The sequence below is a fragment of the Duganella sp. BJB476 genome (genome assembly GCF_003416895.1).
In the GTDB taxonomy this organism is placed as follows: Bacteria; Pseudomonadota; Gammaproteobacteria; order Burkholderiales; family Burkholderiaceae_D; genus Rugamonas.
The window spans coordinates 668457-726127 of the sequence record NZ_QVIO01000002.1 but is presented as its reverse complement, the minus strand read 5'-3'; the positions used below and the strand labels follow the sequence as shown (position 1 = coordinate 726127).

47 protein-coding genes and 1 tRNA gene (1 of these 48 only partly in view) are annotated in these 57671 nt (G+C 64.8%); 28 read left to right on the top strand and 20 right to left on the bottom strand.

The window, feature by feature from the left end:
* Positions 1–131: 131 nt before the first annotated feature.
* Positions 132–1343: a glycosyltransferase gene (locus D0T21_RS12835; RefSeq protein WP_116989474.1), complete on the top strand. Its 1212-nt coding sequence runs from the start codon at positions 132–134 to the stop codon at positions 1341–1343.
* Between the two features lie 28 nt (positions 1344–1371).
* Here D0T21_RS12835 and D0T21_RS12830 read toward each other — a convergent pair whose 3' ends face one another.
* From D0T21_RS12830 to D0T21_RS12815, 4 genes are all read right to left on the bottom strand, one after another.
* A complete protein-coding gene (locus D0T21_RS12830; protein ID WP_116989475.1) occupies positions 1372–2472 on the bottom strand; it encodes a nitroreductase family protein in 1101 nt (366 codons plus the stop codon).
* Entirely contained in the window at positions 2469–3335 is an 867-nt protein-coding gene (locus D0T21_RS12825) for a ThiF family adenylyltransferase (RefSeq protein WP_116989476.1), read from the bottom strand. The genes D0T21_RS12830 and D0T21_RS12825 overlap by 4 nt, the downstream gene beginning before the upstream one ends.
* 144 nt (positions 3336–3479) lie before the next feature.
* Entirely contained in the window at positions 3480–3680 is a 201-nt protein-coding gene (locus tag D0T21_RS12820) for a YbdD/YjiX family protein (protein WP_116989477.1), read from the bottom strand.
* Positions 3680–5764, bottom strand: a complete 2085-nt coding sequence (locus tag D0T21_RS12815; protein WP_116989478.1) for a carbon starvation CstA family protein — start codon at positions 5762–5764, stop codon at positions 3680–3682. Before D0T21_RS12815 ends, D0T21_RS12820 begins: the two co-directional genes overlap by 1 nt.
* 254 nt (positions 5765–6018) lie before the next feature.
* Between D0T21_RS12815 and D0T21_RS12810 the strand changes: the two genes are divergently transcribed.
* The 4 genes from D0T21_RS12810 to D0T21_RS12795 all read left to right on the top strand — a co-directional run bounded on the left by D0T21_RS12810 (position 6019) and on the right by D0T21_RS12795 (position 11557).
* Complete coding sequence (locus D0T21_RS12810; protein WP_116989479.1) at positions 6019–7389, top strand: cache domain-containing protein; 1371 nt, start codon at positions 6019–6021, stop codon at positions 7387–7389.
* Positions 7390–7415: 26 nt separating this feature from the next.
* Positions 7416–8033 carry a response regulator transcription factor gene (locus tag D0T21_RS12805; RefSeq protein WP_116989480.1) on the top strand — a complete coding sequence of 206 codons (618 nt, stop codon included), beginning with the start codon at positions 7416–7418 and terminating at the stop codon, positions 8031–8033.
* Positions 8034–8302: 269 nt separating this feature from the next.
* The gene (locus D0T21_RS12800; protein WP_116989481.1) at positions 8303–9469 is read left to right on the top strand and encodes an EAL and HDOD domain-containing protein; all 1167 of its coding nucleotides are present in this window, start codon (positions 8303–8305) and stop codon (positions 9467–9469) included.
* Between the two features lie 3 nt (positions 9470–9472).
* Positions 9473–11557 (top strand): bifunctional diguanylate cyclase/phosphodiesterase, encoded by a 2085-nt coding sequence (locus D0T21_RS12795; RefSeq protein ID WP_116989482.1) that lies wholly within the window; start codon positions 9473–9475, stop codon positions 11555–11557.
* A 77-nt stretch (positions 11558–11634) separates the two neighbouring features.
* Here D0T21_RS12795 and D0T21_RS12790 read toward each other — a convergent pair whose 3' ends face one another.
* Positions 11635–12138: an FxDxF family PEP-CTERM protein gene (locus D0T21_RS12790; RefSeq protein WP_116989483.1), complete on the bottom strand. Its 504-nt coding sequence runs from the start codon at positions 12136–12138 to the stop codon at positions 11635–11637.
* A gap of 254 nt (positions 12139–12392) precedes the next feature.
* Here D0T21_RS12790 and D0T21_RS12785 point away from each other — a divergent pair.
* From D0T21_RS12785 to D0T21_RS12775, 3 genes are all read left to right on the top strand, one after another.
* Positions 12393–12482, top strand: a tRNA-Ser gene (locus D0T21_RS12785).
* Positions 12483–12992: 510 nt separating this feature from the next.
* Complete coding sequence (locus D0T21_RS12780; protein WP_199538440.1) at positions 12993–13322, top strand: hypothetical protein; 330 nt, start codon at positions 12993–12995, stop codon at positions 13320–13322.
* Between the two features lie 632 nt (positions 13323–13954).
* Positions 13955–16726 carry a TonB-dependent receptor gene (locus tag D0T21_RS12775; protein WP_158568004.1) on the top strand — a complete coding sequence of 924 codons (2772 nt, stop codon included), beginning with the start codon at positions 13955–13957 and terminating at the stop codon, positions 16724–16726.
* Positions 16727–16807: 81 nt separating this feature from the next.
* On the opposite strand, the gene D0T21_RS12770 is transcribed toward D0T21_RS12775, so the two are convergent.
* From D0T21_RS12770 to D0T21_RS12745, 6 genes are all read right to left on the bottom strand, one after another.
* On the bottom strand, positions 16808–17842 hold the full coding sequence (locus D0T21_RS12770; RefSeq protein WP_116989485.1) for an AraC family transcriptional regulator: 1035 nt from the start codon (positions 17840–17842) through the stop codon (positions 16808–16810).
* Between the two features lie 61 nt (positions 17843–17903).
* Entirely contained in the window at positions 17904–19115 is a 1212-nt protein-coding gene (locus D0T21_RS12765) for an acyl-CoA dehydrogenase family protein (RefSeq protein ID WP_116989486.1), read from the bottom strand.
* 48 nt (positions 19116–19163) lie between these two features.
* Positions 19164–20393, bottom strand: a complete 1230-nt coding sequence (locus tag D0T21_RS12760) for a CaiB/BaiF CoA-transferase family protein (protein ID WP_116989487.1) — start codon at positions 20391–20393, stop codon at positions 19164–19166.
* Between the two features lie 141 nt (positions 20394–20534).
* Positions 20535–22412, bottom strand: a complete 1878-nt coding sequence (locus D0T21_RS12755) for an FUSC family protein (RefSeq protein ID WP_116989488.1) — start codon at positions 22410–22412, stop codon at positions 20535–20537.
* A gap of 16 nt (positions 22413–22428) precedes the next feature.
* Positions 22429–23502: a multidrug transporter subunit MdtN gene (mdtN, locus tag D0T21_RS12750; protein WP_116989489.1), complete on the bottom strand. Its 1074-nt coding sequence runs from the start codon at positions 23500–23502 to the stop codon at positions 22429–22431.
* Positions 23499–23765, bottom strand: a complete 267-nt coding sequence (locus tag D0T21_RS12745) for a YtcA family lipoprotein (RefSeq protein ID WP_116989490.1) — start codon at positions 23763–23765, stop codon at positions 23499–23501. The genes mdtN and D0T21_RS12745 overlap by 4 nt, the downstream gene beginning before the upstream one ends.
* A gap of 174 nt (positions 23766–23939) precedes the next feature.
* Here D0T21_RS12745 and D0T21_RS12740 point away from each other — a divergent pair, with 174 nt between their 5' ends.
* Entirely contained in the window at positions 23940–25388 is a 1449-nt protein-coding gene (locus tag D0T21_RS12740; RefSeq protein ID WP_116989491.1) for a TolC family protein, read from the top strand.
* 6 nt (positions 25389–25394) lie between these two features.
* On the opposite strand, the gene D0T21_RS12735 is transcribed toward D0T21_RS12740, so the two are convergent.
* The 6 genes from D0T21_RS12735 to D0T21_RS12715 all read right to left on the bottom strand — a co-directional run bounded on the left by D0T21_RS12735 (position 25395) and on the right by D0T21_RS12715 (position 30862).
* Positions 25395–26243 (bottom strand): AraC family transcriptional regulator, encoded by an 849-nt coding sequence (locus D0T21_RS12735; RefSeq protein ID WP_116989492.1) that lies wholly within the window; start codon positions 26241–26243, stop codon positions 25395–25397.
* Between the two features lie 246 nt (positions 26244–26489).
* Entirely contained in the window at positions 26490–26642 is a 153-nt protein-coding gene (locus tag D0T21_RS32055; RefSeq protein ID WP_158568003.1) for a hypothetical protein, read from the bottom strand.
* Positions 26643–26652: 10 nt separating this feature from the next.
* A complete protein-coding gene (locus tag D0T21_RS12730) occupies positions 26653–27561 on the bottom strand; it encodes a 3-hydroxyacyl-CoA dehydrogenase (RefSeq protein WP_116989493.1) in 909 nt (302 codons plus the stop codon).
* 39 nt (positions 27562–27600) lie between these two features.
* Positions 27601–28383, bottom strand: a complete 783-nt coding sequence (locus D0T21_RS12725) for an enoyl-CoA hydratase-related protein (protein WP_116989494.1) — start codon at positions 28381–28383, stop codon at positions 27601–27603.
* Between the two features lie 14 nt (positions 28384–28397).
* Positions 28398–29342, bottom strand: coding sequence for a 3-hydroxyacyl-CoA dehydrogenase NAD-binding domain-containing protein (locus D0T21_RS12720; RefSeq protein WP_116989495.1), 945 nt, complete (start codon positions 29340–29342; stop codon positions 28398–28400).
* 158 nt (positions 29343–29500) lie between these two features.
* Positions 29501–30862 (bottom strand): MFS transporter, encoded by a 1362-nt coding sequence (locus D0T21_RS12715; protein WP_116989496.1) that lies wholly within the window; start codon positions 30860–30862, stop codon positions 29501–29503.
* 102 nt (positions 30863–30964) lie between these two features.
* Between D0T21_RS12715 and D0T21_RS12710 the strand changes: the two genes are divergently transcribed.
* From D0T21_RS12710 to D0T21_RS12700, 3 genes are all read left to right on the top strand, one after another.
* The gene (locus D0T21_RS12710; protein WP_116989497.1) at positions 30965–31873 is read left to right on the top strand and encodes a LysR family transcriptional regulator; all 909 of its coding nucleotides are present in this window, start codon (positions 30965–30967) and stop codon (positions 31871–31873) included.
* Between the two features lie 40 nt (positions 31874–31913).
* Positions 31914–32690, top strand: a complete 777-nt coding sequence (locus D0T21_RS12705) for an alpha/beta hydrolase (protein ID WP_116989498.1) — start codon at positions 31914–31916, stop codon at positions 32688–32690.
* A gap of 63 nt (positions 32691–32753) precedes the next feature.
* A complete protein-coding gene (locus tag D0T21_RS12700; RefSeq protein ID WP_116989499.1) occupies positions 32754–33653 on the top strand; it encodes a helix-turn-helix domain-containing protein in 900 nt (299 codons plus the stop codon).
* On the opposite strand, the gene D0T21_RS12695 is transcribed toward D0T21_RS12700, so the two are convergent.
* Entirely contained in the window at positions 33650–35014 is a 1365-nt protein-coding gene (locus tag D0T21_RS12695; RefSeq protein ID WP_116989500.1) for an MFS transporter, read from the bottom strand. The genes D0T21_RS12700 and D0T21_RS12695 overlap by 4 nt on opposite strands.
* A 5-nt stretch (positions 35015–35019) precedes the next feature.
* Positions 35020–35868, bottom strand: coding sequence for a TauD/TfdA family dioxygenase (locus tag D0T21_RS12690; RefSeq protein ID WP_158568002.1), 849 nt, complete (start codon positions 35866–35868; stop codon positions 35020–35022).
* Between the two features lie 419 nt (positions 35869–36287).
* On the opposite strand from D0T21_RS12690, the gene D0T21_RS12685 reads away from it, so the two are divergent.
* The 15 genes from D0T21_RS12685 to D0T21_RS12620 all read left to right on the top strand — a co-directional run bounded on the left by D0T21_RS12685 (position 36288) and on the right by D0T21_RS12620 (position 55775).
* On the top strand, positions 36288–37922 hold the full coding sequence (locus tag D0T21_RS12685; protein WP_116989502.1) for a methyl-accepting chemotaxis protein: 1635 nt from the start codon (positions 36288–36290) through the stop codon (positions 37920–37922).
* A gap of 168 nt (positions 37923–38090) precedes the next feature.
* Positions 38091–40778, top strand: a complete 2688-nt coding sequence (locus tag D0T21_RS12680) for a TonB-dependent siderophore receptor (protein ID WP_116989503.1) — start codon at positions 38091–38093, stop codon at positions 40776–40778.
* Between the two features lie 48 nt (positions 40779–40826).
* Positions 40827–41657 (top strand): hypothetical protein, encoded by an 831-nt coding sequence (locus D0T21_RS12675; RefSeq protein WP_116990039.1) that lies wholly within the window; start codon positions 40827–40829, stop codon positions 41655–41657.
* Positions 41658–41905: 248 nt separating this feature from the next.
* On the top strand, positions 41906–42061 hold the full coding sequence (locus D0T21_RS32050) for a hypothetical protein (RefSeq protein WP_158568001.1): 156 nt from the start codon (positions 41906–41908) through the stop codon (positions 42059–42061).
* Positions 42062–42245: 184 nt separating this feature from the next.
* Positions 42246–42725 carry a hypothetical protein gene (locus D0T21_RS31700; RefSeq protein WP_147328099.1) on the top strand — a complete coding sequence of 160 codons (480 nt, stop codon included), beginning with the start codon at positions 42246–42248 and terminating at the stop codon, positions 42723–42725.
* A 48-nt stretch (positions 42726–42773) separates the two neighbouring features.
* Positions 42774–44042 carry an HlyD family secretion protein gene (locus D0T21_RS12665; RefSeq protein ID WP_116989505.1) on the top strand — a complete coding sequence of 423 codons (1269 nt, stop codon included), beginning with the start codon at positions 42774–42776 and terminating at the stop codon, positions 44040–44042.
* A 14-nt stretch (positions 44043–44056) separates the two neighbouring features.
* Positions 44057–46216 (top strand): peptidase domain-containing ABC transporter, encoded by a 2160-nt coding sequence (locus D0T21_RS12660; RefSeq protein ID WP_116989506.1) that lies wholly within the window; start codon positions 44057–44059, stop codon positions 46214–46216.
* A 101-nt stretch (positions 46217–46317) separates the two neighbouring features.
* Positions 46318–48171, top strand: a complete 1854-nt coding sequence (gene secD, locus D0T21_RS12655) for a protein translocase subunit SecD (protein ID WP_116989507.1) — start codon at positions 46318–46320, stop codon at positions 48169–48171.
* Positions 48172–48217: 46 nt separating this feature from the next.
* Positions 48218–48697 (top strand): hypothetical protein, encoded by a 480-nt coding sequence (locus tag D0T21_RS12650; protein ID WP_116989508.1) that lies wholly within the window; start codon positions 48218–48220, stop codon positions 48695–48697.
* Between the two features lie 61 nt (positions 48698–48758).
* Positions 48759–52238, top strand: coding sequence for a DUF748 domain-containing protein (locus D0T21_RS12645; RefSeq protein WP_199538441.1), 3480 nt, complete (start codon positions 48759–48761; stop codon positions 52236–52238).
* 1 nt (position 52239) lies between these two features.
* A complete protein-coding gene (locus D0T21_RS12640; RefSeq protein ID WP_116989510.1) occupies positions 52240–53094 on the top strand; it encodes a DMT family transporter in 855 nt (284 codons plus the stop codon).
* Between the two features lie 52 nt (positions 53095–53146).
* Positions 53147–53479, top strand: coding sequence for a hypothetical protein (locus D0T21_RS12635; RefSeq protein ID WP_116989511.1), 333 nt, complete (start codon positions 53147–53149; stop codon positions 53477–53479).
* Positions 53480–53540: 61 nt separating this feature from the next.
* The gene (locus tag D0T21_RS12630) at positions 53541–53858 is read left to right on the top strand and encodes a hypothetical protein (RefSeq protein ID WP_116989512.1); all 318 of its coding nucleotides are present in this window, start codon (positions 53541–53543) and stop codon (positions 53856–53858) included.
* Between the two features lie 102 nt (positions 53859–53960).
* Positions 53961–55157: an alanine transaminase gene (gene alaC, locus D0T21_RS12625; RefSeq protein ID WP_116989513.1), complete on the top strand. Its 1197-nt coding sequence runs from the start codon at positions 53961–53963 to the stop codon at positions 55155–55157.
* A gap of 84 nt (positions 55158–55241) precedes the next feature.
* Positions 55242–55775, top strand: a complete 534-nt coding sequence (locus tag D0T21_RS12620) for a hypothetical protein (protein ID WP_116989514.1) — start codon at positions 55242–55244, stop codon at positions 55773–55775.
* Here D0T21_RS12620 and D0T21_RS12615 read toward each other — a convergent pair.
* Positions 55772–56785, bottom strand: a complete 1014-nt coding sequence (locus D0T21_RS12615; protein WP_116989515.1) for a zinc-binding alcohol dehydrogenase family protein — start codon at positions 56783–56785, stop codon at positions 55772–55774. The genes D0T21_RS12620 and D0T21_RS12615 overlap by 4 nt on opposite strands.
* A 101-nt stretch (positions 56786–56886) precedes the next feature.
* On the opposite strand from D0T21_RS12615, the gene D0T21_RS12610 reads away from it, so the two are divergent.
* On the top strand, positions 56887–57671 hold the 5' portion of the coding sequence (locus D0T21_RS12610; RefSeq protein WP_116989516.1) for a LysR family transcriptional regulator. 115 nt of this gene lie beyond the right edge of the window; only the first 785 of its 900 coding nucleotides appear in the window; it begins with the start codon at positions 56887–56889; the stop codon falls past the right edge of the window.

Genomic DNA, 57671 nt, shown 5'->3' with positions numbered 1-57671 from the left:
CGACAAGCTGATCTGTAAGTGCCAGTAGGAAAAATATAGTGTTCAGATCAAGGTGGCCTTGATCTGCATCTAATCCCCGCACGTTTGAGCATTCTCAAGGGCTGCGGGGAGGTGCGTTGCAAGCTGGGAGGATGGAACGCAAAAAAATCCTGTTCGTGGCCGAGGCCGTCACGCTGGCCCACGTCGGCCGGCCGCTGGCGCTCGCGCAAACGCTGGCGCCGCAGCAATACGACGTGCACTTTGCCTGCGCTCCCGGCTACGAAGCCTTTCTCCAGGGCAGCAGACTGAACAGTTGGACGGTGAGCAGCATTTCCAGCGCGCGTTTTCTGGCGGCATTGGCCGCAGGCAAGCCGGTGTACGACAGCGCCACCCTGCAGCAATATGTGGAGGACGACCTGCGCCTGCTGCAAGCGGTGCGGCCGGATGTGGTGGTGGGCGATTTCCGGCTGTCGCTGTCGGTCAGCGCGCGGGTGGCGCAAGCGCCGTATGTCGGCCTGATCAACGCCTACTGGAGCCCCTACGTGCCGCAGCGCTACACGGTGCCGGCGATCGCGCTGGCGCGGGTGTTGCCGATCGCGCTGGCGGACCGGCTGTTCCGCCTGGTGCGGCCGCTGGCGTTCGCCTTGCACAGCCGGCCGCTGAACCGGGTGCGGCGCAGCTATCGCCTGCCGTCGCTGGGGTATGACTTGCGCAGCGTGTATGCCGACGCCGACTACGTGCTGTATCCCGACATCCCCGAGATGTTCCCTGCGGTGGATTTGCCGCCCAATCACTCTTATCTCGGTCCGGTGACCTGGTCGCCGCCGACGGCCTTGCCCGGCTGGTGGGATGTTTTGCCGACGGACAAGCCGTTGATCTACGTCACGCTGGGCAGCTCGGGGCAGGGCGCGCTGCTGCCGCAGATCCTGCAGGCGCTGGCGGCGTTGCCGGTGCGGGTGATCGCCGCCACCGCCGGCCAGGCCGATCCTGGCCAGCCGCCGGACAATGCTCATGTGGCCGACTACCTGCCGGGCGAGGAAGCGGCGCGGCGTTCGCAGCTGGTGATCTGCAACGGCGGCAGCCCGACCAGCCAGCAGGCGTTGGCGGCCGGGGTGCCGGTGCTGGGCATCGCGGGCAACCTGGACCAGTATCTGAACATGCGGGCGGTGGCGGCGATGGGCGCCGGCGCCTTGCTGCGCTCGGACCGGCTGGACGAGGACACGCTGCGGCGCACCGTGGTGGACTTGCTGGAGCGGCCGGCGGCGCGGACGGCGGCGGCCCAGCTGGCCTTGCTGTTTCAGCGCTACGACGTGGCGACCCGCTTCGATACGGTGCTGCGGCGCGCGGCCGGTGGCCTCGGCTGACGATGGCGCGCCGTTGTCCAGAACGCCGTTACGGCTTGCCGGCCGGGCCGACCAGCAACTCGCGCAGCGGCTTGCGCAGCGAGCGCGCCGACGCCGCCGGACCGGCGCCGATGCGGCCCATGAACACCGCCGTCTCCCATGTCGCCTGGCCTACCAGCGCCGCGCCCTCTCGCGCCAGCGCCTCGGCCCGTTGCTGCATGCCGCGCGTGCCGGAGAACACCCGGCCTTCGCGCACATAGCGGGAGAAGATCAGCGGCGTCAGCTCCGGTTGCAGTTGCAGGCCCTGCGCGGTGGCGGTCAGCCAGAAGCGCTGCATGGCGCGGCCGGCGTCCAGGTAGTCGTCGACGCGCTGGGCCCGGCGCGGCCCGGTCAGCACGAAGTGGGCGGCGCAGGCCAGGCCGGGGATGAGGTCCATTTGCAGGCGCGGCGCCAGCGTGCCGGCCAGCCAGGTGTTGAAGAATTCCACCCGCTGCCAGCGCTGCATGATCCAGCGCATCAGCTTGGCGGTGGCGGCGTCCACGCCCAGCGCCTGGTCGGGGATGCGGTCCTCGCTGTAGCGGGCGTTCCATTCGATGACCGACTTGTGTACCTGCCAGGCTTCCGGCATCGTCAGGCGCAGCTTGGCGTTGCGGAACATCAGCCGCGCCGCCGCGCCCCGCTGGCTGCCTTCCAGCCAGTGCACGCCGTAGCCGTCCGGCAGCGCGGCCACCAGCGCGGAGCGTTCGGCCGGCGTCAGCGGGCGCCGGCTCAACGGGCGCCGCTGCACGCTGCGCGGCAGGATGGCGTCGGCCAGCGGATCGGGCTCCAGCTGCGGCGCCGGCACGAACTCGACGCTGAGGGTGGGACGGCTCTCCGGCGCCTCGACATGGCGCATGACACGCATCTCCAGCTGGTAGGTGCTGGCGGCGATCGCCATCGTCTCCAGCAGCGCGCCGATCGAAATCTGGCTGGGATGGCCGTCGAGGTCGTAGACGCAATGGTCGCGCGTGTCGTGGCCGTGCACCACCAGGCGGCGGGCGTCGAGGATTTCAAAGCGCCACGGCTGGGTGTTGTCGCCGCTGGGCGCCCAGCGCGCCAGCTCGAGGATCTGCTCCAGCGTGGCATCGAGGTGTTGTTCCATCTTGCTCATGATTGGTCTCCGCGCCGGCGTTTCACCAGCATCATGGTCAGCCGCTGGAGCGGGTGGCGGTGGCCGCCCGGACGCCAGGTGCGGACCAGCTTGTTACGATAGGCATCGAAATGATAACCGCGCGGCGCGGCATCGACCTGGCCCCGGTTCAGCAGGATCTTCAGCGCCTCGGTGGCGGCGGCGCCCGCGCACAGCTCGCAGCCCATGATGGTCGACGGCCCGCGCTGTTCCTTCAGGTTGATGCTGGACGGATCGACCAGGTAGCGCGCGTGCAGGCCGGCCGGCGCCAGGCCGACCAGGAAGCGCAGCGCCTTTTCCTCGTCCGGCAGCGAGCCCCAGCCGAAGTATTCCTCGAACGTCATCTGTCCCGGCAGGAAGTTCAGCACCGCCGTGCCCATGCCCAGCGGCGCCGCCGTGATGGCCGGGATGCCCAGCCGCGCGCAGGCGGCAAAGGTGGCCTGGCGCGCGCCGAAGGCAAAGAAATCCAGGCCGTCCACGTACAAGTCCACGCCTTCGAAGAACTGCGCCAGGTTGCCGCTGTTGACGCCGCCGGGAAAACGCACGACCTGGACTTCGGGATTGATGTCGCGCGCCATCTCGGCCAGCACGTCTACCTTGGGCAGGCCCAGCGTGGACATGGTGGCGCCCACCTGCCGGTTGAAGTTGGCGATGTCGAAGGTGTCGAAGTCGGCGACGTGGAAGGCGCCCACGCCCAGCCGCGCCAGGGTCAGCAGGTGCACGCCGCCGACGCCGCCCATGCCGGCGATGGCGATGCGCTTGCCGCGCAACACCGACTGCTCCGCCTGCGTAACCCAGCCGATGTTGCGGGCAAACGCCTGTTGGTATGAAAAAGTATGCGACATGTGTCTCCCTGAAATAGCCGACAAGGCGGCTCAGCGGAGTTAGACACACGGACGAAGCGGAAAGTTCCCGCAAAAAAGAAAAAGCCTCCCTGTCTGGACAGAGCGCGATCTTGAGCGCGTTCTGCCTGACAGGGAGGCTTCTTATCAGCAGCAACCGCCGCGCTTGCCCGCGCCGCCGTAGCGGGCTTCCTGGCGTTCGCGGAAGAATTCCTCGTACGTCATCATCGGCTCGTTGGGATGGGTGGCTTCCCGGTGCGAGACGTAGGTGTCGTATTCCGGCAGGCCCATCATCAGACGCATGCTTTGTCCGAGATAGCGGCCGGCCTTGGCGATTTCGCCCAGCATCACTGCACCTGTGGCGACAGGACCATCGGGCTTTCCTTGGCGGTCGGCTGGGCCGAGGCGCGCGCCGCCAGCACCGTGCGGATGCCGAACGCCAGCACGCTGAGCACGACGATCATGAAGAAGCCGGCCAGCGACGCATCCAGGTAATCGTTGAAGATCACCTGCTGCATCTGCGCCACCGACTTGGCCGGCGCCAGCAGCTTGCCCTCGTCGAAGGCGGCCTGGTACTTGGCGGCGTGCGCCAGGAAGCCGATCTTCGGATTGGCGTCGAAGATCTTCTGGAAGCCCGCCGTCAGCGTGCACAGCAGCAGCCACACGGTCGGCAGCACGGTGACCCAGGCGAACTTGGCACGTTTCATCTTGAACAGCACGCAGGTGCCGAGGATCAGCGCGATCGCCGCCAGCATCTGGTTGGCGATGCCGAACAGCGGCCACAAGGTGTTGATGCCGCCCAGCGGGTCGACCACGCCTTGGTACAGGAAGTAGCCCCAGGCCGCCACGCACAGGCCGGTCGCGGTCAGGTTGGCGAACACGTTCTCGGTCTGCTTCATGGCCGGCACGAAGGCGCCCAGCAAATCCTGCAGCATGAAGCGGCCGGCGCGGGTGCCGGCGTCGACCGCCGTCAGGATGAACAGCGCCTCGAACAGGATGGCGAAGTGGTACCAGAAGGCCATCATCATTTTGCCGCCGATCACGCCCGACAGGATCTGGGCCATGCCCACCGCCAAGGTCGGCGCGCCGCCGGCGCGCGAGATGATGGAGTGCTCGCCGACATCCTTGGCGGTCTGCACCAGCATTTCCGGCGTGATGTAGAAGCCCATCTGCGAGACCGCGTGTGCGGCGGACTCGGCCGTGGTGCCCAGCAGCGCGGCCGGGCTGTTCATGGCGAAGTAGACGCCCGGCTCGATGGTCGAGGCGGCCACCAGCGCCATGATGGCGACGAACGATTCCATCAGCATCGCGCCGTAGCCGATGAAGCGGGCGTGGGTTTCATTCTCGATCATCTTGGGCGTGGTGCCGGAGGCGATCAGCGCGTGGAAGCCGGACACGGCGCCGCAGGCGATGGTGATGAACAGGAACGGGAACAGCGAGCCAGCCCAGACCGGACCGGTGCCGTCGATGAACTTGGTCATCGCCGGCATCTTGAGGTAAGGAGCGACCACCACGATGCCCAGTGCCAGGCCGACGATGGTGCCGATCTTGAGGAAGGTCGACAGGTAATCGCGCGGCGCCAGCAGCAGCCACACCGGCAGCACCGAGGCGACGAAGCCGTAGCCGATCAGCATCCAGGTCAGCTCGGTGCCGGTGAAGGTGAACATCGGCGCCAGCGCCGGGTTCTCCTGCACGATCTGGCCGCCGAAGATGGCCGCCATCAGCAGGAAGAAGCCGATGATCGACACTTCGCCGATGCGGCCGACGCGGATGTAGCGGGTGTAGACGCCCATGAACAGCGCGATCGGGATGGTGGCCATCACGGTGAAGCTGCCCCACGGCGAGCCGGTCAGCGCCTTCACCACGATCAGCGCCAGCACTGCCAGGATGATGACCATGATCATGAAGGTGCCCAGCAGCGCGATCATGCCGGGGATCTGGCCCAGCTCCGACTTGATCAGGTCGCCCAGCGAGCGGCCATCGCGGCGCATGGAAATGAACAGCACGATGAAGTCCTGCACCGCGCCGGCAAACACCACGCCGGCCAGTATCCACAGCATGCCCGGCAGATAGCCCATCTGCGCGGCCAGCACCGGGCCGACCAGCGGGCCGGCGCCGGCGATGGCGGCGAAGTGGTGGCCGAACAGCACGTACTTATTGGTCGGCACGTGGTCGAGGCCGTCGTTCAGCTTGTTGGCCGGGGTCATGCGACGGGCGTCCAGGCCCAACACCTTGTCGGCGATGAACAGGCTATAGAAGCGGTAGGCGATCAGGTAGACGCAGACGGCGGCAATGACGATCCAGATGGCGCTGATGGCTTCGCCGCGTTTGAGCGCGATGACGCCCAGCGCGGCGGCGCCGCACAAGGCGAGCGCAGCCCAGCCCAGCCGGCTGGCCAGCGTGGGTGGCGCAGTGTGGTGTAGTGTTTTCATGCTTCCTCCAAGGTTTTGAAGTCGGGGTCAAGTCTGACATTCGGACACGGTCTCTGCCGTAGTTGCTCCTACGGCAGAGACCGTGTCCGAATGTCAGACTTGACCCCAGCCTTTGGCAGCTTATGTCCAGTATTCAGGAAGCTGATAACCGCCGCAAGCGCACCACTACGCACTATGGCTCGGTACAACTACGTAGTCGCCGCAGGCCGCAGGGGGCGTAAAATCGCGGCAACAGAATAATTCGGGACACCGTCATGAAGTTGCGGCAAAAAGTCATCTTCCTGGCCATCACGCCGCTGATCCTGGCGCTGATCGCCATCGCGCTGGCGGTGCGGCACCAGTCGGTGCTGCTGGCGCAGCAGCAGCGCGAGACCATCCAGCAAGCCTACCTGAGCAGCAAGGAGGCCGAACTCAAGCACTACGTGGCGCTGGCCTCGCACTCCATCGCCCACCTGTATGAATCGGGCCGCGACGACGAGGCCACCCGCAACGAGGCCAAGCGCATCCTGTCCTCGCTCAGCTATGGCGACGACGGCTATTTCTTTGTCTACGATATGCAGGGCAACACCTTGATGCATCCGCGCCAGCCCGAGCTGGTGGGCCGCAACCTGTATGAGATGCGCGACGAGCAGGGCCAGCCGACCATCCAGAACTTGCTGGCGCGCGCGCGCGCGGGCGGCGGGCTGGAGCGCTACATGTGGGTCAAGCCGTCCACCCACAAATCCGGCGCCAAGCTGGGCTACGTGATCCCGATGCCGAAATGGGGCTGGATGCTGGGCACTGGTATCTATCTGGACGACGTCGACCAGGCGCTGGCCAAGGTCGATGTCCAGCAATCGGGCAACATCCACAACACCATGCTGTGGATCGCCGCCATCGCCATCGCGGCCTCGGTGGTGGTCGCCAGTTCCGGGCTGGCGCTCAACATCAGCGAACTGCGCGTGGCCGACGCCAAGCTCAAGGTGCTGGCCCAGCGCGTGGTCGAATCGCAGGAGGAGGAGCGAGCGCGGCTGTCGCGCGACCTGCACGACGGCATCAGCCAGTGGCTGGTGTCGATTAAATTGCAGATCGAGGCCGGCATCATCCGGCTGACGTCCGGGCTGGCGTCCGGCAAGGCCGAGCAGCAGCAGGCGGCGCAGGCGGCCTTCGAGCACGCGGCGGACCAGCTCAACAACGTGATGGGCGAGGTGCGCCGCATCTCGCACAATCTGCGCCCGGCCATCCTGGACGACCTGGGCCTGGCGGCGGCGCTGCACCACCTGGGCCAGGAGTACACGCTCAGCAGCGGAACCCCGGTACACTTCGAGGCGGAGGGTTGCACCGACGACTTGCCCGATGTCGCCAACACCGTGCTGTTCCGCGTGGCGCAGGAAGCCTTGACCAATATCGAGCGGCACGCCGGCGCCAGCCGCATCGAGATCCGCCTGACCGGCGAGCACGGCGGCGTCACCCTGCGCATCCGCGACGACGGCGCCGGCTTCGACGCCGAGGGCATCGCCCTGCATCCCAAGCACGGCATCGGCTTGCGCAATATGATGGAGCGGATGGACGCCATCGGCGGCCGCTTTGAAATCGCTTCCTCCAGCGACGGCACGGTGGTGACCGCCTTTGCCGGCAATGGTTAATACAGTTTATAAAGATTAATTACGATATGACAGCCACAATCAAAATCCTGCTGGTCGACGACCATCCCCTGGTGCGCGACGGCCTGCGCGCGCGGCTGGAGGCGATGCCGCAATTCCAGGTGGTGGCCGAGGCCGGCGGCGCGGCCGAGGCGCTGGAGCAGGCCGCCCAGTGCGAGGTCGACCTGGTGCTGATGGACATCAATATGCGCGGCACCAACGGCATCGAAGCCACGGCCCAGTTCAAGCAGGCGTTTCCGCGCATCGCGGTGCTGATCCTGTCGATGCACGACAAGCTGGAATACGTGTCGCAGGCGATCCAGGCCGGCGCGCGCGGCTATGTGCTCAAGGACGCGCCCGGCAAGGACATCGTGGTGGCGATCGAGACCGTCATGTCCGGCGGCATCTACTACAGCGCCGCGCTGGCGCGCCAGCTGGCCCAGCCGCACACCCAGGACAACCAGCTGACCTCGCGCGAGCACGAGGTGCTGCGCCACATCGCCAACGGCGAATCGAACAAGCAGATCGCCCGCGCGCTCGACCTCAGCGTGCGCACCGTGGAAACCCACCGCCTGAACATCAAGCGCAAGCTGGGCATCGAGGGGCAGGCCGAGCTGATCCGATTCGCGGTCCAGCACCTGCAGTGAGCGTGGCAGCCGGCGCAATCATGTTGTAAATACAGAGTATCGGCTCTAATTCTATTAAGCAATTTTTAACAGTGCGTGTTTGTGCGGCAATATCTGCTATATTCCTGCACCGGTTGTGTAATTGCAATTGTATAAAAGTAAACGTTTCGCGCGCGATGATTGGTCTTATACTGGTCGTATTGAAAATAACAATACTGTCGGATGGTAATTGATTGCCTAATGTCAATGCTTGATCTAAGATTGCGCGCACAACCTTCAATGAGATATTGATGTCTGCGCCTGAAACTAGCATGTTTCCACTGGTGGAATTACAAGCCGTGTCCAACGCTCACAACGAGTGGGTGGCACTGACTTTTGAATTGTCCGCAGACTCGGGCGACGCCTTCCAGGCGGCGCTGACCTTGCTCAAGACGCCGGACGCGTTCGCCGCGCTGGCGCCGCTCGATTGCATCCTGCCGGTGGCCCAGCCGGCGTTGCTGGAACTGTCCCAATTGTCCGAACTGCCGCCCAACCGCGTGATCCTGCGCGTGCCGGCCGCCGCCTGCGCCGAGATTCCGGTGCAAAAGAAACTGTCCTCGTATGCCGACGCCGGCTACCGCATCATGGTCGAAGGCGTGGCCGGCATGGGCGCCACCCTGTGCGGCGCCAAGTCGCTGATGGTCGACGCCGCGCTGGCGATGCCGCCGGTGCTGGCGCTGGTGGCCCAGCCGGGGCCGCACCTGGCCACCGGCATGGGCAGCGAAGAGCGCATCGCCGAATGCGCCAAGGCCGGCTTCAGCTGGTTCGCCGGCGACTTCGCCATGCATCCGCCGCAAGACATGAACGCCGGCGACGGCACTTCGCGCAAGCGCCTGCTGGCGCTGCTGGGCCTGCTGGCGCGCGACGCCGACTCGCGCGAGCTGGAAGTGCTGCTCAAGCAGGATCCGGCGCTGTCCTACCATTTACTCAAACTGGTGAACTCGGCCGCGTTCGCGCTCAGTTCGCCGATCCATAGCTTCGGCCAGGCCATCAACGTGCTGGGCCGTCGCCAGTTGCAGCGCTGGCTGCAGCTGCTGCTGTACGCGCGCCAGCAGGACGACGGCATGTCCAATCCGCTGCTGCCGCTGGCGGCGGTGCGCGCCTCGCAGATGGAAGGGCTGAGCAAGGCGCTCGGCTGGGAACGCGAGCAGCAGGACATGGCCTTCGTGGCCGGCGTGTTCTCGCTGCTGGACGTGTTGCTGGGCATGCCGATGACGGAAATCGTCGCCGCGCTCAGCCTCGACCTGGACGTGGTGATGGCGCTGCTGGACCGCGCCGGCCCGCTGGGCGAACTGTTGGCCCTGGTGGAGCGCCACGACAGCGCCGGTCTGGACAAGGCCGGCATCGACCATGAGACCTACTGGCAAGCGCAGTTGCAGGCTTACCACTGGGCGATCCAGGTGAGCAGGAATATATAAGCCATGGTCGCGCATCCCGTCTCCGATTTCCTGAGCAACAGCGCGGCTTTATGCGACGCGGTGTTGCGCTTGCGCGGAGCGGCGCTGGCCGAGGAGCTGGGGCGCATCGTCCGCAGCGTGATGAACAGTCCGCTGGGCGAATTCCTGCCGGCCGACACCCACGCCATGCTGCTCAAGCCGCCGGTGATCGAAGTGCTGGCCGCCAATGACGACGCGGTGCCCAGCCTGACCCAGGACATCCTGTTCGACGACGAATATTTCGGCCGCTTCGTGGTGTCCGGCCGCGAGCGCTACAGCTCGCTCGACCGCGAGCACCTGGCCAGCCTGGCCAACCTGGCCGGCAGCGTGTTGCAGGTGCACGCGCTGGCGCAGCGCTCCACCCACGCCTACGTGCAGGTGGAATCGCAGTTGCAGCACCAGGCGCAGATCCTCGACCATATCCACGAGTCGGTGCTGACCATGGACATGAGCGGCTTCATCATCAGCTGGAACAAGGGCGCGGAGCGCCTGTTCGGCTACAGCTCGGTGGAAGCGGTGGGGCGCAACATCCTGTTCCTGTACGACGACGAAGACGAGAGTTTCGACGACACTTTCCTGGAGCAGGGCGGACGCCTGATGGAAGTGCGGCGCAAGAAAAAATCGGGCGAAGTGTTCTGGGCCAGCCTGTCGCTGTCGCCGCTGCGCGACATCAACGATCGCGCCATCGGCCTGATCGCCTACCTGACCGACATCACCGAACGCAAGATGGCGGAAGAGCGCATCCACCACCTGGCCTACTACGACGCGCTGACCAACCTGCCGAACCGTTCGCTGCTGACCAAACTGGTCGACCAGGCCCTGACCGTGGCCCAGCGCAGCAAGCTGCACGGCTGCGTGCTGTTCATCGACCTCAACCGCTTCAAGCTGATCAACGACACCCTGGGCCGCAAGATCGGCGACGAGCTGCTGCGCGAAGTGGCGCGCCGCTTCCGCGCCGTGCTGCGTGACCAGGACCTGGTGGCGCGGCTGGGCGGCGACGAATTCGCCGTCGGCCTGTTCGACATCGGCCAGCATTTCGAAGCGAGCATGGTGGCGCAAAAGCTGCTGGGCACGCTCAACACGCCGATCCTGATCGACGGCCACGACCTGCGCGTGGGCGGCAGCATCGGCATCAGCGTCTACCCGCAGGACGGCGGCGACGCCGAGACCCTGCTGCGGCTGGCCGACATCGCCATGTACCGCGCCAAGCAGGAGGGCGGGGCGGAAGGCGATCACGTCGCGTTCTACAGCCAGGACATGAACCAGGGCATGCAGGAACGCATGCGGATCGAATCGGGGCTGCGCCACGCGCTGGGCCACGGCGAGCTGCTGCTGCACTACCAGCCCAAGTTCAGCATCGACAGCGGCAAGATCATCGGCGCCGAGGCGCTGGTGCGCTGGCGCCATCCGGTGCGCGGCCTGGTGCCGCCGATCGAGTTCATCCCGCTGGCCGAGGCCACCGGGCTGGTGGTGCAGGTCGGCGAATGGGTGCTGGAAGCGGCCTGCGCGCAGGCCAAGGTGTGGAAGGATGCGGGCTTGCCGCCGATACGGCTGGCGGTCAATGTGTCGGCGCGCGAGTTCACCTCGGCCTTGCCGGGGCGGGTGCAAGAGACGCTGACGCGCTACGGGCTGGAGCCGACCTGGCTGGAGCTGGAGATCACCGAAAGCACGCTGATGCACAACATCGACCGCGTGATCGGCATCATGGACCGCATCACGGCGCTGGGCGTGACCTTGTCGCTGGACGATTTCGGCACCGGCTATTCGAGCCTGTCGTACCTGAAGCGCTTCCCTATCGACACCTTGAAGATCGACCGCTCGTTCACCATCGGCATCCCTGGCGACGCCAATGACTGCGCGATCGCCAACACCATCATCAGCATTGCGCAGCAGCTCAAGCACAAAGTCATCGCCGAGGGCGTGGAGACGGTCGAGCAGCTGGCGTTCTTGAAGAATTCGGGCTGCGACGAAGTGCAGGGCTATCTGTTCTCGCGGCCGCTGGAAGCAGAAGCGTTCGAGCAGGCGCTGCGCGAGAACTGGACGCCGGGGCAGGCCAGCCGGGCCGCCTGAGTCGTATGGACGAAAAAAAACAGACCGAGGTCTGTTTTTTTTTGCTGATGCCGGACGCCGTCGGCGCCGGCAAAGCATTATGCCTTGCGGCGGCGTGCCATGAAGCCAACCAGGCCCAGGCCGGCGATCATCATCGCGTAGGTTTCAGGTTCCGGTACCGGAGTGACTTTCAACGACAGCGAACCAACGAAGCCCTGGGTGTTGATCAGCGGCGTACCGGTCACGGTGATGTGGTGCAGCGTGTTGGTCAGTGTTGGCTTCAGCAGCTGCCAGTAGTCGACACCGTTGTTGCCGAAGGTCAGGTCGAGTACTGGAACGAAACTGTGGCCGTCCAGGCTGACACCGGTAACGTCATAGCCGGCGCCGCCGGTGAAGTTAGCCGACACCTGACCGAAAAAATTGCTGGCGCTGGCGAAGTGGGTCAGGTCCAGATCAAAAGTGTTGGTCGTAGCGTAGCCGGCGAAGGTGCCCGAGAATAAGTGAGGCGTCGCCGTTGGGGTCAGGACGATAGTGGTGTTTGCCGAAGCAACTGCGGAAGCAACCAGCAGCGCTGCCGCAAGGATGGTGGATTTAAAGTTCATAAATTCCCGTCAATTCTGTTGGGTTAGGATGCGATAAATTTCCGCAGGGAGCTATTTCTCGTGGGAAAAACAATTTCAATTAATTACTAAGTTCTATGGTATCGAAGCCAAGAAAATATTACAACTTGTTTTTCAAAAAAACAACTGTATTGTTTATTTGAAACTTTGCTGGGGTGACATGAAGGAAAGGGTGGTCAGTCGTCAGGGTTTTGGCACCCAGTCGGGGGTGAAATCTGTATAATGCTGCACACTTAGGAAGCGTGGCCGAGTGGTTGAAGGCACTAGTCTTGAAAACTAGCGACGGGTTAAACTGTTCGTGAGTTCGAATCTCACCGCTTCCGCCAGGAAATAAAAAAACGCCAGCCAGCCCGCGCTCAAGATCGCGGTCGGTGCTGGCGTTTTTTTATTTCCTGGCGGAAGCGAGCAGGGCCCCTGCGGGCCCTGCGTGTGAGATTCGAAGGGCATGGCCCTGCAGGGCCATCCCGCTCCGAATCGCCCAACTGCTGCCGCTACGCGGCAGCTTCGCGCGCCGAGGGCGCGCGATCAGCACACTCTACAACCCAGGCCACAGCATAAAATCCCCGCACATTGCGTCGTGACAAACCGCGTATTTTCCCGGCGAGCAAGATGATATTCTAGCTAGATGGCTACAAAGATAATGGCGATCTGGATGAGTCAGTGAAGTTCCTGCGGCAGATTCGCATCTTTTCCTTTGAAGTGCTCGACCCAATGCAACTCTCGATTGTCTATCAAAAGGGCGCGACGGTACGTCACGCCAAGTATTCGCTGACATCGTTAAAGCTGGAAATTGATCAGGAAATCATAACTGTCCCGAGCACACTCTGACGCGACAGATGGACTATTTAACCCCAACCTCAAAGAAAAGTATGAGAACACAAATTACCCGCCTCTCGCCTCATCAAAATGCCAAAGTATTCGGTATCCTCATGGCTGTCAGCTCGTTGATATTTGCGATTCCGATGGCTATCAGTCTTTGGCTCTTGCCCCAGCCAGTCGATGCAGCGGGAAATACAATCGGACCATCGATGTTTGTTTTGCTTCTATTTCCCTTTATTTACCTGGTGATGGCCTATGTCATGGTGTGGATCGCATGCTTCGTTTACAACCGCGCATTCCGCCACATTGGCGGAATTGAATTTGACCAGCACACAGATGGTGCATAAGCGCTTTTTTCTCATGGGCGCGGGCGCGCTGGCCGACTCCGGAGCCGTCGATGTTGAAATAGGATGCCCGCGGGCGGCGACGTCACAAGACGTGGCGAGCCGTCGCTACTAAGAGGGCCAAAATTGCCAGCAGTTAAGCTCTAACCGCTTCCGCCAGGAAATACAAAAAACGCCAGCCAGCCCGCGCTCAAGATTGCGGTCGGTGCTGGCGTTTTTTTATTGCCTGGCGCGTCCCGCGGGCAGGTCCCGCCCACCAAATCCCGTCGGCACAAAAAATGCATATTTAATACGTTAAATATTGCATTATTCATTACAAAAATTCTGCAATTTTCTGAAGTTGTCATATCTTTTTGCAATGCTTAAGAACGTATTAAAACTCCCGTCTTATTACATCTCGTTTTGTAACTGTTGCTTTAAATACAAAAACCGGTTTGGCCGTTGACACCGCTTTCCCAGCCATGTTTTGATCTGGACCGATCCTGCCTGTCTATACATTGCAGAGTCGACACCGAGTTCGCCGCTGAGCGAAAAACAAGATTGGCACCAACGAAGTATTGCTTCCGCGCAGTAGCCAACCATTCCGAACGCCGCCGTCACGGGGTGTGATGCTCTTTTTTAAATTGGGACTAAAAATGACAACAGAAAAAATTATCTCGCGCTCGCTGCGCCTGATGTTCTCCGGCACCGTGATGCTGGGACTGGGCGCCGCCGCTGTGGCCCAGGCACAGACCGCGGCCGAGCCACCGCTGCAGCGCGTTGAAATCACCGGTTCGTCGATCAAGCGGGCCCAGGCCGAGGGCGCGTTGCCGGTGCAGACCGTCACCCGTGAAGATATCCAGAAAATGGGTGTCACCTCGACCGAACAACTGCTTGCCTCGATCAGCTCGAACACCCAGGTGGGCGCGGTCAACGCGGCCCAGGGCGTCGGCGCATCCACCTACGGCCTGTCCTCGGCCAGTCTGCGCGGCATCGGCGCGAGCAAGACGCTGATTCTGGTCAACGGCCGCCGCCTGGCCAACTACGCCACCGACGGCACCACGGTCGACATCAACGCCATTCCGCTGGCCTCGGTCGACCACGTCGAACTGCTGAAGGACGGCGCTTCCGGCGTGTACGGCTCCGACGCCATCGGCGGTGTGATCAACTTCATCCTGCGCAACAACTTCAGCGGCGTCGAAGTGAGCGGCTACGGCAGCGGCACCAAGGATGGCGGCGGCGGCAATACCAAGGCCTCGATTATCGCGGGCTGGGGTGATTTCGATACGGACCGCTACAACATCACCGTGTCGGCCGACGTCGGCAAGGACAAGCAGATCCTCGGCCGCCAGCGCGGCTACGCCAACAAGGCATGGAACGACAATGGCCTGCGTGAAGCCAGCGCCACCAACAGCGGCAACATCAACACCTTCGATCCGTACACCACGCCGAACGCCGGCGGCGTGATTCCGCACCGCCTGAATTCGATCGGCGACCCGCTGGGCAATCCGCTGAGCGACAACAACGGCGCCAACTGCGCCCAGAACGGCAGCACCTTCGACGCCAACACCGGCAGCTGCCGCTACAATCCGGCGCCACTGGTCGCGCTGATGCCTGAAGTCAAGCGCGCCAACGTCGCGGCCAGCCTGCGCTTCAAGCTCAACGAAAACAATGAAGTGTTCGTGGAAGGCTTCCACTCGCAGCAGAACACCATCACCCTGGCCCAGCCGTCGCCGTACAACACCAACTTCCTGAAGGATGACCTGGCGTTCCAGAAAGCCGATGTCTATCCAGCCATCATCCTGTCGCCGAGCAGCCCCTATTACCCGACCAGCTTCCTGGCGGGCACGGACTCGGCCGGCCAACCGGTCACCGTCAGCTATCGCGCCTTCGACGGCGGCAATCGCCTGCACGAGGATCTGGCCAAGCTGTCGCACCTGGTGATCGGCATGCGCGGCACCATCAAGGGCTATGACTACGATGTCGCCTACGTCCACAACGTCAGCGACGTCAGCGAAGTCACGCAGGATGGCTACCAGTCGCAACTGGCGCTGGCCAAGCTGCTGAGCAATAACAATGCCTTCAACCCGTACGCGGCGACCCAGACGCCGGCCTTGGCCGCGCAAATCCGGGCGACCAATTACAACGGCCCGATGATCAATTCGCAGCTGAGCAATGACGCCCTGCAGGCGCGCGTTTCCGGCGACCTGTACCAGCTGCCGGCCGGTACCGCCAAGTTCGCGGTGGGTGGTTCGATCAGCAACGAGAACCTGAACCTCAACCCGAGCGCGGCGTTCCAGTCGGGCGACATCGCCGGCTACGGCGCCCAGGCATTGCCGCTGTCGGCATCGCGTCACTCGTCGGCGCTGTTTGGCGAATTGAACGTGCCGATCCTGAAGGAGCTGGAAGGCGATCTGGCGGTGCGTACCGACAAATTCCCGACCGCGACCTCGACCAATCCGAAGATCAGCTTCCGCTATCAGCCGCTGTCGCAACTGCTGGTGCGCGCATCGTATGGCCGCGGTTTCCGCGAAGCGGCCCTGCCTGAGCTGTTCAATCCGCAGACCTTCGGCACCAGCGCGACCTTCACCGATCCTGGCACCAAGACTTCCGGCCAGTACACCCTGCTGACGGGCGGCAATACCGCGCTGAAGCCGGAGAAATCCGAGCAATCGTCGATCGGGCTGGTCATCGATCCGATGCCTGGCCTGTCGTTCGCGCTGGATTACTGGAAAATCAACGTCAGCAACCTGGTCACCACGCTGGATCCGCAGCTGATCGTGCGACAGGCATTTGCCGGCAACCCGCTGTACACCGGTCTGGTGCAGCGTGACGGCTCGGGCGCTATTTCGCAGATCACCGCCACCAACCTGAACGCCGGCGGCATGAAAACCGAAGGGCTGGACCTGGACGTGCGCTGGCGCATCGCCAAGACCGATAACTTCGGCACCTTTAGCACGCACCTGAACGGCACCTACACCAGCAAGTTCGATCAGACCTTGCCGGACGGTACTGTCCAGCCTAGCGTGGCGCACACCATCGACGCCAACGGCGCGCCGTTGAACGCGGTCAGTGCCGGCGGCATCATCTTCCGCTGGAAGCACCAGCTGACGCTGGACTGGAAATACAAGAACTGGGGCGCCGACCTGACCCAGAACTTCCAGTCCGGTTACTACGATGCAGCGCGCTTCGACTCGGCCACCGGTACCGATGCGGTGCACGTTGGCTCGCTCTCGACCTGGGATGCGCAAGTGTCCTACTCCGGTCTGGTCAAGGGGCTGAACCTGCGCGCGGGTGTGAAGAACCTGCTCAACCGCAAGCCGCCTGAGGCGATCACCCTGGGTAACTACTTCCAGGCTGGTTACGATCCTACGTACTACGATCCGCACGGCGCGACCGCTTACGTGAGCGCAACGTACGCCTTCTAAGTTCGTCGCGATGAGATGACCCAGCACCCTGCAAGCCGCAAGCTTGCAGGGTGTTTTCATTTCACCGCCGGATACCCAAAATCACGGCCGCTGCTTGAACTCATTCGGCGACAGGCCCGCCCACCGCTTGAACGCGCGGCGGAAGCTCGACGCATCGCTGAAGCCTAGCCGCTCCGAAATCGACTCATGGGTCATCTCGGTGCGCGTCAGATAGGTCGACGCCAGCTTAAACCTCACCTCGTCGACGATTTTCTGGTACGTCGAGCCCTCGCTGATGATCTTGCGCCGCAGCGTGCGCGGATGCAGGCCGAGCTGGGTCGCCATGTCCTCCAGGCTGGCGAACTGGCCCGACCGACCCAGCAGGTGTCGGTAGATCTCGCCGACCACGCCGCGTCCGCCGCCGATGCGGTCCAGCATTTCCTGGCAAGTGTCCTGCACCAGCTGGAAGGTGATGGCGTGGGCGCCCAGCGGACGCTGCTCCAGCCAGGCCAGATCGAAGCGCAATTCGGTATGCGGCGCATCGAACTCGATCGGGCAGTTCAGCACGCTGTGGTAATGCGCGGCGCCGGCCGGCACGCTGAATCCGAAGCTGGCCGAGCGCAGGCGGAAGGCGTTGCCCGATATGCTTTTGTGCAGCGACAGCAGGATGCCGCTCTGGTACTCCTGCACGAAGCGCGCCGTGGTCTCGTGCAGCGCGAAGCCGGGCAGGGCGCGGATGATCCAGATGGCTTCGTCGCCCGCCTCCACCAGTTCGAGGTCGACGATGGGCGTGGCCAGCTCGCGGTAGGCGAGCCCGAAGTTGACGGCGGCGCGCACGGTCGCGCTGCTGAGCAGGGCATAACCGTAAAAGCCGTAGTCGGTCAGGTGAAAGGAGGCGCCCAGTTCCAGCGGACTGAGTTGCCCCGGCGTCAGGCGCAGGAAGTTGTCGAAGACGGTGGTGACCTGTTGCCGCGAAATGAAGAAATAAGGATCGCTCAAGTCGGCCGGCGCGATGTCGGCGCCGGCCAGCGTGTGCTCGGCCGGGATGCCGGCGGCGACCAGGTGCCGCGTCAGCGGAATGAGCTTGTAGACGGGATAAATGCGTTCTGCCGCGCCGATGTATTTGATTCCCGTCACGCCTGTTCTCCTATCGTTTGCCTGCGGAAGCCTATCATACTGCTGCCCGGCGCCGACAGGCTCAGACGAAGGCGCTGAAGCCGGTAATGGCCTTGCCGACGATCAGGCTGTTCATCTCGCGCGTGCCCTCGTAGGAATACAGCGCCTCGGCGTCGGCGACGAAGCGGCCGATATGATGTTCGAGCAGGATGCCGTTGGCGCCGAGCAGTTCGCGCGCCCAGCCGACCGTCTCGCGCATGCGCACCGTGCAGACGCCCTTGGCCAGCGACGCGTGCTCGTCCTTCATGATGCCTTGCTCCTGCAACTGCGACAGGCGAAGGCACAGCGCCTGGGTCGATGTGATGTTGCCCAGCATGCGGAACAATAAATCCTGGATCAGCTGGAACGAGGCGATCGGCTTGCCGAACTGCTCGCGCTGCTGGGCGTAGCGCAGCGCATGCTCGTAGGCGCCGGTGGCGCAGCCGACCGATTCCCAGGCCACCGCGGCGCGGCTCATGCGCAGCACGCTGGCGGTGTCCTTGAACGAGTTCGCGCCCTTCAGGTGCTGGTCGTCGGGGATGCGGCAGTCGCGCATGGTGATCAGGCCGTTCTGCACCACGCGCAGCGCCATCTTGGTGACGATTTTTTCCACCGAAAAGCCGGGCGTGTCGTTTGCGACGATGAAGCCCTTGACCTGGCCGTCGTCGACGTCGCGCGCCCAGATGACGGTCAGGTGGCCCCAGGTGGCGTTGCCTATCCATTTCTTCTGGCCGTTCAGGACCCAGCTGTCGCCGTCGCGCCTGGCCGTCGTTTGCAGGCCGCCGGCGGTGCCGGAGCCGGTTTCCGGCTCGGTCAGCCCGAACGAGCCGATCTTGTCGAGCCTGGCCATCGGCGGCAACCACCTGGCTTTCTGTGCTTCCGAGCCGCACAGGAAGATCGATCCCATCGCCAGCCCCGTGTGCACGCCGAAGAATGTCGAGATGGACGCATCGACGCGCGCCATCTCCATCATCACAAAGCCCATCAGCATCATGCTTTTGCCCGGACAGCCATACCCCTGGTAGGGCAGGCCGCCGATGCCGAGCGCGCGCATCTTCGGCAGCAGTTCGAACGGGAAGGCGTCCCTGGCCCAATAGTCGTTGATGATGGGCTGGACTTCGGTTTCCATGAAGGCGCGCACTTGCAGGCGGATGGCGTTGTCGGCATCGCTCAGGGTCTGGCTGACCGCATAGAAATCGCCGTCGGCAGCCGGCAGGGACTTGGGTGGGCGCTGTGAATTATCGTTCGATGGCATGGTGGTATCCGGATCAAGTGAGTGAAAAGGAAAGGTGGCGCAAACGACTCAGGGCGCGGCCACGACGGCGCCGCTCGATTTCAGCTCGGCGATTTCAGCCGCGCTGAACTCCAGTTCCTGCAACACGTCGACGCTGTGCTGGCCCAGTTCCGGCGCCAGCCGCGGGCGGACCTTGGGAACGTCGAGCAACTGCATCGGGCTGTTGACGGTATGCGTGGCCTCGCCGTGCGGGCCCGCCAGCGGCACCAGGATGTCGTTGGCGATCATCTGCGGATCGCGCACGATCTCGTCGAAGGTCTGGACCACGCCGAAAATGACGCGGCCCTGGTCGAGCACGGTGCGCCAGTGCGCCAGCGGCTGGCTGGCGAAGACCGGATCGAGCAGCGCCACCAGATCGGCGGCGTGCTGCACCCGCAGCTGTTTGGTGGCGAAGCGCGGATCATCCAGTAGCTGCGGCAGGCGCATCGCTTGCACAAAGCCGGGCCAGTCTTTTTCCTGCGCGGCGACCAGCAGCAGCCAGCGCTGGTCGGCGCTGCGGTAGGGGTTGAGCAGCGCGTTGGACGGGCGCTTGCGGTCGTGCTGTTCGACGAATTTGGCGCCGTGCAGCGCGCCTTCGATCCAGGTCGAGGCCGCCCATGCGCCCTCGGCGATCAGCGAGGTGCTCACGTGGCCGCCTTTGCCGGTCAGCGTGCGCCGGTACAGTCCGGTGACGATGGCCGAGTACAGCGTCACCGCCGTCGCATGGTCGCCGATGCCGGGAATCGGCAGCGTCGGCGGGCTGTCGGCGTCGTGAGTCACTTCCATCAGCCCGGTGCGCGCCCAGTAGGCGGTGATGTCGAAACCGGGCTTGTCCGCCTCGGGACCTTCGAGGCCGTAGCCGGTGATGTCCGCATAGATCAGGCGGTCGTTGAGCGGGGCCAGCTCCTCGTAGGTCAGGCCGAGCGCCTTGCGTACCTTGGGCGGGAAGTTGGTCACCAGCACGTCCGCCCAGCGGACCAGCCGGTGCAACACGCGGCGCGCGGCCGGCGACTTCAGGTCGAGCGCGATGCTGCGCTTGTTGCGGTTGGTGAGCTGCCAGGCGTAGTTGGTCTCGCAGGCGGGGTTGGGCGGGGTCAGGTAGAAATAGCGGTAGGGGTCGCCCAAGCCGGGCGGTTCGACCTTGATCACGTCGGCGCCGAAGTCGGACAGGATGGTGGTCGCGGCCGGTCCGGCGATAAAGCTGGCCAGGTCGACGACCTTGAGGCCGGTGAACAGGCTGGCTTGCGGTATGGTGCTCATGGAATTCCTTTGCTGGATCGACGATCGATGGGGAGAGGTGTGATGGCGTATGCTCTCCCGTGGCGCGGCGGCTGTCTTTTGCTCTCTTGCGCGCATATCGCAATCATGCGGCGCGCTGGCAGGCGATTGGGATGGGGGCGCTTATGCGGCCGCGTCGAGCAGGGCGAGGGCGGCGTCGCTGCCGTTGTCGAGGTGGCCGGCGGCCTGTCGCAGCAGGCGGGCATGGCCGAGCCGCGACGGCGTGGCGTCGCTGGCTGCCGTATCGAGAAGCGCCAGATGCAGCCCGTTGCCGAGCGCGCGCCGCGTTGACGCGACCAGCTCCCTGGCCGACCGTATCGTCTCGAACGCGGCCATGCCTGCCAGGCGTTCGGCATCGGCCAGGTCGCGCAGGATGGCGCCGCGGTACTCGGCAAATTCGGACGGCGCCAGAGGGGTGTCGGGATCGCGCTCGAGCAGCGCGGCGCCGGCGCAAACGGCCCGCGCCAGCAGCGCGTGCATGCGCCGCTCCGCGCGCTCGGGCCAGACCAGCTTGAACACCAGGCTCATGACGGTAATGCCCAGCAGGATGCCGACCAGGCGATCGCGCACCAGCGTGACATCGGCATTCGGTCCGAAACCGTGCAGGATGCACAGGAAAAACGCAAACGCGATCTGCCAGCCGAAGTAGGCGCTGCGCTCGCTGCCGGCGGCGATCCAGGCGCTGGCGGCGACCACCGGCGCGATCGTCATCAGCAGGCCGCCGACCGATGCGAGATGCGGCACCACGAACACGGTGGCCAGCAGGGCCAGCGCGCCGCCCACCAATGCGCCGGCGATGCGCAACGTGGCCTTGTGGATGGTGGCGCCGGTGCTGGTCAGCGCCACCACCGCGCAGGTGATGACGCAGGTGTGGATGCCGGGCCAGGCCCATGCGGTGTAGAGCACGTAGCACAGCATCGAGGCAAATGTCGTCTTCAGCGCGAATTGCAGGTGCGCGGGATTGCTCAGGGCATCCGCCACGAACAGCCGGCGAGGGGCTTGCGCCGCCGCTTCGGGCAGATGGGGACCGGATGTGGGCCACAGCCTGGCAATCTCGCGCAGATGGTGTTCCATTTCCCGGACCAGGGGGGCGTCGGCGCCGCTGTCTGGTGGCGGCGGCTCCGGTGTCTGCGCTACGCCAGCGTTGTCGAGCGCATCGCGCAACCGCACGCACGCCAGCCGCAGCGCCAGCAGGCGGTTCCAGGACGATGGCGCCGCCGGCAGTTTCGATGGCATCGCCGCCGCATCGGCCAGATGGTCCAGCGCCCTGAGCACGGCGGCGTAATGCGGCAGCTGCGCCTTGAGCCGGGGATGGCCGGCGCCGGCCAGTTTCAACAAGGCGCCCAGGCGCGTGCCGGCGGGAACGTGGGGCGGCGCAGCACCGTCCGCCAGTTGCGCGTCGAGCGCATCGATCACGCCGGCCAGGCAGCGGCGCGCCTCCTGTTGCAGCAGCGCCAGCGGGCGCGCCGGCCACAGCAGCACGTTGACCAGCACCACCACGAGGATGGAAAAGAACAAGGCCATCCAGGTCCACAGCGTGTCGCGCACCAGCGGCTCGGCGGCCGGATACAGGTCGACGGTGGACTGCGTAATCAGCAGGATGAAGCCAATCCCGAATCCGATCGGGCCGGCGACGAACACGCGCGACAAATACATGCCGGCGCAGAACAGCACGGTCATCAAGCCCAGCCGCAACGCCGGCGCGTCGATGGTGACGACATAGGCCAGCAGCGTCAGGCCGATGGCGGCGGTGATCGCGCCGATCAGCGCGATGCCGGTGGCGGTGGTGGTCGCCATGTCTTCGCGCGAGACAAAGAACACCATGTAGGCCGACAATGCCGCATTGGGAATCCGCAGCGCCATCGACAGCGTGACGATCAGCAGGCAGGCGATCAGCATGCGCAGGCTGGCGTCCGCGCGTCCCGGCCATGGCGCCAGCTCGGCGCACAGCGCGGCGGCGCTGAACCCGGCCGGAGGCGGGCGGAGGGGGCGGACGCTCATGGCCGGCGCCTGGCGCTCAACGATGCTCGCCGGCGTGATCCGGCGCCACCGTCACCACGGCCGATGCGCCGATGCGGAACAGCGCGGCCGACGGATTGTGGACGCGGATACGAACCGGGAAACGCTGCGCCACATGAACCCAGTTGATCGAACGCGGCACCTTCGGCAAGCCCTGCGCGCTGCCGCCTTCGTCGGGCAGCACGCCCCAGCCCACCGAATCGACGGTGCCGTCAAAGCGCTGGTCGGGATCGGTCATCAGGTAGACGCTGGCGGCGCCGCCGGGGCGCATCTTCTTCAATTCCGTTTCGCGGAAATTGGCCACCACGTACCAAGCGCGCGTGTCGATCAGCGTGAACAGCGGCTTGCCGCTCACCGCGAACTCGCCCTCGGAAATGCCGAGATCGACCACGCGGCCGTCGAACGGCGCCCGCACCACGGTCTGCTCCAGCAGGTAGTCGGCATGGGCGATGGCCGCGGCCAGCTCGCGCTTCTGCGCCACCAGCGCGTCGACGCCGCTGACCGCGCTGGCGGCGCGCTTGCGCTCCAGCAGCGCCGACTGCAATTCGGCGTCGGCCGTGCCGCGCGCCGTGCGGGCCAGCTCGACCTGCTCCCTGGTGACGAATTCGTCGGCCAGCAAGGGCTCCAGGCGTTGCAGGCTGGACTGCCGCTGCGCCGCGGTCTGCCGGGCGCGCGCGACATTGCTGCCGGCGGCGTCGGCCGCGTAGCGTTGGGCGTCGACCTGGCGTTGCGTCAGGCCGATTTGCGCCTCCAGCGTGGCCAGCTGGGCGCGCAGCCGTTCGACGTCCAGCTGGTACGGCCGGCGGTCGATGACGAACAGGATGTCGCCCCTGGCCACCACGGCGTTGTCGCGCGCCTTGAGGCTGACGATGCGGCCGGCCACCTGCGAGGCCACGCCGATGGTGTCGGCCTGGACGAACGCGTCATCGGTGCGCGGGTAGCTGTCGACGTAGCTGACGGCATACGCCAGCGCGGCCAGCGCCAGCAGCGCCACCAGGGGCAGCGCGAAGCGGCGCCAGCCGGCGCGGCGGAGGTGGTCGGCGGCAGGGCTTGCGGTTGCTTGATGCGTCATGATAGTCCACGAAAAAGGAAGAGCCAGAGTAGCGTGCCGCACAGCAGGGCCAGCAGCGGGTAGAGCAGGGGCGGCGCGCCGTTGCGCCACAGGCCGCCGGCGCCGGCCAGCAGCCGTATCGCCAGCGCCAGCGCGATGCCGAGCAATGCGCACAGCATCCAGCCGGGGAAGTAGGCGCCAAGGATGGCGATGCTCGGGGCGCCGCCGCATCCGCTGCACAGGATGGCGATGACGGCGCACGCGGTCATGGTTCGGATGGACATGTGTGACGGAATGGAGGGCTGTCGATGTTGGCATCATCGCATCCATGTCCGCGCCGGCGTTGAGGAATTGTGCGTTTTCTTTTGCTGGCTTGCGCATTTCTTCCGCCGACCTGCGGTGCAGGCGATCAAGCTCGCTACACTGGAAATTCTTTCACTCACCCTGCCTGGATCTTCATGCCGCGCACTCCATACCAAGGCACCGCTCCGGTGTCGATTTTGAATCGTGTCCTGTGCGCATCGGCCATCGCCATCCAGGCGGCGTCGCCCGGTCGCGCCGCCGACGCCCTCATCGCATCGATGATCGCGGCGGAGCCGCATGTGTATTGCGGCGCGCCGGCGATGGCCGCGCCGGTCGCCGGCGCGCCGCTGGCGCTGGCCGAGCTGATCGCCATCGGCATGAAGCAGAGCACCGATACCCGCGTGGCCTGGTCGCAGGCGGAGGAGGCGGCGCTCAATCTCGGCATCGCGCGCAGCAAGTACGGCCCCATCCTGGCCGCCCGCGCCGCCGCGCTGCACGAGCATTCGGCCTTTCCGCTGCCCAAGAGCTTGAACCCGAACGGCTACTTCAAGTCCGACGCCGAGGCGCTGGTGCCGGCGCTGACGCTGAAGTGGCTGCTGTACGACGGCGGCGGCCGCGAGGCCGTGCTGGACCGGGCCGGCCAGCAGCTGGCCAGCGCCGATTTCGGTTTCTCGGCGGCGCACCGGCGCGTGACGATCCAGATCACGCAGCAGTTTTACCGCCTGTCGGCGCAGACCGAGCGTCTGGCGGCCGCGCAGGATGCGCTGCACAGCGCGCAGGCGGTCGAGCAGCTGGCGCAGGCGCGCCATCGGCGCGGCCTGGGCACGGCGCCGGAGGCCCTGCAGGCGGGCGCGCAGGCATCCGAGGCGCAGTTGCAGATGGAGGCCGCCGGCGCCGCCGCGCAGGACGCCTACATGGCGCTGCTGGAGACGGCCGGCACGCGGCCGGACGCCAACCTGTGCATCGCGCTGCCGGCGACGCCGGGGCCGTTGTCGGCGTCGCCGCAGAACGTCGCCCGGCTGGTCGAGCGGGCGATGGCGTCGCGGCCGGAAGTGCAGGCCGCGCTGGCGCAGGTGCGCGCCGGCGACGCGGCGGTGCGCCAGGCGCGCAGCGAATACGGCCCCAAGCTGCTGTTGGCGGCGCATGCCGGCCAGAACCTGGGCCGCTCGCGCTCGGACGGCGGCGACTGGTCCGTCGTCAACCAGCCGGTGTACGGCGTCGGCCTGGTGTTCGATTTTCCGCTTTACGATGGCCAGATCCGGCGCAACGAGCTGCGCTCGGCGCAGTCGAAACAGGAGTCGGCCGAGGCCCAGCTGGACGGCGTGAAGAACAAGGTGGTGCACGAGGTCGTCAAGGCTTACCACGACTTGGCGGTGGCGCAGCGGCGGCGCGAATCGAGCGCCGCGCTGCTGGCGGCGGCGTCGCGCTCCTTCGATGCGACACTGGCCAGCTATCGTCAGGGCCTGGCCACGATGCCCGAGTTACAGTCGGCGATGACCCTGCTGGCGCGCGCTCGCAGCACCGACGGCGAGGCCGGCGCCGACCTGCTGACCGCGCGCGCCGTGCTGTCCTTCGCCAGCGGCGACCTGATGGAAGTGGAGTGAGCCCGGCTAGCGGGCGCCGCGGAAGGCGGCCGGCGTCATGCCCACCAGCAGCGCAAAGCGCGTGGTGAAATAGCTCTGGCTCTTGTAGCCGACTTCGAACGCGATGTCGGCGATGCTCTTGTCGCTTTCGATCAGCATCTTCTTGGCCGACTCGATGCGGCAGCGCATGATGAACTGGTGCGGCGATTCCCGCGTCGACTGCTTGAACATGCGGGCGAAGTGGTAGGGGCTCATGTCGAGCTGGCCGGCGATGTCCTTGAAGCCGATGTCGTCCTGGTGGTGCGCGCGGATGTAGTCGACCGCGCGGCGGATCTTGTAGCGCGGCAGTCCACCCGGCGCCGGGGACGGCGCCGGCGTGTCGCTGTAAGTGCTCAGCAGATGCTGGCCGATGACGATGGCGACCGACTCCAGGTAGGACTGTTCCAGCTCGCGCCGGTTCCGCATCTGCTGCTCGATCGAGCGCGCCATATGCCACATGAAGGGATCGACCGACGCATAGTGCGGCGCGATCTCGTAGCCGTGGTGGCCGTTGGCCTGGGCCAGCGAGCGCAGGAAGGCCGGCTTGACGGTGATGCTGGTGAGCTGGGCGTCGGCGGTCCAGGCGGCCGTGTGGGCGTGACCGGCCGGGATGATGCAGACGTGCCGGTCCGACACCTTGATCTGCTGCGGTTCGCCGCGCGCGCCGCGATAGGTCAGGATGGCCGAGGCGTGCATGCCCGGCGCGGCGATTTCATGCTCGTGCTGGGTGCGCTCGCCGGCGCCCGGGGCCTTGCCGATGCGGATGCGCAGGCAGCTGCATTGGGCTTCGAGCAGCGGCTGTTGTCCGCATGGGCGCTCGTCCACGCATGCGCTCATGACAGGACTCCGCTGCCGCTGGTGATGGTGGTAGCGGTACCGGTACCGTGGCGAGGCCGCAGGGTGGCTCGTAGTAGCGTCTGTGGACACTGGCGCATGGAATATTCCTGTGTAGTGGGCTGGCCTGCTGGGTTGCAGTTCAACAGTTGTTGTCTGGATTTTCCCACTGGCCGCATCGGACCGGGAGTGCTGTTTCGGACAATTCGCGTGACAAATGAGGACAATGGCGTAGCGGTCGCATCGCCGTCATGGCGCGCCGTGGCGCAAGGCGTTGGGCGCCGCTGCTGCCGCCTCCAGGTGCAGCAGCAGCGGGCGCAGTTTGTAGATGGGATGGATGTTGTCAGGGGTGCCGATGGCGGCGGCGTGGCTGGATTGTTGTGCCTGGTCGGTCAGGCTCACAGCGGTGCATTCATCCTGCCGCCACGTAGGCGATGCCGGTCAGGTTGCCCTGTGCATACAGCAAGGTCTTGCGCTCCGAGCCGTCGAGCCGGGCCGCGTAGACCGAACCGCCGAGGTCGGTCATGAACATGCGATCGCCGTCGAGGTCGAGCGCGATGCCTATGCCTTCCATCAAGTGGCCGAACAGGATTTCCGGAGCCGGGCGGGGGCCGTGCGCCGGCGCATCCATCGCGGCGCGGTTGACCGTGTTGCCGCGCGGCGGCTCGCCGCGGTCGGTCCAGTACAGCTGGCGCCGGCGCAGGTCGAGTTCGATGTCGATCGGTTCCGGCAGCTGGTCGTACAGCAGTTCGATATCGCTGCGGGCCGCCGGCGATTCGCCCGCCGGCAGTTCGATGCCGGCGCGGAAGATGCGGCCGCGGTTGCCATCGTCCGTGCCTTTCTGGCTCCAGTAGATGTGGCCGCCCACGGCGTCGACGGCGATGCCGACGCACCAGCGGTCCAGGTCGGCGCGGTCGGACGCTCCCTCGCCGGTCTGGACCAGCGTTTCGACGGCGCTGCCGTCGAGGTTGCAGCGCATGACGCGCATGCCTTCCCGGTCGCACCAGTAGAGCTTGCGGTTGCGCCGGTCCAGCTGCAGCTGCTTGGGGGTGAAGGTGACGCCGCAGGGAACGATGGTGCGGCGATTGCCGCCGTCGAGGTCGATGCGCTCGATGGCGCCGTCGTTCTGGTTGGGGATGCCCATGTCGGTCCAGTAGAGATGGCCGGCCTCGGCGTCGACCGCGATGCCGTCGGGCAGGCGGCAGTTCAGCGCCAGCGTGCGGCGGTCGCTGCCGTCGGGCTGGACCGACAGGATGCGGCCGCCGCTGAGGTCGAGCACGTACAGCAGGCCGTCGGCGGGGGAGGGGGAAGCGTCATGCATGGTGAGATCCTCGGGATGGGGAGACGTGGATGGCGGCGGTCAGCGGCCGGCGTAGCGGGGCGCGCGCTTGGCGAGGAAGGCCTGCGTGCCTTCGCGCTTGTCGTCGGAGGCGGCGCACACGGCGAACAGCGCGCCCTCGAGCGCGAGGCCGTCCGCCAGCGTGGTGTCCAGGCCGCGCAGCACGGCCTCGGTGGCCAGCCGCACCGCCAGCGGGGCGTTGGCGGTGATTTGCGCCAGGATGGTTTCGGCGCGCGCGATCAGCCCGTCCGCCGGGACGACTTCGTTGACCAGGCCGATGCGGCGCGCTTCTTCGGCGTCGATGGTGGCGGCGCTCAGGATCAGTTGCAGCGCGCGTCCGGCGCCGACCAGGCGCGGCAGGCGCTGGGTGCCGCCGAAGCCGGGCAGCACGCCCAGCTTGACCTCGGGCTGGCCGAACGCGGCCCGCTCGGAGGCGATGCGCAGCGTGCAGGCCATGGCCAGCTCGCAGCCGCCGCCGAAGGCGTAGCCGTTGACGGCGGCGATCACCGGCTTGCCGAGGCGTTCGATGCGGTCGAACACGTGCTGGCCGTAGCGGGTGAAACGCTGGGCCTCGACGGCGCCGATCGCGGCCAGCTCGCCGATGTCGGCGCCGGCGGCGAAGGCCTTGCCTTCGCCGCTGAGGATCACGCCGCGCACGGCGGCGTCGGCGGCGGCCGCGTCGAAGGCGGCCAGCAGGTCGGCCAGCGTGGCCTGGTTCAGCGCGTTGAGCACGGTGGGCCGGTTCAGCGTGATGTAGGCGATGCTGCCGGCTGTGCGGTAGAGCACGTTGTCGTAGTGCGGCATGGGGGCGGCTCCTGTCATGGGCGGGCTGATTCGCCGGCGCGCGCGGCCAGCAGGCTCAGCAGCGCTTCGTCGCGCTGCGCGGCCAGCGCCTCCAGCGAGCGGCCGTCGGTTTCCTTGTGCACGCCTGCTATCATCAGGCGGCGCACCTCGGGCGTGATGACGGGATCGCCGAGCGAGCGCCACATGGCGGTCAGCGGGCCAGTGAACTGGTCGAAGAAGTGTTCGATGCCGCCGGCGCCGCCGCCGAGGTGGTACAGCAGCGACGGTCCCATCACGCCCCAGCGCAGGCCCGGTCCCCAGCAGACGGCGGTGTCGGCATCGGCGACATCGAGCACGCCTTCGGAAACGAGGTAGACGATTTCGCGGAACAGCGCCGCCGCCAGCCGGTTGGCGACGTGGCCCGGCATTTCCTTGCGCAGCCGCACGGTGCGCTTGCCCAGACCGTCGTAGAAGGCGGTCACGCGGGTGATGGTCGCTTCCGAGGTGCGCGCGCCGCCGACGATCTCGACCAGCGGAATCAGGTGCGGCGGGTTGAACGGATGGCCGATCACGCAGCGTTCCGGGTGCAGCTTGCAGCCGGCCTGGATCGCCGACATCGTCAGGCCGGACGAGCTCGACGCGATCAGCACCTCGGCCGGCAGCAGGCGGTCCAGCTGTTCGTACAGCGCGGTCTTGAAGTCGATCCGCTCGGGGCCGTTTTCCTGCACCAGGTCGGCGCTGGCGACGGCCTCGGCCAGGTTGGCCGTGAAGCGAAGGCGCTGGCGGTCGGCGCCTTCGGCCAGGCCGATCCGCTCCAGCGCCGGCCACGCCTGGTCGATGTACTGGCGCAGGCGGGCTTCGGCGCCGGGCGCGATGTCGGTGGCGGTGACGTCCAGGCCGCGTGCCAGGAACAGTGCGGCCCAGCTGGCGCCGATGGTGCCGGTGCCGATGATGGCGACCCGTTGGATAGACTTGACCATGGTGCGTTCCTCATGTGTGCGGAGTGGAGATGGCGGCCGGATCTCCGGCGGCAGCTTGAGGCGATAGTAGGGGCGGCGCCGGTGCGCGTCTTTCGTATACGTGCGCACGTATCGGGAAAGTGCTGAAAACGCCTGTGCGGTGGCGTAATGCCGTTCAGTTACGCAACTGGCCGCAAGCGTATGCCTGAAAAGCTGACGACCGCGCCGATGCCCAGCGCCACGCCCGCCAGGATCAGCGCCACCTGCATGCCGGCCAGCAGCTGTGCCGCGCCGCCCGCCACCAGCGATCCGAATACGCCGACGCCGATCACGCCGCCGGTCTGGCGCGCGGCGTTCAGCACGCCTGAGGTGATGCCGGCGCGCTGCCGCTGCGCGCCCGCGAACACGGCCGCCGTCATGGCCGGCACGGTCAGCGCCACGCCGACGCCGGCCGCCAGCAGCGGCAGCATGATGCGCCCGTAGCCGGTGCCGCCGTCGATGCCGCTCAACGCCAGATAGCCGCTGGCGGCCAGCGCTTGCCCGGCCACCATCGGCAGCCGCGGACCGTAGCGCGCCGCCAGCCGTCCGGAAACCAGATTGGCGATGCTGACCAGCGCCGTCATCGGCAAGAAGGCCAGCCCCGCCTGCAACGGCGTATAGCCCTTGGCCGACTGGAAGAACAAGCTCAGCACAAACATCAGTCCGTAGTAGGCGAAGTTGGTCAGCAGTCCGACCAGGCAGGTGGCGCTCACCGCCGGCGCGCGGAACAGGGCCAGCGGCAGCATGGGATCGGCGCCCTTGGCCTCGACCAGCAGGAACAGTGCGCCCGCCACCAGCATGCAGGCAAAGCCCGACAACACCAATGGATGCGTCCAGCCCAGCGCGCCGCTCTCGACGAAGCTGAAGGTCAGGCCGCCCAGCGCCAAGACCGCCAGCGCTTGCCCGGCGAGATCCAGGCCGCGTTCCGGCGTCTTCGCGCTGGCCGGCGCGTGGCGCAGGATCAGCCAGATCGCCGCCAATCCCAGCGGCAGATTGAGCAGGAAGATGCCGGGCCAGCCGCAGCGATCGACGATGACGCCGCCGACCACCGGTCCCGCCGCCAGCGCCAGCCCGCCCACGCCGGCCCAGACGCTGACGGCGCGCGCGCGGGCGGCGGCGTCCGGAAAACTGGCGGTGAGCAGGGCCAGCGAGGTCGGTACGCACAGCGCCGCGCCCAAGCCCTGGGCCATGCGGCCGGCGATGAGCGTGCCCATGCCGCCCGCCATGCCGCAAGCGACCGAGGCCGCCGTGAACAGCGCGCAGCCGGTGACGAAGATGTGTTTGGCGCCGTAGCGGTCGCCTAGCGCGCCGGCCGTCAGCAGCAGGCTGGCGAACACCAGGGTGTACGCATTAACAATCCATTGCAATCCGGTGACGCTGGTGCCGAGCGCCGCCTGGATGCTTTCCAGGGCGACGTTCACGACGGTGACGTCGAGGATGACCAGGGCAAAGCCCAGGCTGGCGGCCAGCAGGGTCAGCTTGGCGGAGGTGGTGGAGAGCATACGAGCGGGTCCATGGGAGTGATTGCGATGGCCTCATTGTATTGACTATAAAAATTATATAAACTGCCATTTTGTTTGGTGACTACCTAGAAAAATTTGGCAATGGATATCGTCAAGGCAATGACTCTTTTCGTTCGCGTCGTCGATACCGGCAGCCTCACGGCGGCGGCCGCCGAGTGTGGACTGTCGCCCACGATGGTGGGCAATCATTTGCAAGCGCTGGAAGAGCGGCTCGGCACGCGCCTCATCAACCGCACCACGCGGCGGCAAAATGTGACCGAGTTCGGCAAAGCCTATTACGACCGCTGCATGGAGATCCTGGGCCTGGTCGAGGATGCCGACGCGCTGGCGGCGGAAACCCAGGCCAGCCCGCGCGGACGGCTGCGCATCACCGCCTCGGCGACGTTCGGCACGGAATGCCTGGTGCCGGCGCTGGCCGAGTACACGCGGCGTTATCCGCAAGTACATCTCGACCTGGCCATCACGGATGCCGTGGTCGATTTGGCGGAGGACGGCTACGAAGCGGCGATCCGCCTGGGCACGCCGCACGGTCCCGACCTGGTCGCGCGTCCGCTGGCGCCGTACCGCCTGGCGATCTGCGCCTCGCCGGCTTATCTGGCGGCGCGCGGCGTGCCGCTGCATCCACCGGATCTGGCTGCGCACGACTGCCTGCCGTACACCTATTCCGCGCGATCCGAATGGCGCTCGGCGCAGGCAGCCTGGCGCATGACCGGTCCGGAAGGGGAGCTGAGCGTGCCGATCTCGGGGCGGGTGCAGATCGACAGCGCGCAAGCCTTGCGGCAGGCGGCGCTGGCCGGCATGGGCATCGTCATGCTGCCGGAAATCATGGTGGCCCGCGACATGGAGGGCGGCCAGCTGGTACGCGTGTTGCCGGCGTACGCGGCGCCGGTGCGCCCGCTGAACCTGATCTATTTGCGTGACCGCCGTATGTCGCTCAAGCTGCGCAGCTTTGTCGATTTCGTGGTGGAGCGCTTTGGCGTGATACCGTGATGGCGGACGGGTTAATCAACATTGAGCTGAGGAGCGGGTAATGATTCGATTTCGTTGGTGGATAACGTTGTTGCTCGCGGTGTGCGGCGGCGCCTTGGCCGAAGGCCAGACTTTCCGCATTCCCACCCGCCCCGGCGTGGAGACCAGCGTCTACTGGGAAGCGCAGGAGGGCGCCAAGGCCACGGTGTTCCTGTTCACCGGCGGCAACGGCGGTTACGGCAAGGTGGTCGACGGCAAGCCCACCAGCCACAACTTCCTGGCCCGCAGCGTGGCGCTGTTTCTGGCCGATGGGTTCAACGTCGCCATCTTCGGCCTGGCCAGCGACACCCCCGCGCTCGACTACGGCGACCGCGTCAATCCCAAGCACCTGGCCGACGTGCGCGCCGCGCTGGACTTCGTGCGCGGCAAAAGCCCGGCGCCGGTGTGGCTGGTCGGCACCAGCCGCGGCACGGTGTCGGCCGCCTACGTCGCCATCGCCAGCGTGGACGATCCCGGCATCGCCGGCCTGGTGCTGACCTCCAGCGTGACCGCCTTCAAGAAGGAGGGCGCAGTGCCGACGCAAAACCTGGCCGCGCTGAAATTGCCGGTGCTGGTGGTGCACCACGCCAGCGACGCCTGCGCGATCTGCCGTCCCTACGAAGTGGACTGGATCATGAAGGGACTGAAAAACGCCCCGCTCAAAAAGCTGATGATGATCACCGGCGGCACCAACCCCACCGGCGACCCTTGCGAGAGCTACCACTACCATGCCTACATTGGCCAGGAGCAAGAAGTGGTCGACCGGATGTCGGCCTGGATGCACAATCCTGTCAATTGATGATTTGACATCAAGACTGGCGCCCCCGATAATCGACGCTCCGCCATATGCCGAGACGAGCCCATGGGTACCGCGATAGACAATACCGAAGTGTTGAAAGACTGGTTCCTGCGCAGCGGCGTGCACACGCCGCTGCACACCTGCATCGGCCCCTTGCCCAGCTCCAAGGCTTCGATCGTGCGCTGGAGCAGCAACCAGCCGGACGCGATGATCCAGACCATCAGCTCGCACCCCAACGATTACCGCATCGCCATCATGCTGGAGCCGGTCGACGCCCGCATCTGGCTGCACGGCCAGCCGGTGTGGGGCGGGGTGATTGCGGCCGAGCGTTTCCGCATCTGTCCGCCCAGCGGCTCCAGCCAGTGGAGCCGTTTGAGCAGCTGCGACATCGTCAACCTGTTCGTGCCGGCCGCGCTGATCGACAACCTGAACGCGCAGCGCGAAACTCCGCTGAGCCTGGGCGCCCAGCAATTCACCTCGGACCGTCATGTGATGGAGCTGGTGCGCCGCATGCTCAACGGCGACGCCATGGCCGGCCCGCTGCAATCGCAGTACTGCGACGGCCTGATGGTGGCGCTTCTGAGCTATCTGCTGGAGCACTACAGCCGGCCCGCCACGGCGCCGCAATCGAGCACCCTGGGCGGCGGACGCCTGCGGCGCGTGCTGACCCACATGGGCGGCAACCTGGCCACCGGCGTCAGCAACCGCGACCTGGCGGCGCTGTGCGGCATGAGCGAGGCGCATTTCTCGCGTGAGTTCCACCTGGCGCTGGGCCTGCCGCCGCACCGCTACCTGATGAAGATGCGGCTGGAGCAGGCGCGCACCATGCTGCTGGCCGGCGGCCGGGCGATGGCCGACATCGCCGAAGCCTGCGGCTTCCACGACGCCAGCCATCTGTCGCGCACTTTCAGCCGCCATTTCGGCACGCCGCCGGCCCGGTTCCGCCAGCAGCGCGGAAACTAATTCCTCAGCAGCCGGCGCGAGAAACTCACCGCCGCCCCCAGCGCGGCGAAGCCGCCCGCCACCAGCAGCGCGTACACCGTGCCGCGCGTATCCGACAGCGTGAAGCAATACGCCACCAGCGCCGCGCCGGTGGCCTGGCCGCTGAGGCGGGCCGTGGCGACAATGCCGCTGGCGCTGCCTGAGCGCGCGCGCGGCGCGCTGCCCATGATGGCCTTCATGTTCGGCGCCTGGAAGAAACCGAAGCCGACCCCGCACAGCGCCATGCGCCAGCCGATGTCGAACACCGAAGCGTCGGCCGCCATCCCGCTCAACAGCAGCACACCGGCGCTCAGCAGCACCAGGCCGATGCCGCCCAGCGTGCCGGCGTTGTAGCGGTCGCTCAGCCGGCCTGCCACCGGCCCCATCACAGCCACCAGCGCCGGCCACGGCGTCATCAGGAAACCGGTGTCGATCGGCGAGCGGCCCAGCGTGTGCTCGAAGAAAAACGGCAGCGACACGAAGGCCAATCCCTGCACCGCGAAAGTACAGAACGCCGTCAGCGCCGACAGCGCGAACATCGGATTGCGGAACAAATCCACCGGCAGCAGCGGCGCCGCATGGCCGCGCTGACGACGCAGCAGCAGCACCCAGCAGAGCGCGGCGCCGGCGATCTCGGCCGGCAGCCGTTGCGGCGCGGCGCCGTGGGCGGCGTCGCCCAGCGCCAGGATCAGCAGGCCGAAGGCGCCGACGTTGTACAGCGCCGCCAGCAGGTCGACCTGATGCGCCGCACGCGGCGTTTGCGGCAGCGCCTGCCAGGCGGCGCTCAGTGCCAGCACGCCCAGCGGCACATTGATCGCGAACAGCCACGGCCAGGACGACAGCGACAGGATCAGCGAGGCCACCGTCGGCCCCACCGCGAACGCCACCGCCACCACCAGCGCGTTGGTGCCGAAGCCCTGGCCCTGGCGCTCGGGCGGGTAGATGGCGCGGATCAGCGCGGTGCTGACCGCCATCATGGCGCTGGCGCCCACGCCTTGCAGCAGCCGCGCCGCCACCAGCGAAGGCAGCGACCAGGCCAGCGCGCACGCCAGCGAGGCCGTCGTGAACACCACCAGCCCGCCGAGCGCGACGCGGCGGTAGCCGGCGATCTCGCCCAGCGCGGCGAACGGCAGCAGCGTCGCCACCATCGCCAGCTGGTAGGCGTTGACGATCCACACCGACGCCGCCGGCGTCGCCTGCAACTGCTGCGCCATGGCCGGCAAGGCGGTGTTGGCGATCGCCGTGTCCAGCGAAGCCAGCGCCACGCCGGTCATCAGCGACAGCATGGCCCACAGGCGTTCGGCCGGCGGCAGGCCGGTCTCTGCCGTGGCGCAGCCGCCCATCGCGCTCAATCGCGCACCACGCCGGATGGCCCGATGCGCTCGGCGTTCGGCACGTCGGACATGCGGATGCGGATCAGGTGGCGGCGTTCGTCCACGTAGGTGGTGCGGCCGTGCAGCATGCGATGGTTGTCGGCCCACAGCAGGGTGTCGGTGGCCAACTGTTGCTTGAAGCGCGGCGCGCTGTGCTCGGCCACCTCGTTCATCAGCGCCAGCGCCTCAACCAGCGCCGGCGTGCTCAGGTCGGGCCGCGCGGCCAGGCCTTTTTGGATGGCGTCGTAGCGCCAGCGCAGCGTGAAGCGGTCGCCGTCGCGGCGCGGCGGGCCGAACACCGGCGCCACATGGTGTTCGATGGAAGTCTCGCCGGCGGCGTACACGGCCGGCACGCGGAACGGTACAGGCGCGCTGCTCAGCAGTTCGTAGGCCGCGCGGCCGGCCGCGGTTTGCTGCAAGGTCTGGTAAATGTCCTCGCCGTCGATCAGCAGCGAATGGCCGCCCTCGCAATCGGCGGCCTGCACCACGTACAGGATGAACTGCTCTTCCGGCATCGGATAGAACGAGGAGTCGGTGTGCATGTCGGCGCTGCCGACGCGCTCGGAAAAGGTGGTGAAGCGGGCGTCGCTGTGCGCCTGCGGCCGCGACTTGACGTCCCAGGCCACGCGGCCGGTGCGCTGGTCGGTGGAGGTGGGGTAGCCCAGCATCAGCGTGATCGCGTACAGGGCGGCGTTGCGGCGCTCTTCGCTCAGGCCGTGCAGGCCGAGACCGGTCAGCGCCACGCCGTTGGTGCCCAGGCCGCGCAGCTGGCGCGTCAGCCGGCGCAGCGCGCCGACCTCGCCCAGCTCGGCGCGCAGGGCCACTTCCTCCGGGTGGGCATAAAATCCGTTTTCATTGAAATCACTAAAACGGCTGCGCAGTATTTCATATATCGCATTTAAATCGCCGCCCCAAGATATATCAGCGGGAGAAATAGTGACATTCTCACTTTTATTCAATGACGTGGGCATAATAATTCCTTTTGTCTAAGACCTGGAGGGCGGCGGGGGAGTGGGATATTCTAATGCCGGGCGACGGCTTCATCTGTTGTTTTTAATGAGCGTCGGAAACTATAATTTCCGTCTTTGTCATTATGAAAATGCTTTGAAAACAAGGTGTTGCGAATCGTCAACAGTGCGGAAAAGCCTGCTGCTTGCCGGGCTCACGATGCGTTATGATTTGAAGCTGCCACACGCCGATTTGCGGAAGTTACTATCAAATTAAACGTTGAAGGACTAGCATAATGAAATGGTTTAATTCTCTACGTTTGGCGCAAAAACTAGGGCTGGCATTCTCCCTGGTATTGGCTTTGACCGTGCTGGTGGGGGTATTTTCCGTCTGGGAGCTATCCCAGGTTAATAATACGTCCAAGCGGTTTTCGACGCACTGGATGCCCAGCATCCGGGTGATCGAAGACATCAAGTCGCAGATCGCCCGCATCCGCACCCGTGAGCTGCAGTACATCATTTCGTCCGCCGCGGCGGATATGGATAAATATGACCAGGTGATCGCCAAGGACCTGGTCGACCTGAAGAAAATGCAGGACGATTACGTGGTGTTGGCCAGTACCGCCGAGGAAAAGGCCATGTACGCCAAGTTCGTCGACCTGTGGGCGCGCTACATGGAGGAGGACGCCAAGATCCGCGCCGCCGCCCGCGTCAACAACGACGACCAGGCCAAGGCGCTGATCCGCGGCGAATCGAACAAGCTGATCGTGGCCCTGCGCGGCCAGGTCGACCAGCTGGTCGAGTTCTACACCGACGGCGGCAAGCAGGAGGCGGTCGACGGCGACCTCCGCTACGCTTCCTCGCGGCTGTGGATCCTGGCGCTGGTGGCCGGCAGTGTGGTGTTCGGCGCCACCGGCGCGCTGCTGATCACGCGCTGGCTGACGCGCAGCCTGGGTGGCGAGCCCGACTATGCGACCGACATCGTCCGCCAGATCGCCGCCGGCGACCTGGGTGTGACGGTCGAGACTCGCGCCGGCGACACCAGCAGCCTGCTGTTCGGCATGCGCACCATGCGCGACAACCTGGAGAAGATCGTCGGCGAAGTGCGCGGCGCGACCGGCGTGATCGCCAGCGCCTCCGGCCAGATCGCCGCCGGCAACCTGGACCTGTCCTCGCGCACCGAGCAGCAAGCCAGTTCGCTGGAGGAAACCGCCGCCTCGATGGAGGAACTGACCTCGACCGTGCGCCACAACGCCGACAACTCGGCCCAGGCCAACCAGCTGGCCACTGTGGCGGCCAGCGTGGCGCAGAAGGGCAGTGCGGTGGTGGCGCAGGTGGTCGATACGATGGGCGCGATCAACACCTCGTCGCGCAAGATCGCCGACATCATCGCCGTCATCGACGGCATTGCGTTCCAGACCAATATCCTGGCCCTGAACGCGGCGGTGGAGGCGGCCCGCGCGGGCGAGCAGGGCCGTGGCTTCGCGGTGGTGGCGACCGAGGTGCGCAACCTGGCCCAACGCTCCGCCGCGTCGGCCAAGGAGATCAAGGACTTGATCGGCGAATCGGTCGGGCAGGTGGACATCGGCAGCAAGCTGGTGGCCCAGGCCGGCGCGACCATGAACGAGGTGCTGGAGAGCGTGCAGAGCATGGCCGGCGTGATGGCGGAGATCACCCATGCCAGCCGTGAGCAGAGCGCCGGCATCGAGCAGGTCAACCAGGCCATTTCGCAGATGGACACGGTGACCCAGCAGAACGCCGAACTGGTGCAGCAGGCCGCGTCGGCTTCGCAGGGCTTGCAGGACCAGGCCGCCACGCTGTCGCAGCTGGTGAGCGTGTTCCGGCTCAAGGATGGGGCGCGCGGCGGCCCGCCGGCGGCCCGCTCGTCGCGCGCGGCCAAGTGGCCGGCACTGAGCAGCGCGGTGCGTTAGCATCCCCGGCGCTGCCGTGGTCAGCGCCCCACAGTTTGCACTGCGGCATGGGAATGCAAGCAGGAAAGTACCAAAACAGCAGTCCTGTCCGTGACCTGAGCGCGGCGACAAAACACACTCCGTGACAGTTGCAGTATTTCACCAAACTGTCATACCACGGAGTGTCACATGTCGCCTATTCGCCCTATCGTTCGTGCCGTCGCGCTGTTGTGCGCCGGCGCGGTTCCCCTGACCGCCGCCGCCCAGACCAGCGCCGAAGCCAGCACCGCCAGCACCGCCGCGCCGCCGCGCGTGGAAATCACCGGTTCGCGCATCAAGCGTGTCGACGCCGAGACCGCGTCCGCCGTGCAGGTTATCACGGCCGAGCAGATCGCCCGTTCCGGCGCGGCCACCATCACCGACGTGTTGCGCGATCTGCCGGCCGGCAATACCGGCGGCTACACCGCCGAGGGCACGCCGGGCCAGGCCTTCGGCTCGGCCGGCATCTCGCTGCGCGGCCTGGGCGCGGGCGCCACGCTGACCCTGATCAACGGCCGCCGCGTGGCGCCGTTCGGCTTCGGCTCGGCCTCGTTTGTCGACACCAATTCGATCCCGGTCGACGCCGTCGAGCGCATCGAGGTGCTGCTGGACGGCGCCTCGGCGATCTACGGCGCCGACGCCATCGGCGGCGTCATCAACATCATCCTGCGCAAGAACTACGAGGGCCTGGCGCTCAAGGTTTCCGGCGGCACCTCGGCCTACCACGACGGCAACACCGGCGACATCGGCCTGACCTACGGCAAGGGCACGCTGGCGCAGGACGGCTACAACTGGCTGCTCAGCCTGTCCCACCGCGACACCAGCCCGGTGCTGGTCAACGCCCGTCCGCGCACCAAGGACGCCGACTTCCGCCGCTTCGGCCTGGCCGACCGCCGCTCCTCGTTCTCCAGCAACGTCTACACCGCGTCCGGCACCAACGGCGGCACTTTCCTCGGCATCCTGGGCGACTGCCCGGCGCTGGTGGACGCCAGCTCGCCGCTGAACGGCCGCTGCGTCAACGACAACACCAGCGCCGTCACGCTGCAATCGAAGAGCCAGCGCGACAACGTCTACAGCGCGCTGACCTACGACCTGGGGCAGGGCTGGGAAATGTTCGGCGACGCCGCGCTCAGCCGCAGCCGCCAGGCGTCCAGCATGTACAGCTACGCCACCAATTCCTACGGCGCCTACACCAACGACCTGCTCGACAAGCACGGCCTGTACGGCAACGCGCCGGGCACCACCATCAGCTACCTGCTGCTGCCGGCCGGCCATCCGCAGAACAAATGGGGCCAGACGGTGGGCGTGCGCTACGTCTTCAACGACGTGCCGACCACCATCAGCAGCGAGAGCCGCAATATGCGCGCCACCCTGGGCGCGCGCGGCACGCTGGGCAAGTGGGACCTGGAGGCGGCGGCGATGTTCTCGCGCTCGCTGGTCGACACGCGTTATCGCGGCTACATCCAGGACAAGGTGCTGATCAACGACGTGCTCGACGCGGACGGCCTGGTGCGCAACAGCTTCCAGCTGCACAACCCTGGCGGCAACGATCCGGCGCTGATGGCGCGCCTGTATCCGCAGCTGAACAACCACGCCGACACCAGCACCAGCAGCGTTGACGTGCATGGCAACCGCGAGTTGTTCACGCTGCCGGGCGGGCCGCTGTCGATCGCGATCGGCACAGAGTACCGCCGCGAGAAATTCGACGCCACGCCAGACCCGCTGTTCACCGACGGCTCGATCCAGTTGATCAGCATGACCGGCTCCAACGGCTCGCGCAGCGTGACCGCCGCATATGGCGAATTGTCGGCGCCGGTACACAAGTCGGTCGAGCTGAGCCTGGCCGCGCGAACCGACCGCTACAGCGACTTCGGCTCGGCCTTCACGCCCAAGGCCGGCGTCAAATGGAGCCCGCTGCCGCAGCTGGCCTTGCGCAGCACCTATGCCGAGGGCTTCCGCGCGCCGTCGCTGCCGGAGCTGCACGCCGGGAACACCAACGGCTACACCAAGATCCTCGATCCCAAGCGCTGCCCGGTGTTCGCCGCCGGTAACGACGACTGCGAACGCTACGTGGCCTTCACCACCGGGGCCAATCCCGACATCAAGGCGGAGAAATCCAAGAGCCTGACGGTGGGCTTCGTGGCCGAGCCGGTGCCGGGTTGGTCGCTGTCGGTCGACGCGTACAACATCAAGCGGCGCGACGAGCTGTCCACCATCCGCGCCAGCTACCTGCTGGAGCATGAGGCGCAGTATGCGGACCGCATCGTGCGCAATCCGGTCAGCGGCAAGCTCGACCACCTGAGCCTGATCACCGCCAACCTGTCCGCCACCGAGACGCGCGGCGTGGACGTGGACGCGCGCGGCAGCTTCACCGTGGGCGACTGGGGCCGCGTCTCGCTGACCGCCAGCTACAACCGCATGAACAGCTACATGAGCACCGATGTGCCGGGCAACGATCCGGTCGACTACGTCGGCTACTACGGGCAGCCGAAGAACCGCGGCCGCGCCGGCGTGGCCTGGGATCGCGGCCCGTGGGACGCCAGCCTCAACTGGAGCTACGTGGGCGGCTACTCGGTCAAGAGTTCGCCGGAGGTGGCCTGCTCGTTCGAGGCGGCGAACCCGCAGCTGTGCGACGTCCACTCGTGGCTGACGGCCAGCGCCTATGTCAGTTACAAGGGATTCCGCAACCTGGAGCTGTCGCTGTCGGTGCAGAACCTGGCCAACAAGGAGGCGCCGATGGACGCCAGCCAGCTGGCCTACCTGCAGGGCTACGGCACCGCCTACCACAGCCAGCTCGGCCGCTACGTGCAGCTGACCGCCAACTACAAGTTCAAGTAAGCAACCCAGGCGCCGGCCCAGTGCCGGCGCCGCTTTATGAGTTTTTTCATGTCCAGAATTCTTCTTGCGCTGAGTGCGCTGCTGCTGTCGGCCTGCGGCACCGTCGCGCCAATCGATCACAACAATGATGCCTTGCGCGTCGAATGCCATTGGGACTTGCAATACCCGAGCGTGGCGCCGGCCGATGCCACGCTGGCGCAACTGCGCGAGACCGCCGCGCGCCGCCTGGCCGCGCTGAACCTGAGCGCGCAGTGGGAGCTGAACAGCGAAGGCGCGACCGCCGAAGCCTTCACCGACAGCGAGCCGGATCGGGTACGCCTGCATCGTCTGCTGAGTGTGGTGCTCCCTGGGCTGGAGCGTTATCCGGCCTCGTTCTTCGCCAATGTCCGCCTGCACAACATCGTGCTGGTGAAGGAGCTGGCGGTGGCTGGCCAGCGCCGGCTGGCGATGCCGATGGCCGAGGTCGACAGCGTGGCCTACGCCGACAACAGCGCCAAGCTGTGCCCGGCCGGCATGGAGATGCGCGTGCATCACGAGTTCTACCACTTCATCGACTACCGCGAACACAACGACTACTACCATGCCGATCCGGCGTGGCTGGCGCTCAATCCGGCCGGGCTCACCTACGGCAAGGGCGGCGCCACGTTTTACGGCAAGAACCTGCAGGACGTCGGCCACGCCAAGCCCGGCGTGGTCAGCCTGTATTCCAGCTACGGCCAGGAAGAGGACAAGGCCGAAATCTTTGGCTGGATGATGACGCCAGATTACGCCGCGCGGCTGGACCTGTATGCGATGCAGGACGCCAGCGTGGCCGCCAAGCTGCGCCATATGCGCGAACAGTTCCGCAAATACAGCCAGGCGGAGGCCGTGAAAAAATAATTAAATGTCGGGCTTGCAAAAGCTGCCATCGACGACGGTGTCGCGCAGCGTATCGCGACTTTCAATATGCCTAACGCGGGGAGGAGGTGAGCATTTACCGCTGATGAGCGAGTAACCGGATGGTATGAAATACTGACTGGGAAACTTTAATTTTAATGTTTTTTGGAAGCTGTCGCATATATCCGAGCTGTAAATATCTAAATCGAAACCAAAAAATATGAGAGGTCACTCAATGTACGAATTAAGTATTGCTGAAATTGGAGAAGTGTCAGGTGCTGGTGCCGCCGATGTTATCGTCGGTGCTGGCTTGTCGCGTGCTGCGTCGGGTGCAGGTGCCGCTTTCGGCGCCGGAGTTGCCGAAGGCTTCGGTGCGGGAGCGTTTCTCGGTCCTGCCGGAGCAGTAATCGGAGCGATGGCCGGCGCGGCTTTGGCATATTACTTGCTGCGCCGCGGTAATCCGCCGCCGCCCTGACTCTTTGCAAACTATACTATTTCGGTATAGGTGAAAGCCATCGCTGTTGTTTGATGGGTTGCACGAAAGGGGCGTTTGCCCCTTTCAACTTTACTGCCAGGCATGCGCCTCACAAAATGAAAATTTCAAAAATTGAATTATTAGGATCGCTGTTTTTAAAAATTTTCGCAATTCAGTCCATGCGACAGTTGGGGTCGTATATTGCTGCCACTTTGATCGGTTTCCTGATTTTTCAGGCAGGTTTAATATTTTTTGGTGAACCTGTCGCCGAGCCAATAACTCTATTGCTCGCATTTGCCGGATCGTCAGTTGTCCTGAGAATGACGCTGCCAGCAAGATTTTACATTGCGGCCGGCTCTCCGGAAAGATGCGCCGCAATGAAAGAGTTTTTGGCAAAAAAAATCAAAAAGCAGGGTTACAATATTATGTCAAGAAGTGATGGAGAGACTATATTTCAATCTAAATTGCCAGCGCCGCTCAAATGGGAAGAGAATGAAATACTCATGACGGAGTCCGACATGACTTTGATGCTGAAAGGTCCGGTTTTTATAATTCGCATGCTGCACAGATATTCATCCGGTGTGCTGTCTGATTAATGTTGCGGCGTGTATGCTTTATTTTGGTAGGCTAGGGCAAGTTCCTTTATGAGTAATAGACAGTTGTACCGCACGGAAGCATTGAACGCACGCCAGATTAAATGGCTCGGCGATATTGTATTAATTCGTCCAGTTGCTTTCACTTTTCTGTGTTTGCTGGCCTGCCTGTGCGCAGTGATCGTGTTGCTATTCCTGTTTTTCGGGACCTACACCAAACGCTCGACCGTGACAGGGCAACTTGTTCCCGATCTTGGTTTGGTCAAGATCTACGTGCCCCAGTTCGGCATTGTCGTGAAAAAGAATGTCGTCGAGGGGCAAGTCATCAAACAGGGCGACGTGCTCTATGTGCTGTCGAGCGAGAGGCGCAGCGATACCCAGGGGAGTGTGCAGGAGACGATCAGCAGCCAGGTCAGTACACGGCGCGACTCGCTGAAAAATGCGCTTGAAAAAACACGCAGGCTGAATGAAGACGAGCGCAATGCTACGGTGAAACGCATCGGCGGCCTGGACTCGGAAATAGCCAAGATCGGCAGCCAGATCGAGGGCCAGGCCAGCCGTGTCAAGCTGGCCGAGGAAGCCGTCGCACGAATGCGCGACCTCGAGGCCCAGCGCTTCATCTCAAGGGAACAACTGCAGCAGCGGCAGGCGGACTTGCTGGATCAGCGTGCGCGCCTGCAATCGCTGGAACGCGACCGTATCAGTGTCAGGCGCGACCTGGCCAGCCAGCGCAGCGACCTGGAGAGTATGCCCTTGCGCCACCAGAACACGTTGGCACAGATCGAACGGGAGATTATGAGCGTAGGCCAGGAACTTACCGAGAGCGAAGCCAAGCGCAGGCTCGAAATTACGGCTCCGGAGTCAGGCATCGCGACGGCAGTCATGGCCGAGGTTGGCCAGACGGTCGACGGCGGCAAGCCGCTGGTCAGCATCGTCCCGGTGGGCGCGACCATGCAGGCCTACCTGTACGCCCCCAGCCGTGCCATTGGATTTGTCCGTCCCGGCGACAAGGTATTGATGCGCTACCAAGCATATCCATACCAAAAATTCGGCCAAGCGCAAGGAACGGTCGCGCACGCGGCCAAGGTCGCGCTCTCCGGCAGCGACCTGTTCGGCATGAGCGGCTTTTCCGGACCGGCGAGTGGCAGCGAGCCACTGTACCGCGTCACAGTGAAGATTTCCGGGCAAACGATTCAGGCGTACGGCCGTCCCCAGCCGCTGCAGGCCGGCATGACGCTCGAGGCCGACATCCTGCAGGAAAAGCGCCGTCTCTACGAATGGGTACTCGAACCGCTGTATAGCCTCAGCGGCAAACTTTGATTGAGATACCCGGCATGCGCTTACTTAGTGATATTTTCAGTAGCATCAAATTTGGATATGGCGGCAAGCTGCCCGTCATTCTACAAACCCAGGCCACAGAATGTGGCCTTGCCTGCCTCGGCATGGTTGCGGGCTACCACGGCTTCCGGGCCGACCTGGCGACGCTTCGCCGGCGCTTCCCGATTTCGCTCAAGGGCGCCACGCTCGCGCACCTGATCAGGATGGCTAGTCAGCTGGACTTGGAATCGCGTCCGCTGAGAGTGGACCTCGAAGACCTCGACAGGTTGAAGCTGCCGTGCATCCTGCACTGGAACTTCAACCATTTCGTGGTCCTGAAGAGGGTGGGCGCCCATAGCATGACCATTCACGATCCTGCCTCGGGCGTACGCGAGATCGCAATGGCAGAGTTTTCCGCGGCATTTACCGGGGTGGCGCTCGAGCTGTGGCCGAGCCAGAATTTTGAGCCGCAGGTGCAGGTGCAAACGATCAGACTGCGTTCGATGATGGGCCACGTGTCGGGCCTCGCGCGTTCATTCAGCCAGATCGTGATACTGGCGGCGTCGCTCGAAGTGTTTGCCTTGATCAGTCCATTCTTCCTGCAATGGGTGATCGACAACGTCATCGTGTCGGGCGACCGTGACCTATTGACGACGCTGGCTCTTGGTTTCGGTCTGTTGATGCTCATGCAGCAAGCTGTCGGCGCCATCCGTTCCTGGGTCATCATGTACATGGCAACCACGCTCAACGTCCAGTGGCGTGCGAATGTCTTCACCCACCTGATCCGCCTACCTGTCGAGTACTTCGAAAAGCGCCACCTGGGTGATATCGTGTCCCGCTTCGGTACGGTCGACCAGATCCAGCATACGCTCACGACTTCCTTCCTGGAGGCGATACTCGACGGCTTCATGTCGCTGGTGACGCTGATCGTGATGTTCATCTACAGCGCGACGCTGGGCTGGATCGCGGTCGGCACGATGATACTGTATGCGCTTTCGCGTTGGGCCTGGTATCGGCCGCTACGCAGCGCGACGGAGGAGCAGATCGTCCACGCTGCCAAGCAGGAGAGTCACTTCCTGGAGACTGTACGGGGAGTCAAGGCAATCAAGCTGTTCCAACGCCAAGATGAGCGTCGCGCCAACTGGCTGACGCTGCTGGTCGACCAGATCAACGCGGACATCCGCACGCAAAAGCTGACGTTGCTGTACCGGACCGTGAACGGCGTGCTGTTCGGTATCGAAAACATTCTGATCATCTGGCTGGGCGCGAAGATGGTCCTGGACGGCGATTTCAGCGTCGGCGTCTTGATGGCGTTTAACGCCTACAAGGGACAGTTCGATAGCCGGGTCGGTTCGCTGATAGACAAGGTCTTCGAATTAAAGATGCTTCGCCTGCAGGGCGAGCGCCTGGCGGACATCGTCCTCACGGCGCCCGAATCCATGACTGGCACGCATGTGATGGACGCAGCCGGCCTGGAGCCTGTCATCGAAGTGAGCAAGCTGCGCTACCGCTATGCCGAACACGAGGCATGGGTGCTGGATGAGGTGAGTTTTCGCATCGCGCCGGGCGAATCGGTGGCGATCGTGGGAGCCTCCGGTTGCGGCAAGACCACCCTGATGAATGTGTTGCTTGGCATTTTGCCGCCGACCGATGGCAAGGTGACGGTGGGCGGGATCGAGGTCCGGCACGTCGGCAGCGAGACCTTGCGCCGGATGGTCGGAACGGTGCTGCAAGACGATGTGCTGTTCGCCGGATCGATTGCGGAGAACATCAGCTTCTTCGATTCGAACGCCGATCAGGCCTGGGTCGATGAATGTGCGCGCCTGGCCGCGATCGCACCTGAAATCGCCGCGATGCCGATGGGTTACAACACCCTGGTCGGCGACATGGGCACCGTCCTGTCGGGCGGACAAAAGCAACGGGTGCTGCTGGCTCGCGCCCTCTACAAGCGACCCAGGATCCTGTTCCTGGACGAAGCGACGAGCCATCTGGATATCGCGAAGGAACACGAGGTCAACGTCGCCGTGAAAGCGCTCAACATCACCCGGATCATCATCGCGCATCGTACGGAGACGATCGCATCAGCCAACAGGGTGATTGCCCTCCAGGCAGGCAAGGTTGTCCACGACTCAGATGTGGCCGACCTGTATCAGGAGTCGGCCAAACAAGTGGCCTGAACGAATGCGGCCGGCGGACATGAGAAATAATTAATTGTTGGGCTTGTAATAGGTTCAAGCAGCCACAGCTTAGGTCGGTCATTTCTTAAAAAGTGCTTAAGATGAACCGTTACCCGTTGTGGAAGTACATCGTGATTGTGATCACGGTGTTGTTGGGCGCGTTGTACACCGCGCCCAATTATTTTGGCCAGTCGCCGGCGCTGCAAATCAGCAGCGGCAAGACCAGCGTGCGCGTTGGCGCCGAGCTGGCCGGCAAGGTCGAGAGCGCGCTCAATCAAGCGCAAGTGCCAAGCACCGGCATCGCCTATGACAGCGACCACGCCGCAGTGCGTGCGCGCTTCGCCGATCCCGATACCCAGTTCCGCGCCAAGTCGGTGCTGGAGAAAAGCCTGAACGCCGACACCGCCGATCCGCAATACCTGGTCGCGCTGAACCTGCAAGCGGATACGCCGAAGTGGATGCAAAGCCTGCACGCGCTGCCGATGTACCTGGGCCTGGACCTGCGTGGCGGCGTCCATTTCCTGATGCAGGTCGACACCAAGGCCGTGCTGGACAAGAAGCTGCAAGGCGTGCAGGCGTCGGTGCGCAGCGTGTTGCGCGACAAGGCCGTGTTTCATAGTGGCATAGCGCGCGTCGGCGATACCTTGGAGATCGGCTTCCGCGACGAGGCCACGCGGCAGAAGGCGAAAGACCTGATCGCCGGCCAGGGTCCAGAGCTGTTGCTGGCCGAAGCGAGCGATGGCGCGCAGCTGAAGATCGTCGTCACGCTGAAGCCTGAGGCATTGAAGCAGACCATCAACGATGGCGTGACGCAGAACATCGCCACCTTGTCCAAGCGCGTGAACGAGCTGGGCGTGGCCGAGCCCATCATCCAGCAGCAGGGGCCGGACCGCATCGTGGTGCAGCTGCCCGGCGAGCAGGACGTGGCGCGGGCCCGCGCCGTCATTGGCCGCACGGCCACGCTGGAAGTGCGCATGGTCGACGAGAGCATCACGCGCGGCACGGAAATGGGCGCGGCGATCCCGTTGAACTCGCAGCTGTACACGGTGGGGCGGGGCGCGCCTACCGTGCTGTACAAGGACTTGGTGCTGACCGGCGACTACATCACCAGCGCCACCGCCGGCCTGGACGAGAATCAGCAACCGGCCGTGTTCATCGACCTCAACACGGCGGGCGGACGCAAGATGTCGGCCGCCACCAGCGACCGCGTCGGCAAGCACATGGCCATCGTGCTGATCGAGAAGACCGGCAAGCCGGAAGTGATTTCGGTGGCCACGCTGACCAGCGAGCTGAACGCCCACTTCCGCACCACCGGCGTCGGCAGCGCGCAGGATGCGGCCGACCTGGCGCTGATGCTGCGCTCGGGCGCGCTGTCGGCGCCGATGGAGATCGTCGAAGAGCGCACCATCGGCCCGCAACTGGGCGCGGAGAACGTCGCCAAGGGCCTGCATTCGACCATGTACGGCTTTGCCGCGATTGCCGTGTTCATGATCGGCTACTACATGCTGTTCGGTTTCTTCAGTGTGCTGGCGCTGGCCTGCAATCTGTTGCTGCTGCTGGCCTTGCTGTCGCGGATGCAGGCGACGCTGACCTTGCCCGGCATCGCCGCGATCGCTCTGGCGCTTGGCATGGCGATCGACGCCAACGTGCTGATCAACGAACGCATCCGCGAGGAGCTGCGCGCCGGCGCCACGCCGCAGCAGGCCATCGCCACCGGCTTCGACCGCGCCTGGGCCACCATCCTCGACTCCAACGTCACCACCCTGATCGTCGGCGTGGCGCTGTGGGTGTTCGGCTCCGGGGCGATACGCGGTTTCGCCGTGGTGCACTGCCTGGGGATCTTGACGTCGATGTTCTCGGCGGTGTTCGTGTCGCGTGGCGTGGTCAACCTGTGGTACGGGCGGCGCAAGAAGCTGTCGTCGCTGGCTATCGGGACCGTATGGCGCGGCAAGTAGTTTGTGGTGGATAATGGCCGGACTCAAAACCTATATGGGAGCTTGCATGAAACAACTATTGCTGGGCTGTGCGTTGCTGGTGGCATTCGCCGCCCACGCGGATGAAGCCGCAACTTGCTCGGCGTCGGCCGGCGCTTACCGCACCGGTGTCGTGGTGATGGGACCTAAGTTTTCGCACGGCCAGTTCCGCAAGGGCGTGGAACTGTCGCACACCCATCTGAAGATGAAGTCCGACCAGGACGGCAAGGTGTACGACGTGGCGATCGACAATGTGTTTGCCAGCGGCTTCGAGCCCAACCAGCGTACCGTGCCAACTTCGCTGAGTGCCATCAAGGTGAACGACCGGGTGGAAGCCTGCGGCCAGTTGTACACGGATGGCGGCGTCGGCATCCATTGGGTGCACACCAACTGCGGCAAGAAGCCGACACCGAACAAGCCGGACGGTTGGCTGAAGGTGATCTCGGCCGACGGCCAGCCGGGCCAGAACATCGAAAGCAATACGCAATACTGCTCGGTCTTCAAGTAAGGCCCCGTATTGCCATGCTTGCTATACTGTTGCCTGTGAGAGAAATTTTCAGGGGAATAGTTTGCAGGCATTGAACAAACGATGGAAGCGATGGGGCGTGGGCGTGGCTGGCGCGGTGGGGATATATGCGTTGGCGGGCGGCTGGCTGTTGCCGCAATTGATCAAGAGCCAGCTTCCAAAGTTTGTCGAGACCGAGCTGGAGCGCAAGGCTAGCATCGGCGAAGTCAGTTTCAATCCCTTCACGCTGCGGCTGGCGGTGCAGCAATTCCAGCTGACCGAGGCCAGCGGCGCGCCCTTGTTCGGCGTCGGCGCGCTGGAGGTGGAGATGCAGTGGCGCTCGCTGCTGCGCCGCGCCTGGAGTTTCGCCGATATCCGCATCGTGGCGCCGACGGTGCAGCTGGCTATCGCGCCGGACGGCAAGTTCAACATCGCCGAGTTCGTGACGACACTCAACAAACGTAAGCATGATGACAGCGACAGCGGCATGCCGCGCCTGGTCATCGAGCATTTCGCGCTGGAGCAGGGCAAGGTCGATATGCATGACCGTCACGCCGGCTACAACGATACCTATGCACCGATCGCCTTCACGCTCAACAACCTGAGCACGCTGCCGGACGAGAACGGCGATTACGCGCTGAGTGCCGATGCGGGCCTGGGCGGCAAGCTGCGCTGGAAGGGCACGAACGCGCTCAATCCGATAGCCGGCAGCGGCGTGCTGACGCTGGAGAATGTGGCCTTGCCGGGCGTGTCGACGTATCTGAAGTCGTTCGCGCGGGTGGCGGTGGTGGATGGACGTTTGTCGGCCAAGCTGCCTTACAAATTCGCTTACAAGGATGGGCAGCTGGATGCCAATGTGGCCGGGGCCGGCCTGGCGTTGAACGACCTGGTGGTCAAGCGCGATGGCGCGGCCGAGGCCTTCGTCAAGTTGAAGCTGTTCGATGTCAGCGATGTCGGCGTGGATCTGCTCAAGCGCACCGTGACGGTGGGTGGCTTGCATGTCAACGGCGGTGCGCTGGCGGTGCGTCGCGATGCCAAGGGCGAGCTGGATGTGGCGGGGCTGATGGTGCCTGCCACGCCTGCGCAGGCGGCGACGCCGGTCACGGCGGCAGCATCCGTGCCGGCTGCGGCGGGCAAGCCTGCGGTTGTCGCGGCGGCCAAGCCTGCGCCGGCGGGCAACTGGAAAATCCAGCTCAAGCAGCTCGCATTCGACGACATCGCCGTGGCGGCGGTGGACGAAACCGTCAGCCCCGCGCTGAAGTTCAATGCGGACAAACTCAAGCTGCACCTGCAACTGCAAGCCGAACCCGCCGCCGACGGCCTCAAGCTCAACATCGCCGACGCCGCCTTCTCGGTGGACAATCTGGTGCTGAACAGCGGCGCGATGACGCCGCTGAAACTGGCGCAACTGGGCTTCGATGGCGGCGAGATCGACCTGGCCGCGCACCGCGCCAGCCTGGGCCGCCTGTACTTCGACGGCGGCCAGCTGGACCTGTCGCGCGACGGTAAAGGCAAGTTCCTGTTCCTGAACGCCTTCCCTAAATCGGGCGGCGGCGCACAGCCAGCGGCCAAGGATGCGCCGGCTTCGGCGCCATGGGCGGCCAATATCAAGACCGTCGAGTTCAACAAATTCGGCGCCCGCTACGATGATGCGAGCAGCGGCATCAAAGCCAATCTGCAGGACTTCAACCTCAAGCTGACCGACGCCAGCACTGACCTGAAGAAGCCGCTGGCCTTCGACGGCGCAGTCGGCCTGCGCGAAGGCGGCCTGCTGACCGCCAAGGGCAAGGTCGTGCCGTCCACCGGCGCCGTCGATACCGATCTCAAGCTGACCAAGCTGGCGATCGCGCCGGTGCAGCCTTTGCTGTCCAAGTACGTCAAGCTGAAGATCGCGGCCGGCAGCATCTCCGGCCAGGGACGCCTGCACACGGGCGCCGGCGGCAAAGCCGATCCCGGCCTGCGCTACGACGGCTCGCTGGAAGTGGCCGAACTCGCGCTCAACGAAGAAGACAACGACCGCTTCGCCCAATGGAAATCGGTACGCGCCGACAAGCTGGCCTTCGGCCTGTCGCCGGACGTGCTGGATATCGCCGAGCTGCGCGTCATCGAGCCGAATGCCACCCTCATCATCGAGAACGACCGCAGCTTCAACGCCCAGCGCCTGCTGGTGGCGCAGCCGGCCTCGGCGGCGGCCGCCAAGCCGGCCGTCGCACCGGCGACAGCCGCCGAGCCGTTCCCGGTCAAGGTGCGCCGCGTGCGCTTCGAGAACGCCAAGCTGGCCTTCACCGACCTCAGCTTGCGGCCGCAATTCGGCGCCAAAATTTATGAGCTGGGCGGCGTGATCACCGGCCTGTCGTCCAAGCGCGACGCCAGCAGCCAGATCGAACTGGACGGCCGCGTCGACGACTTCGGCCTGGCGCGCATCCGTGGCAAGCTCAATCCCTTCGTCCCGGCCGACAACACCGACATCAACGTCGTGTTCAAGAACGTCGACATGGTATCGGCCTCGCCGTACAGCATGAAGTTCGCCGGCTACAAGATCGCCCAGGGCAAGATCTCGCTGGACCTGGAATACAAGGTCGCCAAGGGCCAGCTGGAAGGCAACAACCACATCGTGCTCGACAACCTGACGCTGGGCGAGCGCATCGACAGCCCTGACGCGCTCAAGCTGCCGCTGGAACTGGCGCTGGCCATCCTGAAAGACAGCGATGGCCGCATCGATCTCGGCGTGCCGGTTTCCGGCAATATGAACGATCCGCAGTTCAGCTACGGCTCGGTGGTGTGGAAGGCGATCGGCAATATCATGACCAAGATCGTGACCTCGCCGTTCCGCGCGCTGGGCAGTCTGTTCGGCGTCAGTGGCGACAAGCTGGAGTCCATCGACTTCGACGCGGGCAGCGACGTGGTGCTGCCGCCGGAGCGCGAGAAACTCAAGCAGGTGGCGCAGATCCTGGCGAAGAAGACGCAGCTGAAACTGTCCGTGCCGGGCCAGTACAACGACCAGGTGGACGGCGCGGCCCTGCGCGCGCAAGCCTTGCGCCGCGTGGTGCTGGCGCGCGCCGACATCAAGCTGGCGGCCGGCGAGCAGCCGGGACCGCTCGACATGGGCCAACGCAAAGTGCGCGGCGCCATGCGCGACCTGTATGCCGAGCGTTTCGGCGCGGCCGAGCTGGACAAGCAGAAGAAGGCCGCCGAAGCCGCCGCCGGTCCTGCCGCCGGCGCCGCCGGTGCCGATGCAACCGCAGCCGACTCGGCGCAAAAGAAACTGCCCATCCTGCAACGCCTGGGCAAGCTGGTGCAAGGCGAGCCGCAAGTGGCGGACGCCACGGCCTTCTATGCCAAGCTGCAAGAGCGTCTGGAGGAGAAGCAGCCATTGCCGGCGGACGCCTTGCCGCAGCTGGGCGCCAAGCGATCCGCCGCGATCCTCGCAGCCTTGAAGGGGGAGGGCGTCGATGCCGCCGCCGCCCACACCACCGCGCCGGAACCGGTAGACGCCAGCACCGGCAAGCCGATTGCACTGAAGCTCGGACTGTCGGCCAAATAAGATGAGCGACGATAAAAAACACGTTGGCGGCAGTGCGCTGCTGGCCGGGTTTGCCTTGCTGGCCAGCCAGCTGTCGCTGAACTTCGGCGCGGCGATTGCCAAGCACCTGTTCCCGCTGGTAGGCGTCGAAGGCGTGACGGCTTACCGGGTCGGCCTCGCTGCGGTGCTGATGCTGCTGATCTTCCGTCCGTGGCGCACGCCGCTGACGTGGGCGCAGGGCGTCAACGTGGCGATCTACGGCAGCGTGATCGGCTTGATGAATTTGCTGATCTACCGCTCCTTCGAGCGCATCCCATTGGGCATCGCGGTGGCGATCGAAGTGGCAGGGCCGCTGACGGTGGCGGTGCTGTCGTCGCGCCGGCCGCGCGATTTCGCCGCGGTCTGCCTGGCGGTGCTGGGCTTGTATTACCTGCTGCCCATCCATGGCAAGGTCGACCAGCTCGATCCGGTGGGCGTGATGTACGCGGCCGGTGCGGCAGTGTGCTGGGCCTTGTACATCGTGTTCGGCAAGCGGGTGTCGGTGATGCATGGCGGGCAGTCGGTGGCGTGGGCCATGCTGGCCGCCTCGCTGTTCATCGTGCCGATAGGCGGGTGGTACGGCGGCGCGGCACTGCTGACGCCCAGCTATCTGCTGATCGGCCTGGCGATTGCGGTGATGTCGAGCGCCTTGCCGTACACGTTGGAGATGCTGTCGATGCGCACCCTGTCGTCGCGCACCTTCAGCATGTTCAGCAGCGGCGCGCCGGCACTCAGCGCACTGGCCGGCATGGTGGTGCTGGGCGAACACCTGACACTGACGCAATGGCTGGCGATCGGCAGCATCGTGCTGGCGAGCGCGCTGACCTCGTTGCGTTGAATCAAACCTGCTGAGCTTGCCTGGGGTGGAAGCAGTGGCCTAAGATGTCAACATGGACATCGATACGAGATTTATACGATTGGAAGAATTTGCTGTCGAAGCGCGTCAGCGTCTGGAACGGTTGGAGGAGTTTGCCATCGAGGCGCGTGAGCGGCTGATCAAGATTGAAACCCGTCTCGATCATATCGAGGCCAATATGGTCACCAAGGCGGACCTGGCAAATCTTAGCGCCACGATGATCAAATGGATCGTGGGCATGGTGACTGGCGCCGGGTTGGCAGCCATCACCGTCATGACTTTTGTACTGAACAACGCGGTCCCTCCCAAGTCTGCGTCTGCTGCGGCGCCTGCCCCCATCGTCATCCAGCTTCCTCCGACCAAATAGGCCCGTGTTGCGTTTCTGACTAGTTCGTGGCAGCATAGCCGCTTACTGGAGGAGTCACCCTATGCAAATCGCCCGCGCACAACAACCGATCGCCGCCGCCACAGTCTCGCTGATCACGTGGGTGCTGTGCGTCGCCGCCTTCCTGCCGCCGCTGAACAAGTACACCTTGAACTCGGTGCCGCTGTTGATATTGGCCGGGGTCGGCATCGCGGTCAGTTTCATCGTGCACCTGGTGTTCATCGGCATGTCGGCCAAGCGCCTGGGCCGTTCGCCGGTGCTGTGGGTAGTGATCTGCGTGTGCCTGTTTCCGGTGGCGTCCATCGTCGGCCTGATTCTGTTCGAGTGGTTCAGCGACCAGGAAAAACAAGCCAGCGCCTAAAAAGGCTATTGCAAAAAGCCGAAACCTTCGGCTAGTATGGATACCGATGCAACATTGCATCGACGTCGCTCGGACGGTTCCGGGCGCTTACGTGAGATATCCATGACTGACACCCAAACTCCGCGCAGCTTTTCGCGCATCGATCGCCTGCCTCCCTACGTTTTCAATGTCACCGCCGAGCTCAAGCTGGCGGCGCGCCGTCGCGGCGAAGACATCATCGACATGTCGATGGGGAATCCCGATGGCGCCACGCCGGCGCACATCGTCGAAAAACTGGTCGACACCGTACAACGTCCCGACACGCACGGCTACTCGGCCTCCAAGGGCATACCGCGTCTGCGGCGCGCGATCACCAAGTGGTACAAGAACCGCTACGACGTCGAGTTCGATCCCGACTCGGAAGCCATCGTCACCATCGGCTCCAAGGAGGGCCTGGCGCACCTGATGCTGGCCACGCTGGACCAGGGCGACACGGTGCTGGTGCCCAACCCCAGCTACCCGATCCACATCTGGGGCGCGGTGATCGCCGGCGCGAATATCCGCTCGGTGCGCATGACCCCCGGCGTCGATTTCTTCGACGAGCTGGAACGCGCGGTGCGCGAGAGCTATCCGAAACCGAAGATGATGATCCTGGGTTTCCCGTCCAACCCGACCGCGCAATGCGTGGAGCTGGAGTTCTTCGAACGCGTTGTGGCGCTGGCCAAGCAGCACAACATCCTGGTGGTGCACGACCTGGCCTACGCCGACATCACCTTCGACGGCTGGAAAGCGCCGTCCATCATGCAGGTGCCGGGCGCGCGCGAGGTGGCGGTGGAATTTTTCACCATGTCCAAGAGCTACAACATGGCGGGCTGGCGCATCGGCTTCATGGTCGGCAACAAGGAGCTGGTGGCGGCGCTGGCGCGCATCAAGAGCTATCACGACTACGGCAGCTTCACGCCGGTGCAGGTGGCGGCGATTGCCGCGCTGGAAGGCGACCAAAGCTGCGTCAGCGACATTTGCGCGATGTACCAGAGCCGCCGCGACGTGCTGCACAAAGGCTTGTGCGAAGCCGGCTGGCCGGTGGACAAGCCGAAGGCGTCGATGTACATCTGGGCGCGCATCCCGGAACAGTATCGCCACCTGGGTTCGCTTGAATTCTCCAAGCTGCTGCTGGCCGAGGCCAAGGTGTGCGTGTCGCCCGGCATCGGCTTCGGCGACTACGGCGACGAGTATGTGCGCTTCGCACTGATCGAAAACGAAGCCCGTATCCGTCAGGGTCTCCGTGGCATCAAGGCCATGTTCCGCAAGGCTGAATAAATCTGCGTGGACTTTACGCGGCATCAAACGGGATGTTTGATGCCGCGGCTACTGTGTTCCTGAATTCCTACAGGAGCGTCCATCATGTCTTTCTCACCCGTCAGCGACAGTACGCGTCGGTTGCTCGACGCCGTCAGGAAACTTGAACTCACGTTGCAATCGGCCGGCCTGCCGCGCATCCTGGCGCGGCTGCCGGTGTGCTGGCTGTGCTGGCACTATTGCCGCATGCTGGACCAGAAGATCATCCGCATCAAACGCATCGCCGGCAAGTTTGAACAATGGCTGCCGACGATCCGCGCCTACTCGGTCGATGGGACGGCGAAGATGGAGCTGATCGACGTCGACCTCAGCATGCGCAACGATATCGAGATCACCAAGAACACCATGTGGGAGCTGCGCAGCTATTGCATCGACGTCGGCCGCATGTTCGAGCAGCTTGGCTACCAGTCGGCGGGATTGCGCCGGCGGCAGGCGCTGTTCTTGCAGATTCTGGAGACATCCTGCGTGGCGGCCGGCACCATGCAGGCCGCGCTGGCCGAGCACGACAACACGGCGCTGGCTTTGCTGCGCGCCCGGCAGTTGCTGCAGCATGCAGGCGGCGAGGCGCCTGCCGTTTAAAAACCTTCCAGTACGATCTTGCCCTTGGCGCGGTTGCTTTCGATGAGCGCGTGCGCGCGCTTCAGGTTGGCCGCGTTGATCTTGCCGTAGCGTTCGGCCAGAGTGGTCTTGATGACGCCGGTTTCCACCAGCCGGGCCACATCGTTCAGCAGCTGATGCTGCTTCTGCATGTCCGCCGTCTCGAACATCGAACGGGTGAACATGAATTCCCAATGCAGCGATACGCTCTTGCGCTTCAACAGGCGCACGTCGATGGCGGCCGGGTCGTCGATCAGCGCGACCTTGCCTTGCGGCGCGACCAGTTCGGCGATGGCCGGCCAGTGATGGTCGGTCTGGTTCAGGCTGGCGACATAGGTCACGGGCGGCAGGCCGAGGCGGGCGATCTCCTCGTTCAGGGGCTTGCTATGGTCGATGACGTGGTGCGCGCCGAGTTCCTGCACCCAGGCCGCCGTGTCGGCACGCGAGGCGGTGCCGATCACAGTCAGTCCGGTCAGCTGGCGCGCCAGTTGCACCAGGATGGAACCGACGCCGCCGGCCGCGCCGATCACCAGCAGCGACTGGCCGTGCACGCCCTTGTCGCGGCTCACTTCCAGGCGTTCAAACAGCAGTTCCCAAGCAGTGATGGCGGTCAGCGGCAGCGCGGCGGCTTTGCCGAAGTCCAGGTTTTTCGGCTTGTGGCCGACGATGCGTTCGTCCACCAGGTGCAGCTCGCTGTTGGTGCCTGGGCGCATCAGCGCGCCGGCGTACCAGACTTCGTCGCCCGGCTTGAACAGCGTGACGTCGGGACCGACGGACTGGACCACACCGGCCGCGTCCCAGCCGATGACTTTCCTATCGCCTTCGGCAGGCGCCATGTTGGCGCGGATTTTCACATCCACCGGGTTGACCGAGATCGCTTTTATTTCGACCAGCAGGTCGTGGCCGGTCGCTTGCGGCGCCGGCAGTTCGATGTCGATCAGGGCGTCGTCGTCGGTGATGGGGAGGGACTTGCGGTAGGCGACGGCTTTCATTGGAATGCTCCGGGTGAGTTGGGATTGGATGTATCATCATTTATTTCGCGGCCTTGAAAAAGAGGCTGTATAACGAAACACTTTCAAAGGAATGCCGAAAATTGTTGAGATTGGATGATTTGACCGTCTTTGTCCGTACCGCCGACCGGGGCAGCCTGTCCGCCGCCGCGCGCGAGCTGGAGATATCGCCGGCGCTGGCCAGCGCCGCCGTCAAGCGGCTGGAAGGCGAGCTGGGTTTCCGTTTGTTCGCCCGCACCACGCGCTCGCTGCGCTTGACGGAGGACGGCGAACACTATCTGCGTCACGCGCGCGAGGCGCTGCGCTTGTTGAAGGAAGGCCATGATGCGCTGATCCAGGGCCAGGAAACGCTGGGCGGAACACTGAAGATTTCGATGCCATCCGACCTGGGCCGCAACATGATGGTCGGCTGGCTGGACCAGTTCCAGGCGCTGTATCCCAAGGTCAGCTTCCAGCTCAGCATCAGCGATCGGGTGTCGGACATGTACCGGCAGCCGGTCGATATCGCCATCCGCTACGGCAGGCAGGAAGATTCCAGCCTGGTCGCGCTGCCGCTGGCGCCGGACAACCGCCGCGTGCTGGTGGCCTCGCCGGACTACATCAGGCAGCACGGAAAATTGAAGGATCTGAACGAACTGCTGCGCCACAACTGCCTGCGCTTCATGGTGGAAGAGGTGATCCATGACCGTTGGAGTTTCTACCGCAACGCCGCCGCCGAGCCGATGGCGATCCACGTCAATGGCAACCGCAGCGCCGACGACGCCGACGTGGTGCGGCGCTGGGCGGTGGCGGGCATGGGCATCGCCTACAAATCGCGGCTGGATCTGGCGGACGACATCCGCAGCGGGCGCCTGCATATCCTGATGCC

Bases quoted from the DNA above. Each gene is read 5' to 3' on its own strand.
- D0T21_RS12835 (WP_116989474.1), top strand. From the start codon at position 132: ATGGAACGCAAAAAAATCCTGTTCGTGGCCGAGGCCGTCACGCTGGCC.
- D0T21_RS12830 (WP_116989475.1), bottom strand. From the start codon at position 2,472: ATGAGCAAGATGGAACAACACCTCGATGCCACGCTGGAGCAGATCCTC.
- D0T21_RS12825 (WP_116989476.1), bottom strand. From the start codon at position 3,335: ATGTCGCATACTTTTTCATACCAACAGGCGTTTGCCCGCAACATCGGC.
- D0T21_RS12820 (WP_116989477.1), bottom strand. From the start codon at position 3,680: ATGCTGGGCGAAATCGCCAAGGCCGGCCGCTATCTCGGACAAAGCATG.
- D0T21_RS12815 (WP_116989478.1), bottom strand. From the start codon at position 5,764: ATGAAAACACTACACCACACTGCGCCACCCACGCTGGCCAGCCGGCTG.
- D0T21_RS12810 (WP_116989479.1), top strand. From the start codon at position 6,019: ATGAAGTTGCGGCAAAAAGTCATCTTCCTGGCCATCACGCCGCTGATC.
- D0T21_RS12805 (WP_116989480.1), top strand. From the start codon at position 7,416: ATGACAGCCACAATCAAAATCCTGCTGGTCGACGACCATCCCCTGGTG.
- D0T21_RS12800 (WP_116989481.1), top strand. From the start codon at position 8,303: ATGTCTGCGCCTGAAACTAGCATGTTTCCACTGGTGGAATTACAAGCC.
- D0T21_RS12795 (WP_116989482.1), top strand. From the start codon at position 9,473: ATGGTCGCGCATCCCGTCTCCGATTTCCTGAGCAACAGCGCGGCTTTA.
- D0T21_RS12790 (WP_116989483.1), bottom strand. From the start codon at position 12,138: ATGAACTTTAAATCCACCATCCTTGCGGCAGCGCTGCTGGTTGCTTCC.
- D0T21_RS12780 (WP_199538440.1), top strand. From the start codon at position 12,993: ATGGACTATTTAACCCCAACCTCAAAGAAAAGTATGAGAACACAAATT.
- D0T21_RS12775 (WP_158568004.1), top strand. From the start codon at position 13,955: ATGACAACAGAAAAAATTATCTCGCGCTCGCTGCGCCTGATGTTCTCC.
- D0T21_RS12765 (WP_116989486.1), bottom strand. From the start codon at position 19,115: ATGCCATCGAACGATAATTCACAGCGCCCACCCAAGTCCCTGCCGGCT.
- D0T21_RS12760 (WP_116989487.1), bottom strand. From the start codon at position 20,393: ATGAGCACCATACCGCAAGCCAGCCTGTTCACCGGCCTCAAGGTCGTC.
- D0T21_RS12755 (WP_116989488.1), bottom strand. From the start codon at position 22,412: ATGAGCGTCCGCCCCCTCCGCCCGCCTCCGGCCGGGTTCAGCGCCGCC.
- mdtN (WP_116989489.1), bottom strand. From the start codon at position 23,502: ATGACGCATCAAGCAACCGCAAGCCCTGCCGCCGACCACCTCCGCCGC.
- D0T21_RS12745 (WP_116989490.1), bottom strand. From the start codon at position 23,765: ATGTCCATCCGAACCATGACCGCGTGCGCCGTCATCGCCATCCTGTGC.
- D0T21_RS12740 (WP_116989491.1), top strand. From the start codon at position 23,940: ATGCCGCGCACTCCATACCAAGGCACCGCTCCGGTGTCGATTTTGAAT.
- D0T21_RS12735 (WP_116989492.1), bottom strand. From the start codon at position 26,243: ATGAGCGCATGCGTGGACGAGCGCCCATGCGGACAACAGCCGCTGCTC.
- D0T21_RS12730 (WP_116989493.1), bottom strand. From the start codon at position 27,561: ATGCATGACGCTTCCCCCTCCCCCGCCGACGGCCTGCTGTACGTGCTC.
- D0T21_RS12725 (WP_116989494.1), bottom strand. From the start codon at position 28,383: ATGCCGCACTACGACAACGTGCTCTACCGCACAGCCGGCAGCATCGCC.
- D0T21_RS12720 (WP_116989495.1), bottom strand. From the start codon at position 29,342: ATGGTCAAGTCTATCCAACGGGTCGCCATCATCGGCACCGGCACCATC.
- D0T21_RS12715 (WP_116989496.1), bottom strand. From the start codon at position 30,862: ATGCTCTCCACCACCTCCGCCAAGCTGACCCTGCTGGCCGCCAGCCTG.
- D0T21_RS12710 (WP_116989497.1), top strand. From the start codon at position 30,965: ATGGATATCGTCAAGGCAATGACTCTTTTCGTTCGCGTCGTCGATACC.
- D0T21_RS12705 (WP_116989498.1), top strand. From the start codon at position 31,914: ATGATTCGATTTCGTTGGTGGATAACGTTGTTGCTCGCGGTGTGCGGC.
- D0T21_RS12700 (WP_116989499.1), top strand. From the start codon at position 32,754: ATGGGTACCGCGATAGACAATACCGAAGTGTTGAAAGACTGGTTCCTG.
- D0T21_RS12695 (WP_116989500.1), bottom strand. From the start codon at position 35,014: ATGGGCGGCTGCGCCACGGCAGAGACCGGCCTGCCGCCGGCCGAACGC.
- D0T21_RS12685 (WP_116989502.1), top strand. From the start codon at position 36,288: ATGAAATGGTTTAATTCTCTACGTTTGGCGCAAAAACTAGGGCTGGCA.
- D0T21_RS12680 (WP_116989503.1), top strand. From the start codon at position 38,091: ATGTCGCCTATTCGCCCTATCGTTCGTGCCGTCGCGCTGTTGTGCGCC.
- D0T21_RS12675 (WP_116990039.1), top strand. From the start codon at position 40,827: ATGTCCAGAATTCTTCTTGCGCTGAGTGCGCTGCTGCTGTCGGCCTGC.
- D0T21_RS31700 (WP_147328099.1), top strand. From the start codon at position 42,246: ATGAAAATTTCAAAAATTGAATTATTAGGATCGCTGTTTTTAAAAATT.
- D0T21_RS12665 (WP_116989505.1), top strand. From the start codon at position 42,774: ATGAGTAATAGACAGTTGTACCGCACGGAAGCATTGAACGCACGCCAG.
- D0T21_RS12660 (WP_116989506.1), top strand. From the start codon at position 44,057: ATGCGCTTACTTAGTGATATTTTCAGTAGCATCAAATTTGGATATGGC.
- secD (WP_116989507.1), top strand. From the start codon at position 46,318: ATGAACCGTTACCCGTTGTGGAAGTACATCGTGATTGTGATCACGGTG.
- D0T21_RS12650 (WP_116989508.1), top strand. From the start codon at position 48,218: ATGAAACAACTATTGCTGGGCTGTGCGTTGCTGGTGGCATTCGCCGCC.
- D0T21_RS12640 (WP_116989510.1), top strand. From the start codon at position 52,240: ATGAGCGACGATAAAAAACACGTTGGCGGCAGTGCGCTGCTGGCCGGG.
- D0T21_RS12635 (WP_116989511.1), top strand. From the start codon at position 53,147: ATGGACATCGATACGAGATTTATACGATTGGAAGAATTTGCTGTCGAA.
- D0T21_RS12630 (WP_116989512.1), top strand. From the start codon at position 53,541: ATGCAAATCGCCCGCGCACAACAACCGATCGCCGCCGCCACAGTCTCG.
- alaC (WP_116989513.1), top strand. From the start codon at position 53,961: ATGACTGACACCCAAACTCCGCGCAGCTTTTCGCGCATCGATCGCCTG.
- D0T21_RS12620 (WP_116989514.1), top strand. From the start codon at position 55,242: ATGTCTTTCTCACCCGTCAGCGACAGTACGCGTCGGTTGCTCGACGCC.
- D0T21_RS12615 (WP_116989515.1), bottom strand. From the start codon at position 56,785: ATGAAAGCCGTCGCCTACCGCAAGTCCCTCCCCATCACCGACGACGAC.